The sequence below is a fragment of the Paracoccus rhizosphaerae genome, from assembly GCF_026162645.1.
In the GTDB taxonomy this organism is placed as follows: Bacteria; Pseudomonadota; Alphaproteobacteria; order Rhodobacterales; family Rhodobacteraceae; genus Paracoccus; species Paracoccus rhizosphaerae.
Window position 1 is genome coordinate 55,610 of record NZ_JAOTBE010000005.1, and the last position, 56,575, is coordinate 112,184.

General features: G+C 66.9%; 53 protein-coding genes (1 of these 53 only partly in view). 35 read left to right on the top strand and 18 right to left on the bottom strand.

The window, feature by feature from the left end; genetic code table 11:
* The first annotated feature begins 73 nt into the window (after positions 1–73).
* From OC184_RS03695 to OC184_RS03705, 3 genes are read left to right on the top strand one after another with little or no spacing between them, the layout of a single operon-like run.
* The gene (locus OC184_RS03695; protein ID WP_265505845.1) at positions 74–931 is read left to right on the top strand and encodes an SDR family oxidoreductase; all 858 of its coding nucleotides are present in this window, start codon (positions 74–76) and stop codon (positions 929–931) included.
* Positions 932–946: 15 nt separating this feature from the next.
* Positions 947–1,168, top strand: a complete 222-nt coding sequence (locus OC184_RS03700) for a hypothetical protein (protein WP_265505846.1) — start codon at positions 947–949, stop codon at positions 1,166–1,168.
* Positions 1,169–1,192: 24 nt separating this feature from the next.
* Positions 1,193–1,516, top strand: a complete 324-nt coding sequence (locus tag OC184_RS03705; RefSeq protein WP_265505847.1) for a hypothetical protein — start codon at positions 1,193–1,195, stop codon at positions 1,514–1,516.
* Here the strand turns inward: OC184_RS03705 and OC184_RS03710 are convergent.
* Entirely contained in the window at positions 1,513–1,722 is a 210-nt protein-coding gene (locus OC184_RS03710; protein WP_265505848.1) for a hypothetical protein, read from the bottom strand. The genes OC184_RS03705 and OC184_RS03710 overlap by 4 nt on opposite strands.
* A 149-nt stretch (positions 1,723–1,871) precedes the next feature.
* Between OC184_RS03710 and OC184_RS03715 the strand changes: the two genes are divergently transcribed.
* On the top strand, positions 1,872–2,024 hold the full coding sequence (locus OC184_RS03715) for a hypothetical protein (RefSeq protein ID WP_265505849.1): 153 nt from the start codon (positions 1,872–1,874) through the stop codon (positions 2,022–2,024).
* Between the two features lie 15 nt (positions 2,025–2,039).
* On the opposite strand, the gene OC184_RS03720 is transcribed toward OC184_RS03715, so the two are convergent.
* Positions 2,040–3,026 (bottom strand): SDR family oxidoreductase, encoded by a 987-nt coding sequence (locus OC184_RS03720; protein ID WP_265505850.1) that lies wholly within the window; start codon positions 3,024–3,026, stop codon positions 2,040–2,042.
* A gap of 172 nt (positions 3,027–3,198) precedes the next feature.
* Here OC184_RS03720 and OC184_RS03725 point away from each other — a divergent pair, with 172 nt between their 5' ends.
* The 5 genes from OC184_RS03725 to OC184_RS03745 are packed head-to-tail and all read left to right on the top strand — an operon-like array spanning position 3,199 to position 5,994.
* Positions 3,199–3,816, top strand: coding sequence for an SRPBCC family protein (locus OC184_RS03725; protein ID WP_265505851.1), 618 nt, complete (start codon positions 3,199–3,201; stop codon positions 3,814–3,816).
* Positions 3,816–4,985, top strand: a complete 1,170-nt coding sequence (locus OC184_RS03730; protein ID WP_265505852.1) for a zinc-dependent alcohol dehydrogenase — start codon at positions 3,816–3,818, stop codon at positions 4,983–4,985. Before OC184_RS03725 ends, OC184_RS03730 begins: the two co-directional genes overlap by 1 nt.
* A 55-nt stretch (positions 4,986–5,040) precedes the next feature.
* A complete protein-coding gene (locus tag OC184_RS03735) occupies positions 5,041–5,337 on the top strand; it encodes a hypothetical protein (RefSeq protein WP_265505853.1) in 297 nt (98 codons plus the stop codon).
* Positions 5,334–5,531 carry a hypothetical protein gene (locus OC184_RS03740; RefSeq protein WP_265505854.1) on the top strand — a complete coding sequence of 66 codons (198 nt, stop codon included), beginning with the start codon at positions 5,334–5,336 and terminating at the stop codon, positions 5,529–5,531. The genes OC184_RS03735 and OC184_RS03740 overlap by 4 nt, the downstream gene beginning before the upstream one ends.
* Before the next feature lie 13 nt (positions 5,532–5,544).
* The gene (locus OC184_RS03745; RefSeq protein WP_265505855.1) at positions 5,545–5,994 is read left to right on the top strand and encodes a ferritin-like domain-containing protein; all 450 of its coding nucleotides are present in this window, start codon (positions 5,545–5,547) and stop codon (positions 5,992–5,994) included.
* 73 nt (positions 5,995–6,067) lie between these two features.
* On the opposite strand, the gene OC184_RS03750 is transcribed toward OC184_RS03745, so the two are convergent.
* A complete protein-coding gene (locus tag OC184_RS03750; protein ID WP_265505856.1) occupies positions 6,068–7,126 on the bottom strand; it encodes a mechanosensitive ion channel family protein in 1,059 nt (352 codons plus the stop codon).
* Positions 7,127–7,368: 242 nt separating this feature from the next.
* Here OC184_RS03750 and OC184_RS03755 point away from each other — a divergent pair, with 242 nt between their 5' ends.
* Positions 7,369–8,688 (top strand): NAD(P)/FAD-dependent oxidoreductase, encoded by a 1,320-nt coding sequence (locus OC184_RS03755; RefSeq protein WP_265505857.1) that lies wholly within the window; start codon positions 7,369–7,371, stop codon positions 8,686–8,688.
* A 166-nt stretch (positions 8,689–8,854) separates the two neighbouring features.
* Here OC184_RS03755 and OC184_RS03760 read toward each other — a convergent pair whose 3' ends face one another.
* From OC184_RS03760 to OC184_RS03775, 4 genes are all read right to left on the bottom strand, one after another.
* Positions 8,855–9,628, bottom strand: coding sequence for an SDR family NAD(P)-dependent oxidoreductase (locus OC184_RS03760; RefSeq protein ID WP_265505858.1), 774 nt, complete (start codon positions 9,626–9,628; stop codon positions 8,855–8,857).
* 74 nt (positions 9,629–9,702) lie between these two features.
* Positions 9,703–10,527: a manganese catalase family protein gene (locus tag OC184_RS03765; protein WP_265505859.1), complete on the bottom strand. Its 825-nt coding sequence runs from the start codon at positions 10,525–10,527 to the stop codon at positions 9,703–9,705.
* 87 nt (positions 10,528–10,614) lie between these two features.
* Positions 10,615–11,682 carry a Gfo/Idh/MocA family protein gene (locus tag OC184_RS03770; RefSeq protein ID WP_265505860.1) on the bottom strand — a complete coding sequence of 356 codons (1,068 nt, stop codon included), beginning with the start codon at positions 11,680–11,682 and terminating at the stop codon, positions 10,615–10,617.
* A complete protein-coding gene (locus OC184_RS03775; RefSeq protein ID WP_322630170.1) occupies positions 11,673–12,740 on the bottom strand; it encodes an MDR/zinc-dependent alcohol dehydrogenase-like family protein in 1,068 nt (355 codons plus the stop codon). The genes OC184_RS03770 and OC184_RS03775 overlap by 10 nt, the downstream gene beginning before the upstream one ends.
* A gap of 173 nt (positions 12,741–12,913) precedes the next feature.
* Here OC184_RS03775 and OC184_RS03780 point away from each other — a divergent pair, with 173 nt between their 5' ends.
* From OC184_RS03780 to OC184_RS03820, 9 genes are read left to right on the top strand one after another with little or no spacing between them, the layout of a single operon-like run.
* On the top strand, positions 12,914–14,038 hold the full coding sequence (locus OC184_RS03780; protein WP_265505861.1) for an NAD-dependent epimerase/dehydratase family protein: 1,125 nt from the start codon (positions 12,914–12,916) through the stop codon (positions 14,036–14,038).
* A complete protein-coding gene (locus OC184_RS03785; RefSeq protein ID WP_265505862.1) occupies positions 14,035–16,029 on the top strand; it encodes an NAD-dependent epimerase/dehydratase family protein in 1,995 nt (664 codons plus the stop codon). The genes OC184_RS03780 and OC184_RS03785 overlap by 4 nt, the downstream gene beginning before the upstream one ends.
* Positions 16,026–17,111, top strand: a complete 1,086-nt coding sequence (locus OC184_RS03790) for a glycosyltransferase family 4 protein (protein WP_265505863.1) — start codon at positions 16,026–16,028, stop codon at positions 17,109–17,111. The genes OC184_RS03785 and OC184_RS03790 overlap by 4 nt, the downstream gene beginning before the upstream one ends.
* 5 nt (positions 17,112–17,116) lie before the next feature.
* Positions 17,117–18,226 (top strand): CgeB family protein, encoded by a 1,110-nt coding sequence (locus OC184_RS03795; RefSeq protein ID WP_265505864.1) that lies wholly within the window; start codon positions 17,117–17,119, stop codon positions 18,224–18,226.
* Positions 18,223–19,320 carry a CgeB family protein gene (locus OC184_RS03800; protein WP_265505865.1) on the top strand — a complete coding sequence of 366 codons (1,098 nt, stop codon included), beginning with the start codon at positions 18,223–18,225 and terminating at the stop codon, positions 19,318–19,320. Before OC184_RS03795 ends, OC184_RS03800 begins: the two co-directional genes overlap by 4 nt.
* Entirely contained in the window at positions 19,317–20,393 is a 1,077-nt protein-coding gene (locus OC184_RS03805; protein ID WP_265505866.1) for a CgeB family protein, read from the top strand. Before OC184_RS03800 ends, OC184_RS03805 begins: the two co-directional genes overlap by 4 nt.
* 14 nt (positions 20,394–20,407) lie before the next feature.
* Positions 20,408–21,418 (top strand): UDP-glucuronic acid decarboxylase family protein, encoded by a 1,011-nt coding sequence (locus tag OC184_RS03810; RefSeq protein WP_265505867.1) that lies wholly within the window; start codon positions 20,408–20,410, stop codon positions 21,416–21,418.
* Complete coding sequence (locus OC184_RS03815) at positions 21,415–22,140, top strand: TIGR04290 family methyltransferase (RefSeq protein WP_265505868.1); 726 nt, start codon at positions 21,415–21,417, stop codon at positions 22,138–22,140. Before OC184_RS03810 ends, OC184_RS03815 begins: the two co-directional genes overlap by 4 nt.
* Positions 22,141–22,150: 10 nt before the next feature.
* Positions 22,151–22,924, top strand: coding sequence for a DUF2243 domain-containing protein (locus OC184_RS03820; RefSeq protein ID WP_265505869.1), 774 nt, complete (start codon positions 22,151–22,153; stop codon positions 22,922–22,924).
* A 52-nt stretch (positions 22,925–22,976) separates the two neighbouring features.
* Here OC184_RS03820 and OC184_RS03825 read toward each other — a convergent pair whose 3' ends face one another.
* Positions 22,977–24,128 carry a metallophosphoesterase gene (locus OC184_RS03825; RefSeq protein WP_265505870.1) on the bottom strand — a complete coding sequence of 384 codons (1,152 nt, stop codon included), beginning with the start codon at positions 24,126–24,128 and terminating at the stop codon, positions 22,977–22,979.
* A gap of 531 nt (positions 24,129–24,659) precedes the next feature.
* On the opposite strand from OC184_RS03825, the gene OC184_RS03830 reads away from it, so the two are divergent.
* A complete protein-coding gene (locus OC184_RS03830; RefSeq protein ID WP_322630171.1) occupies positions 24,660–25,964 on the top strand; it encodes a flagellin in 1,305 nt (434 codons plus the stop codon).
* Positions 25,965–26,211: 247 nt separating this feature from the next.
* Here OC184_RS03830 and infC read toward each other — a convergent pair whose 3' ends face one another.
* A complete protein-coding gene (gene infC / locus OC184_RS03835; RefSeq protein ID WP_456095344.1) occupies positions 26,212–26,775 on the bottom strand; it encodes a translation initiation factor IF-3 in 564 nt (187 codons plus the stop codon).
* 170 nt (positions 26,776–26,945) lie between these two features.
* Here infC and OC184_RS03840 point away from each other — a divergent pair, with 170 nt between their 5' ends.
* The 6 genes from OC184_RS03840 to OC184_RS03865 all read left to right on the top strand — a co-directional run bounded on the left by OC184_RS03840 (position 26,946) and on the right by OC184_RS03865 (position 32,114).
* Positions 26,946–27,647 carry a hypothetical protein gene (locus tag OC184_RS03840; protein ID WP_265505871.1) on the top strand — a complete coding sequence of 234 codons (702 nt, stop codon included), beginning with the start codon at positions 26,946–26,948 and terminating at the stop codon, positions 27,645–27,647.
* Entirely contained in the window at positions 27,647–28,522 is an 876-nt protein-coding gene (locus OC184_RS03845) for a glycosyltransferase family 2 protein (protein WP_265505872.1), read from the top strand. The genes OC184_RS03840 and OC184_RS03845 overlap by 1 nt, the downstream gene beginning before the upstream one ends.
* A gap of 116 nt (positions 28,523–28,638) precedes the next feature.
* Positions 28,639–29,148 (top strand): bifunctional 3-hydroxydecanoyl-ACP dehydratase/trans-2-decenoyl-ACP isomerase, encoded by a 510-nt coding sequence (gene fabA, locus OC184_RS03850; protein ID WP_265505898.1) that lies wholly within the window; start codon positions 28,639–28,641, stop codon positions 29,146–29,148.
* Between the two features lie 22 nt (positions 29,149–29,170).
* Positions 29,171–30,400, top strand: a complete 1,230-nt coding sequence (gene fabB / locus OC184_RS03855) for a beta-ketoacyl-ACP synthase I (protein WP_265505873.1) — start codon at positions 29,171–29,173, stop codon at positions 30,398–30,400.
* Positions 30,401–30,425: 25 nt separating this feature from the next.
* Positions 30,426–31,214, top strand: a complete 789-nt coding sequence (locus tag OC184_RS03860) for an enoyl-ACP reductase FabI (protein ID WP_265505874.1) — start codon at positions 30,426–30,428, stop codon at positions 31,212–31,214.
* A gap of 69 nt (positions 31,215–31,283) precedes the next feature.
* Entirely contained in the window at positions 31,284–32,114 is an 831-nt protein-coding gene (locus OC184_RS03865; RefSeq protein WP_265505875.1) for an alpha/beta fold hydrolase, read from the top strand.
* Positions 32,115–32,123: 9 nt separating this feature from the next.
* Here OC184_RS03865 and OC184_RS03870 read toward each other — a convergent pair whose 3' ends face one another.
* The 6 genes from OC184_RS03870 to OC184_RS03895 all read right to left on the bottom strand — a co-directional run bounded on the left by OC184_RS03870 (position 32,124) and on the right by OC184_RS03895 (position 39,429).
* On the bottom strand, positions 32,124–33,608 hold the full coding sequence (locus OC184_RS03870; protein WP_265505876.1) for an inorganic phosphate transporter: 1,485 nt from the start codon (positions 33,606–33,608) through the stop codon (positions 32,124–32,126).
* A gap of 199 nt (positions 33,609–33,807) precedes the next feature.
* Entirely contained in the window at positions 33,808–34,743 is a 936-nt protein-coding gene (locus tag OC184_RS03875) for an ABC transporter substrate-binding protein (protein WP_265505877.1), read from the bottom strand.
* 27 nt (positions 34,744–34,770) lie between these two features.
* Complete coding sequence (locus OC184_RS03880) at positions 34,771–35,766, bottom strand: ABC transporter permease (RefSeq protein ID WP_265505878.1); 996 nt, start codon at positions 35,764–35,766, stop codon at positions 34,771–34,773.
* Entirely contained in the window at positions 35,763–37,265 is a 1,503-nt protein-coding gene (locus OC184_RS03885; protein ID WP_265505879.1) for a sugar ABC transporter ATP-binding protein, read from the bottom strand. The genes OC184_RS03880 and OC184_RS03885 overlap by 4 nt, the downstream gene beginning before the upstream one ends.
* Positions 37,262–38,374 (bottom strand): Gfo/Idh/MocA family protein, encoded by a 1,113-nt coding sequence (locus OC184_RS03890; protein ID WP_265505880.1) that lies wholly within the window; start codon positions 38,372–38,374, stop codon positions 37,262–37,264. Before OC184_RS03890 ends, OC184_RS03885 begins: the two co-directional genes overlap by 4 nt.
* Entirely contained in the window at positions 38,371–39,429 is a 1,059-nt protein-coding gene (locus OC184_RS03895) for a sugar phosphate isomerase/epimerase family protein (RefSeq protein WP_265505881.1), read from the bottom strand. Before OC184_RS03895 ends, OC184_RS03890 begins: the two co-directional genes overlap by 4 nt.
* Before the next feature lie 123 nt (positions 39,430–39,552).
* Here OC184_RS03895 and OC184_RS03900 point away from each other — a divergent pair, with 123 nt between their 5' ends.
* From OC184_RS03900 to OC184_RS03910, 3 genes are all read left to right on the top strand, one after another.
* On the top strand, positions 39,553–40,584 hold the full coding sequence (locus OC184_RS03900; protein ID WP_265505882.1) for a LacI family DNA-binding transcriptional regulator: 1,032 nt from the start codon (positions 39,553–39,555) through the stop codon (positions 40,582–40,584).
* A 73-nt stretch (positions 40,585–40,657) separates the two neighbouring features.
* Positions 40,658–41,200, top strand: coding sequence for a PAS domain-containing protein (locus OC184_RS03905; protein WP_265505883.1), 543 nt, complete (start codon positions 40,658–40,660; stop codon positions 41,198–41,200).
* Positions 41,193–44,588 carry a chemotaxis protein CheB gene (locus tag OC184_RS03910; RefSeq protein ID WP_265505884.1) on the top strand — a complete coding sequence of 1,132 codons (3,396 nt, stop codon included), beginning with the start codon at positions 41,193–41,195 and terminating at the stop codon, positions 44,586–44,588. Before OC184_RS03905 ends, OC184_RS03910 begins: the two co-directional genes overlap by 8 nt.
* Before the next feature lie 3 nt (positions 44,589–44,591).
* On the opposite strand, the gene OC184_RS03915 is transcribed toward OC184_RS03910, so the two are convergent.
* A complete protein-coding gene (locus OC184_RS03915) occupies positions 44,592–45,173 on the bottom strand; it encodes a TetR family transcriptional regulator (protein WP_265505885.1) in 582 nt (193 codons plus the stop codon).
* Positions 45,174–45,285: 112 nt separating this feature from the next.
* Between OC184_RS03915 and OC184_RS03920 the strand changes: the two genes are divergently transcribed.
* Genes OC184_RS03920 through OC184_RS03930 form a run of 3 tightly spaced genes read left to right on the top strand, consistent with a single transcriptional unit; the run spans position 45,286 to position 51,002 of the window.
* Positions 45,286–46,500, top strand: coding sequence for an efflux RND transporter periplasmic adaptor subunit (locus OC184_RS03920; RefSeq protein WP_265505886.1), 1,215 nt, complete (start codon positions 45,286–45,288; stop codon positions 46,498–46,500).
* 6 nt (positions 46,501–46,506) lie between these two features.
* Positions 46,507–49,614, top strand: a complete 3,108-nt coding sequence (locus tag OC184_RS03925) for an efflux RND transporter permease subunit (RefSeq protein ID WP_265505887.1) — start codon at positions 46,507–46,509, stop codon at positions 49,612–49,614.
* Positions 49,611–51,002, top strand: a complete 1,392-nt coding sequence (locus OC184_RS03930; protein ID WP_265505888.1) for an efflux transporter outer membrane subunit — start codon at positions 49,611–49,613, stop codon at positions 51,000–51,002. Before OC184_RS03925 ends, OC184_RS03930 begins: the two co-directional genes overlap by 4 nt.
* A 603-nt stretch (positions 51,003–51,605) precedes the next feature.
* Here the strand turns inward: OC184_RS03930 and OC184_RS03935 are convergent.
* Entirely contained in the window at positions 51,606–51,950 is a 345-nt protein-coding gene (locus OC184_RS03935) for a c-type cytochrome (RefSeq protein WP_265505889.1), read from the bottom strand.
* Positions 51,951–52,018: 68 nt separating this feature from the next.
* Positions 52,019–53,380, bottom strand: a complete 1,362-nt coding sequence (locus OC184_RS03940; protein ID WP_378926674.1) for a PQQ-dependent sugar dehydrogenase — start codon at positions 53,378–53,380, stop codon at positions 52,019–52,021.
* 389 nt (positions 53,381–53,769) lie between these two features.
* Here OC184_RS03940 and OC184_RS03945 point away from each other — a divergent pair, with 389 nt between their 5' ends.
* The 3 genes in view from OC184_RS03945 to OC184_RS03955 are tightly spaced (at most 58 nt apart) and all read left to right on the top strand, a layout consistent with a single transcriptional unit that may run on beyond the window.
* A complete protein-coding gene (locus tag OC184_RS03945; RefSeq protein ID WP_265505890.1) occupies positions 53,770–54,915 on the top strand; it encodes a TRAP transporter substrate-binding protein in 1,146 nt (381 codons plus the stop codon).
* Between the two features lie 58 nt (positions 54,916–54,973).
* Entirely contained in the window at positions 54,974–55,558 is a 585-nt protein-coding gene (locus tag OC184_RS03950) for a TRAP transporter small permease subunit (protein ID WP_265505891.1), read from the top strand.
* Between the two features lie 48 nt (positions 55,559–55,606).
* Positions 55,607–56,575 carry the 5' portion of a TRAP transporter large permease gene (locus tag OC184_RS03955; protein ID WP_265505892.1) on the top strand. 450 nt of this gene lie beyond the right edge of the window, so 969 of the gene's 1,419 nt are visible here — the first part of the coding sequence; its start codon is at positions 55,607–55,609; its stop codon lies beyond the right edge, outside the window.

Consider the following 56,575-nt stretch of genomic DNA (forward strand, 5'->3'; position numbering starts at 1 on the left):
CCTGCCGCCATCGGCAGGAACATTCGCGACGAGTCCCGGTTAGGGCCCACGATACCCCGACTGGAGCCTGCCGATGTCACGCTATCCCAAGCCCCCCTTCCCCGAACAGACGCAAGAACTGCCCGGCAGCTTTGCGCGCATGAACCCGGTCCCCGATCATGGCGAGGACAGCTGGCGCGGCGCCAACCGCCTGGCCGGCAAGACCGCGCTGATCACCGGCGGCGACAGCGGCATCGGCCGCGCCGTGGCTATCGCCTATGCCCGCGAGGGTGCCGACGTCGCGCTGTCCTACCTGTCCGAGGACGACGACGCGCGCTCGACATCGCAGCTGGTCGAGGCCGAGGGCCGCCGCTGCCTGTGCTTCGAGGGCGACATCGCCGACCCCGCCCATTGCCGCAGCATCATCGACGGGATCATCGACAAGTGGGGCCAGCTGGACATCCTGGTCAACAATGCCGGACACCAGGAGCTGTTCGACCGGATCGAGGACATTCCCGACGAGGAATGGCGCAAGACCTTCGCCACGAACATCGACGCGATCTTCTATCTGTGCAAGGCGGCGATGCCGCACCTGAAGGAAGGCGCCTCGATCATCAACACGGTCTCGATCAATTCGGACCAGCCCAGCCCGGCGCTTCTGGCCTATGCCTCGACCAAGGGGGCGATCCAGAACTTCACCATGGGGCTGGCCCAGATGGTCGCATATCGCGGCGTCAGGGTGAACTGCGTGGCGCCTGGGCCGGTCTGGACACCGCTGATCCCCGGCAGCTTCAAGCCCGAGGCAGTGTCGAAGTTCGGCGCGAGCTACCCGATGGGACGGCCCGCCCAGCCGGTCGAGCTGGCCTCTGCCTATGTGATGCTGGCCGAGGACATGTCGAGCTATGTCTCGGGCGCGACCATCGCCGTGACCGGCGGCAAGCCCTTTATCTGAAGAAAGGTTTCGATCATGCGCAAGGAACTGACGATGATGTTTGCACTGGGCGTCCTGGCTGGGCTGGCGGCGCCTTCGCTGCAGCGTCGCATGCCCGTCCGCGACCACCACGGACCCCGCCACCGGGTCCGCGACGCCGGACCCGAGGAGATGGCAAGCCCGCCCCGCCACTGGGACCGCGTGGACGAAATGTCGGACGAATCCTTCCCGGCCAGCGACCCGCCGGCGACCTATTGACCACCTGAAGCAGAGGAACCAACCATGAGCAAGGATCCCCCACCGACCGACCGCGACGGTGCGCGCGACAACCCCGACATGCTCCGCCGAGAGATCGACCGGGGCGCTGCGGCCGACAAGGTCGATTATCCCGACCCGGCCGCCGCCCCCCTTGGCACCGACGCCGAAGCCAGCGGAAATCCCGTCACGCCGGCCGAAGCGCATGTCGCCGCCGGCGATCAGCGCCGCCGCGAGGAAACCGCCGGGCGCGAAACGCAGAACGTCCAGGCCCCCGACAAGGGGCGCATGGTGCTGCCGATCGTGTTGATGGTCGTGGTGATCCTGTTGGGGATCTGGGCGCTGGTCTAGGGATGCTCGTCCTGGCCGAGGCCCTGGTTGTGGTCAGGCACGTTCGGCATCGTCATCTGCGGCCCATCAGCGGTATCCAACGCCTGCGCCAGACGCATGGCCAAGGCCCGCACCTCGGGCGACAGCGGGATGTTCCCTACATCCGCCTGCATCCGCAACAGCGCATCATCAACGCCGCACTGACCATCCACCGATTTTCCCACCATCGCGCCATCCTCAAGCCAACCCGACTAACATAGGTCAACTGTTGCAAAAGGCGAAGCCCTACTTGCCTGCGACCTTTTGACCGATGAACGAATGGCGACAGAAGCCCCCCGCATGATCCGTCTTCAACGTCTTGCAGAGGTCCGACGACATGACGAACAGCGACCAAGAAACCAGCGCCCGCGATCTTCAGCGCCAGTTTGCCCCGCTGCGGCAGAGCCTTCAGCAGATGCCTCTGTCGGACGAGATCCGCGCCCTTGTCGAACGCCTGCGCCAGGCGCTGCAACGGTCAGGGCGCGGATAAGCCGGTCAAAGACCGTCAGCGGCGGCGGGACCCGGTCCGGGTCAGCAGAGTGCCCAGCAGCACGGTCGCCCCGCCGAAGGCCGCCAGCCGTACAGCCGTTTTCGCAACCTCGCTCCGATCGCTGCGAAGCCCGCCGTCGATGCCACCTGCGATCTGCGGCGGCTCATGCAGGTTTCCGTCAGTAACCGCCGCCACCGGTGCCCGGTCGAAATAGGTCCGCAGGAAGCCCCCCATCAGGTGCGTGCTCAGTTGGGGCGAAATCGCGTGACCAAGCCGCACCATCGCGGTCACGGCGCCAACCATTGTCGTGGCCCTCGGGCGGTCTGCGACGCGGCAGATCGCCCGCGCGACGCGCCGCGCATCCAGCAGCGGCGGCGGTGCGCTGAGGCGGCGGCCGGTATAGTTCGCGCCGTGGCTGATGCCCGGCGTGTCCACGAAGGACGGATAGATGTCGCAGACATGGATGTGCGGCTGGTCCTGCAGCTCTCCGCGCAGCGCCTCGGAAAAGCCGCGCAGCCCGAACTTGCTGGCGCCATAGGCCGCCGCGAATGGCGTGGAGGCGAAGCCGCCCAGAGAGATCACGTTGACGAAGACCCCCTGCCCCTGCTGGCGAAAGATCGGCAGCGCGGCATGCGCCTCGTTCATGTGGCCGATCAGGTTGGTGCGGATCACCCGCTCATGGGCCTCCATCGGGACCTCGTCGTATCTCCCGACCGCGCCCACGCCGGGATTGCTGACCCAGACGTCGATCCCGCCGCCGAAGTCGCAGGCGGCATCCGCCAGCGCGCGGACATGCGCGATGTCCCCGATGTCGGCCTGGACGGCCAGCGCCGCCGCTCCGCGGGCGCGGCAGCGGCGGGCGACGGCCTCGGTCGCGTCCAGATCGCGCGCCGCAAGGACGAGGATCGCCCGTTCCTTGGCGAAGGCCATGGCCGTCGCCTCGCCGATGCCGCTCGACCCGCCGGTGATGACGACGACGCGGGGACCTGGTTCCTGGTGCATGTTGCGTTCCTTTTCCTGGCCGCCCGGCGGGCGGCGTGGCTGCAGGAAGAACCGGCGACCGGTCCGCATGTTCCCGCGCGCAGGAACAACGCCGCCGGTTCGCAGTTGGTGACGTCTTCCCGCCTGATGCCCGCGGGCACGCCGCCCGCATCTTTCAGAACCCGGAGCCATCATGCACAGACGCAAGACAGATATCGTGACCGTCACCGGCCTGGCCGCGCTGGCGATCGGCGCCGCCGCCGTGACGCGGCTGATGAACGAAACCCGCAACCGCCCTCCGGATAGCGCCCCCGGCCGCACCGCCAGGCAGTCGCGCTTCGGCGCATATATCGTCGCCGGGCGGACCGTGACCATCGACGCCCCCCGAGACCGCATCCACGCGATGTGGCGCGAACCCGAACAGCTGGCCCGCTTCATGCAGGACCTGCGTGCGGTCGAGCGTGGCCCCGGCGACCGGATGACTTGGGTCATCGCCACACCCGGCGGTGACGCCCGCATCGAGACGCGGCTGGTCGAGGACCGCCACGGCGAGGCACTGGCCTGGCGGTCGGTCGAGGGGTCGGACTTCGACATCGAGGCGAAGGTGCAACTGCGCGACGCCCCCGCCGGACGCGGCACCGAAGTCGAGGCCCATGTCGCCTGGCGCCCGCACTGGGGCATGGCCGGGCAATGGGCCGCCAAGCTGCGCCGCGCCGACCCCCGGACCCGTGGCCGTCACGAACTGAAGCGGCTGAAGATGCTGCTGGAGACCGGCGAGATCGCCACCAATGCCAACCAGAGGAACACCTGATGCGCGCTCTTACTTGGCACGGCCGTCACGATGTGCGGGTCGAAAACGCCCCGGACCCCGAAATTGTCAACCCGCGCGACGCGATCATCGAGGTGACATCGACCGCGATCTGCGGATCGGACCTGCACCTTTACGACGGCGTCATCCCCGGCGTCGCCAAGGGCGACATCCTGGGTCACGAGTTCATGGGCCGCGTGGTCGAAACCGGCCCGAAATCGACTTTGCAGAAGGGCCAGCGGGTCGTGGTGCCCTTCACGATCAGCTGCGGAAGCTGCTTCTTCTGCAAGGCCAGCCTCTATTCCGCCTGCGACAACTCGAATCCGGTCGAAAAGCAGGACGCGTCCGAGATGCTCTATGGCCACGCCATGAGCGGGCTGTTCGGCTATTCGCACCTGACCGGCGGCTATCCCGGTGGTCAGGCGGAATATGTCCGCGTGCCGTTTTCAGACGTGGGACCGATCGTCGTGCCTGACGGGGTGCCCGACGAACAGGTGCTGTTCCTGTCAGACATCCTTCCGACCGGCTGGATGGCCGCTGAGAACTGCGACATCGAACCAGGTGACACGGTCGCGGTCTGGGGCTGCGGCCCTGTGGGACTGTTTGCCGTGCAGTCGGCGCTGCTGATGGGCGCGGGCAAGGTCATCGCCATCGACCACTATCCGCACCGGCTGGACCTGGCGCGCAAGCTGGGGGCCGAGGTCATCGACTTCAAGCAGACCCACGTGCTCGAGGCACTGATGGAAATGTCGGGCGGTCTGGGTCCAGACGCTGTCATCGACGCCGTTGGCATGGAGAGCCACGGCTTTGCACCCGACAACCTGCTGGATTCCGCCAAGCAGCGCTTCGGCATGGGCGCCGACAGCGCGCATGCCCTGCGCATGGCGCTGATGGCGGTGCGCAAGGGCGGCCGCGTGTCTGTGCCGGGCGTCTATGGCGGCATGGCCGACAAGTTCCCGCTTGGCGCGCTGATGGAGAAGGGCCTGCAGATCCGCACCGGCCAGACCCATGTGCAACGCTATACGAAGGAGCTGATGCACCGGATCATGGAGGGAGAGATCGACACCACCTTCCTGATCTCTCACCGCCTGCCGCTCGAGGAGGCTGCGCGCGGCTATCGCAACTTCCACGACCAGCAGAACGAATGGACAAAAGTCGTGCTGACCCCCTGATCCGGGAACATTGCCGCGCCCTGCCGGTTCTGGGGACATCCGAAAGGAGACCAACATGGCACATGCAGACAGGAAGGGCTTCGGCCCCGGACAGCAGGACCAGGCGAAAGGCGACGGGACCGGCGGACTTGCCCCCGCCGACCCCGGCACGCGCCTGCCCCAAGAACCGCTGTCGAACCGCGACACCTCGCGCCATTCCGACCAGCGCGGGCTGGATTCGGCCCATGTCCAGAACGAACAGGGCCGTTCCAACGTCGACAACCACGGCCCCGGCCGGGGCGAACCCGGCGCGGTGGCCGACAAGGACAAGCTGGCCGACGAACGCCCGAACGACCGCAAGGACGAGGCATGAGCAACAAGCATCCGAAGACCGACGAACCCACCGACAAGGATCTGCGCGAGGATCCGGGCATCGGACGTTCGAAGGGCGCCGACCGCAAGGACCCGCCCATTGAGGGCGACAACACATTTGAAGGCGACGTCGCCAATGACACTACGCCGCAAGGGGGCGTCGATCCCTCTCAGCGCGGCCGCACCAACAAGTAAGGAAGGACCTCTGATGGCCACCACCGTAGGAACCGAAAACACCATTCAGGACCTGGTCAAGAACCTGATCCTGCTCGAACGCGACGCCATCGCCGCCTACGAGACGACGATCGAGAAGCTGTCCGACAGCACCATCGCCAGCCAGATCGAGAGCTTTCGCCAAGACCACCTCCAGCACCTGGACGTGCTGAACGAGATGGCTGCCGAGACCGGGGCCGAAGCCCCCTTGGAAGGCGACATGAAGCAGATGCTGACAACCGGCAAGGTCACCTTGGCCGGGATGATGGGCGACAGCGCCATCCTCAAGGCCATGAAGACCAACGAGGATGACACCGTCACCGCCTATGACCGCGCAGCCGCGCATCGCGATGCCATCCCGAAGTCGAAGGCGTTCTTCGAAAAAGCGCTGGCCGACGAACGTCGTCACCGCGAATGGATGGAGCGGACGGCGGAAGCGCTCTGATCTGTCTGGACAGATGACGAAGCCGGCGCCATTGCGGCGCCGGCTTTTTCATGGGCAGCGCAAGCTGCGCTGGTCAGCCGTCCGCTTGCAGAAACGCAGGCGCCTTCTCGGTTTCGACAGTGGCGCGGGTACGTGGCAGCGCCGCCTTCTGTTCGGACTGCAGATAGGCCAGCAGCCTTTCCCGGATCTCGCAGCGCAGGTCGAAGGCGCGGCCGGCGTTGCGAGCGCTGGCCAGAACGCGAACCTCGACCACGCTTTCGCGGAAGTCGGTGACCTGCAGCACGAAGGTCTCTCCGTTCCACAGGGGCGATGCGCGGACGATCCGTTCGGCCTCGGCCCGCAAGTCTGGGATCGATACGTCGTAATCGACATAAAGCATCACCACCCCGATCAGCGTCGCGTCGCTGCGGGTCCAGTTCTGGAACGGCGTCTCCATGAAATAATTCAGCGGCACGATCAGCCGGCGCTTGTCCCAGATGCGGACGACGACATAGGTCGCGGTGATCTCCTCGACATTGCCCCATTCGCCCTCGACGATGACGGCGTCATCGATGCGGATGGGCTGCGTCAGGGCCAGCTGGATGCCCGCCAGAAGGTTGCGCAGGACCGGCTGCAGCGCCAGACCGACAACGATGCCCGCCGCCCCGGCCGAGGCCAGCAGGCTGACGCCGTATTGCCGCACGCCGTCGATGGTCATCAGCGCCGCGCTGAGGCCGATGGCAAAGATCAGCACATCACCCACGCGGTGGAGGATGCGCGTCTGTGTCACATGCTTGCGCGCGATCAGGTTGTCCTCGACATCCAGTCGGAAGCGGCGCAGGTGCAGCGCCATCCAGATGTCCAGGGCCGCACGGAACATCATCGTGACGCAGGCGATGAAGGCCAGCAGCAGCAGGTGACGCAGCAGCGCCGTTTCGGGCCAAGGCAGCGGTACGGCGTTCGAGGCGACCGAGACCGCCACGATGATCAGGGCCAGCTGGACCGCGCCACGGGTGCGGGCCAGAAGCGGACGCCAGAAGCCGCCGTTATGGGCCACCACGCGCAGCGCCACGCGCTGGATCACCATAAAGGCCAGCCAGGCCACGACAAGCGCAAGGGCGAAGACAAGGGCGGTCTCGGTCCAGCGGGTCATGCAAACTCCATTCTTGGTGTCAGGTCGGGGCCGCGCAGCCCCTCGGGGGTCGAACAACCCTTGCCCCGTCAGGTTCCACGGACCGGACGCATCCACCGGCAGCGGCCGATGCCCGCCGGGTTGCGACATTCCTGCATGGCCGGGCTGCAGGACAGGGGGATGTCGGAACATTCGCCACCTCCAGCGCTTGGGTCAAGGCAGGGGCGGCAGCCACAAGGCAACGCGGATGGAAAGGCAGAACGATGACAGCCCACCACGAGCAGCATGACATCGCCACCTGGACGACCGACGTGCTGGTGATCGGCGCGGGTTTCGCCGGGCTGGAGGTCGCGCGTGCCTTGGGCCGGGCCGGCATCCCAGCAATTATCGTGGACCGGCGCAACCATCACCTGTTCCAGCCGCTGCTCTACCAGGTGGCGACGGCGTCGCTGTCGGCTACTGACGTGGCCGAGCCGGTGCGCCAGATCCTTCGACGCCACCGGTCGGTGCAGGTGATCCTGGGCGAGGTCGAACAGGTCGACGCGACGCTCTGCCGCGCGCGCCTGGGCGGCGGAGAGCTGATCGCGTACCGGCATCTCGTCCTGGCGCCCGGATCGGGGCACAGCTATTTCGGCCATGACGATTGGGCGGCGCATGCGCCCGGCCTGAAATCGATCGAGGACGCCCGCAGCATCCGGTCACGCCTGCTGGTGGCCTTCGAACGCGCCGAACGCTGCACCGATCCCGACGAAAAGCGCCGCCTGCTGACCTTCGCGATCATCGGCGCCGGTCCAACCGGAGTCGAGCTTGCGGGCTCGATCTCGGAACTGGGGCGGCGGACACTGGCGCGAGAGTTTCGTACCATCGACCCGGCCGCCATCCGCATCCTGCTGATCGAGGCGGGGCCACGCATCCTGGCGGGTTTTCCCGACGACATGGCCGCCTATGCCAGCGACAGCCTGGAATGTCGCGGCGTCGAGATCCGGACCGGAACACCCGTCAGCGATATCGGTCCCGAACATGTCGAGCTGGACGACGAAAGCCTCGATGTCGGTTTGATCATCTGGGCCGCGGGGGTTCGGCCCTCGCCCCTGGCGGCGCAGGTTGCCGAGACGGATCGCGGCGGCCGGGCCATCGTCGACGCGCGGCTGATGGTCCCAGGCCTCGACAACGTCTTCGTGCTGGGCGACGCGGCCGCCTGCCCCGATGCCGAGGGAAACCCCCTTCCCGGCCTGGCGCAGGTCGCGCAGCAGCAGGGCCGCCACCTAGGGCCGGCGCTGGTCGCGCATATCCGCGATGGCCACCCCCTGCCCGAGTTCCGCTATCGCAGCCGGGGCAACACCGCGATCATCGCCCGCCATGCCGCCATTTTCCACCACGGTCGCTTGAAGCTGCGGGGGTGGATTGCTTGGGCAGGCTGGGCGCTGATCCATGTCTATCTGCTGGTTGGGTTCCAGCACCGCGTGCTGGTCTCGGCGCAGTGGCTCTCGCGTTATCTCACCGGATATCGCGGCGCCCGCGTCATAGACGAAGAGGTCGCGGAAAAGGCACCGCTGCGCGCGGGGCCGAGTTCCGACGCCTGATCCGACGGCGGCGCCAAGGAGCCCTGCTGCCTCCGCGACGCCCGTTGGATCAAGCATCCGGCTTGTCGATGCATAAGTGCTGCGGGCCAAGGCTCGCGCGAGAGGGCGACCAGGCCGGGGATGGAAGACCGCTCACCGGCCAGGGTCCGGTGGCGCGTCTGTGATGTCACTCGTCCTGCGGCTTTGCCATCTTGCGGTGCAAGCCCGCCAGGACCGCTTTCGGCGTGATGTGCGACATCGCCGCCTGCGCCTTGTTCTTCCAGCCCGAAACGACCTCGGGCCGGCCCGACATCAGCGCCTCATAGCCAGCGCGCGCGACCATCTCGGGGTCGTCCTTCGGCCCCTGCCCCACCGGTGTGTCGCACATCCCGGCGCGCTGGAAGAACTGCGTCTCGGTCGGGCCGGGTTCAAGACAGGTGACGGTCACACCGGTGCCCTCAAGCTCTCGGGCCAGCGCTGCCGCCAGCGAATTCACATAGGCCTTGGTCGCGTTGTAGACCGCCTGGAAGGTGCCCGGCATGTTGCCGGCGATCGATCCTGTCATCAGGATGCGGCCGGACCCGCGGCGCACCATGCGCCCTGCGATCTCATGCGTCAGCATCGTCGTGCCGAGGACGTTGGTGCCCAGCACCTTCAGGATGTCATCGGGGTCCTGTTCCAGGAAGGACCGACCCAACCCGCGGCCGGCATTGGCGAAGAACAGGTCGGGGCAGCGCGGTCCCAGCCGGTCCAGCAGGGCATCGACGCCCTCCTGCATCGACAGGTCGGCTGACAGCGTCTCGATCGCGACGCCGGTCTTGGACAGATCGTCCATGCGGGTGATGCCGCTGTCGTCAGAGACGATCAGCAGGTCGTGGCCATCCTCGGCCGCCAGCTGCGCCAGACAGCGCCCAATGCCGGTCGATCCGCCGGTGACAAGCGCAAACCTGTCCTGTGTCATGCCGTGTCCTCACTTGGTCGCCTGTGGCGCGGAGACACCGGCGGGACGTCCCGCCGGCGCCGGTCGTCAAGCCCTCAGATCTGTTGGGACTGGGCGCCGCTCTTCGGCTTGGCCTTGCCGAGGTTCGGCTCGTCGCCCAGCGGCTTGAAGACGCGGGTCGTGAATTCGCCCTTGCCGTCCATCGAAGTCCCCTTGGACCAGCGGCCCTGCGCGGGTTCGCTGCCGTCCGCCTGGAAACCCAGATAGGCATAGCTGAATTCCTGCGTCTCCATGTCCTGCGGGAAGCTGTTCGGGATCGGGAAGTTGCCTTCCGCGCCGCCCAACTCCTCCAGCGCGGCCATGAACTGGTTCTGGTGCATGGTATCGCGGGCGATCAGATAGGCCAGCATGTCCTTCATGCCGGGGTCGTTCGTCATGTTGTAAAGCCGCACGGCCAGCGTCCGGCCCGTCGATTCCGCCGTCACGTTCGCGGTCATGTCGGCGGCGATGTTGCCGCTGGCATAGATGTGGGACATGTCGAAGGGCACGCCGTCGCTGTCCACCGGCATGGCCGACAGCCCGGCCGACAGAAGGTTCTTGAGGTTCATGCCCCCCAGCACCGCGCCGTTGATCGGATCGCCGGCCGCTTCCTCCTGCATGCTCAGGGGCGCCCCTTCCAGGTTCAGGGCGACGGCGGTGGCCAGCATCTCGATATGGCCCAGTTCCTCGGCGGCGGTGTTCATCAGAAGGTCGCGGAACTTGTTGTTGCCGCGGGCACCGCAGGCTTGGAAGAAGTACTGCATCGCGACCCGGACCTCGCCCTCGATGCCGCCGATGGCCTGCTGAAGGGCGCGGGCGAACAGCGGGTTCGGCGTTTCGACGCGGACCGGATATTGCAGCTTGTTGTCGGTATAGAACATGGGTGACCTCGATTGTGGCGATCTACGGCGGGCCGCCCCGGACGGGCAGGACCGCAACGCCCCTCCCGGCACGCCGTCCGGTCGGGGTCATCGGGCGGCTGAACCGGCCAGAGCCGGCTTTGTTCCAGCCGCGCCCGCCTTGCGGTAGATGTCGTCCAGAACCCCCGCCAGCACGGTCAGCCGGCAGGCCTCGGGGTCGAAGCCAGCGCCCTGGCGCAGACGCCCCGCCCAGTCCGCCCCCGCGCGGCCGCCCCAGTCGTCCGGCGGCGCCACCAGCTGGGCCGAGGACGTGCCGCGGTGATGCCATGCGCCGAAGTCGAAGAACGACCCGTCCACATTCGCCACCGTTCCGCCGCCCTGCGTGCCGAAGGCGTCCATGCCGATCACCGCATCTCGCCCGGCCGGAAGGTTCCAGGAACAGGCCAGTCGCACGACCGTGCCCTGCGGCAGCTCCAGCGTGGCCAGCACGAAGTCCTCGACCACATGCGGATCGTCCGGCAGGGGCTGGCCGCCCGCGCGCGCATGGGCGGACACGCAGGTCGCGCGATCCGCGTCCAGCGCCCAAAGCGCCATGTCCACCAGATGGATGCCCAGGTCGATCAGGCAGCCACCGCCCGACAGCCTGCGGTCGCGGAACCAAGGCTTGTCCGGGCCATAGGCGTTGTGGAAGGTCAGGTCGACCGCGTGGACCTGACCAAGTTCACCGCGCCGGATCAGGTCGCGCAGCGCGATGAAAGCCCGCGCGTGGCGATAGCTCAGATCCGTCGCCAGCAGCCGGTCCGCCCGACGCGCGGCCTGAACGACGGCGTCGGTTTCCGCCGCATCGCGGCCCAAGGGCTTCTGGCAGAAGACCGCCGCCCCGGCCTCCAGCGCCTCGATCGACTGCGCCGCATGGAGGGCCGAGGGCGTGGCGATCACCACTCCGTCCGGCTTCTGGTCCAGCAGCGCACGCAGGTCGTCCCCGGTGGCCGCGTCGGGCGCAAGCTCTGCCGCGGCGGCGACGGCGGCCGGATCAGGGTCGGCCACTGCCGCGATCTCGATGTCGCCGGCCTCGGCCATGGCCTGCATCCGGTGCCGACCGATCCAGCCAAGGCCCAGGAAGGCGATGCGCGGACGGGTCAGGGTGGCGGGGCGGGTGCGCGTATTCAGTTGCATTGGATCAGGGCCTTCACGAAGTTTCCGGGCTTGTCGCGGGTGGCGTCCAGCGCGGCGCCCAGCTCCTCCAGCGGATAGGCCGCTGAATAGAGCGGCCGCGGGTCCAGACGCCCCTCGGCCACGGCGCGCACGGCGTCCTTCATCCCGCGCATGACCACCTGCGGGTCGCGCTCGTGGGCGTTGATCACGTCCATGCCCTTCCAATTCCACATCTGCATGTTGACCTGCCGGGGGCCGTCCTGGTGATAGCCAGCGATGACCAGCTGCCCGCCCTCGCGGACAAGCTCGGCCGCCAGGTCCAGCGGCCACTGCTTGCCCACAACTTCGATGACCGTATCGCAGAGCCGATCGCCCGTCAGACGCTTGACATCCTCGATGATGCGCCAGTGATCGTCCATCGGGATCACGTGGTCCGCCCCCATGTCGCGGGCCAGCTGCAGCGAACTTTCGCGGCGCGAGATCGCGATCACCTCGGCGCCCGCCTGCACCGCCTGACGGACCAGCAGCGCGCCCAGAAAGCCGATGCCGATGATGGCGACCTTGTCGCCGGGGCGGACCGCGGCGCGGTGAAAGACGTTGACGGCGCATCCCAGGGGCTCGGCCGGAACCGGTTGGCCGTCAAGCTCGGGCGGCAGCGGGATGACGTTGGCGGCGGCCACCGTTTCGTGCGTGGCAAAGCCTTCCTGGCCTGCGAAGGCCACGCGCTGACCGGGATGCAGGCCCCGCACCTGCTTGCCCACGGCCTCGATCACGCCCCAGGCCTCGTGGCCCAGTGCGCCGGGGTCCAGCGGGAACTCCATCCATTCCGGTCCGGCCCACGGCCCCAGGTTCGACGCGCAGACGCCGCAGCCCTCGATGGCGATCCGCACCTCGGTCGCGCCGGGGTCGCGCGGGGTGATCGGCACGATCTCGACCTGACCCGGCGCCATGATGCGGGCCGCGCGAGGCTGTCCGCCTGCGGCTGTCGATGCGGTCCAGGTGTGGGGATTGGCGTTCATCATCTGCGTCTCCGGGTCGGTGGTATCGGATTGGGCGGCGCCTTGGCGCCACATGGTCATGGGTGGGCGGCGCCTTCGCGCCACCCGGACAGGTTGCTGAACAAGAAGCTGGAACAATTGTTCCAGACGGTGGTTCCGGGGCCTTGATGATGTCTCTGATGAAGACATTGAAGAAGATGCCCAGCCCCGCGCGCGCGAAGGGCTGGGACGGAAAAACAAGGAGATGGGCACCCATGACGACGACATTGATCACCGGCGGATGCGGCTTCATCGGCCGCCATGTCGCGGCTGAACTGATGGAGGCGGGCCATGACGTCATCCTCTATGACGCCCTGATCGAGCAGGTTCACGGCGACGCGGCCGAGGCGTCGCCCGAGCTGAAGCCGCTTGTCGACAAGGGCGCCCGGATCGTGCGCGGCGACATGCGCGATGAGGACGCGCTGCGCGGTGCGGTCAGGGACGCCGATGCCGTGATCCACCTGGCGGCCGAGGTCGGCGTCGGCCAGTCCATGTACGAGATCGCCCGCTATGTCGGCGCGAACGACCTGGGCACCGCCGTCCTTCTTGAGGCGACCGCCGCCCACCCCGTCCGGAAGATCGTCGTCGCGTCGTCGATGAGCGTCTATGGCGAGGGCTATTACGCCACCGCAGACGGCACGGTGCATGAAAACGTCCGCCGCCGCACCGCAGACCTGCGCGCCGGCAAGTGGGAGGCCGTGACATCCGACGGCAGCGCGCTGACGCCGATGCCCACGACCGAAAGCAAGCGGGTCGACCTGGCCTCGATCTATGCGCTGACCAAGTATCAGCAGGAACAGGCCGTGCTGATCTTCGGCGAGGCCTATGACATCCCCGCGACCGCGCTGCGCCTTTTCAACGTCTTTGGGGCGGGACAGGCACTGTCGAACCCCTATACCGGCGTTCTGGCCAATTTCGCCTCGCGCATCGCCGCGGGTCAGTCGCCCACGATCTTCGAGGACGGCGAACAGAAGCGCGACTTCGTCCATGTCCGCGACGTCGCCCGCGCCTTCCGCCTGGCGCTGGAGAGCGAGGCCGCGAACGGCCATGTCATCAACGTCGGTTCCGGCCACGCCTATTCGGTGTCGCAGGTGGCGAGGCTTCTGGCACAGGCCATGGGATCGGACCTGCAGCCCGAGATCCTGGGCAAGTTCCGCGCCGGCGACATCCGCAACTGCTTTGCCGACATCACCAAGGCCCAGAACCTGCTGGGCTTCACCCCCCAGCACCGGCTGGAGGATAGCCTCGGGCCCTTCGTCGAATGGGTCAGCCAGCAGCCCTCGGTCGACAACGGCAGCCGGATGCGCGCCCAGCTGGAGGAGCGGGGGCTGGTCTCATGAGCGCCGATTTCGGCTTTGTCGAATGGTTCAGGCCCGGCGAATACGAGCGGGTCGAGGCGCTGCTGCCCGCGCTTGTCGCGTCCGGCGCGCGGCACCTGCGCACCCATGTCAGCTGGGCCGAATATCACGCGCCAGGCGGGCAGGAATGGTTCGACTGGCTTCTGCCGCGGCTGGCCCGCGATCTCGAGGTGCTGCCCTGCGTCCATTATACCCCGCCGTCGCTGTCGCGCACGGGGCGCAGTTCGGGCGCGCCGAAGGTCCTCAAGGACTATGCCGACTTCATCGACATGCTTCTGACACGTCACGGCGAACACTTCACCCATGTCGAGCTGTGGAACGAGCCCAACAACCTGCTGGACTGGGACTGGCGCGAGGACCCCGACTTCGACCTCTTTTGCGAGATGGTGGGCGGCGCGGCGCATTGGGTGCAGCATCGCGGCTGGAAGGCGGTGCTGGGCGGGCCTGCGCCCTTCGACCCCTACTGGCTGAACCTGATGGGCGAACGCGGCGTCCTGGGCGTCGTCGACGTCGTGGGCTTTCACGGCTTTCCCGGCACTTGGGACAGCGAGGCCGCGTCCTGGCGCGGCTGGGACATGCACCTGGGCGAAATGCGCCGCATCATGGACCTGCACAACCCCGACGCCGCGATCTGGATCACCGAAACCGGATATTCCACCTGGCGCCGGGACGAGATCGAGCAGGCGCGCCGCTTCGTGCAGTCGCTGCAGACGCCCGCCGACCGCGTCTATTGGTATGCCTGGGCCGACCTTCCCGCCGATGTCGCCGTGCAGGAGGGGCTGTGGTTCGACCCGCGCCATTATCACATGGGCGCGGCGACCGCCGATGGCCAGCTGAAGCTGCTGGGCCGCCTGCTGACCGAGGGTGGCGTCGGCCGGCTTCAGGAATTGACGCGGCTGGCCAGCCCTGCCGTGGCGCGCCCTGAGGAAAGCGTCCTGATCACCGGCGGCGCGGGCTTCATCGGCGCGAACCTGGCCGATGCGCTGATGCGCGACGGACAGCAGGTGACGGTGCTGGACAACCTCAGCCGGCCCGGCGTCGAGCGCAACCTGCGCTGGCTGGCCGACCGCCACGGCGACCGTCTGCGGGCAGTGCCCGCCGACCTGCGCGACCAGCCGTCGCTGTCCGAGATCGTGGACAAGGCCAGCGCCGTCTTCCACCTGGCCGCGCAGACGGCGGTCACGACCAGCCTCGCCTCGCCCATGGAGGATTTCGAGGTCAACGCCCGCGGGACGCTGAACCTGCTCGAGGCCGTGCGCGCGACGGGGCGGCAGGTGCCGGTGATCTTCGCCTCGACCAACAAGGTCTATGGTGCGCTGGCCGACCTGACCGTCACCGACAGCGGCGACCGCTGCGGGCCGCTGGACAACGCGCTGGCGGCGCATGGCGTGGCCGAGGACCGGCCCTTGGATTTCTGCACGCCCTATGGCTGCTCCAAGGGCGTCGCTGACCAGTATGTGCTGGACTATGCCAAAAGCTACGGCATCCCGGCAGCGGTCCTGCGGATGAGCTGCATCTATGGCCCGCGCCAGTTCGGGACCGAGGATCAGGGCTGGGTCGCGCACTTCCTGATCCGTGCGCTGGAGGGGCGGCCGATTACGGTCTTCGGCACCGGCCGGCAGGTGCGCGACGTGCTGCATGTCAGCGACGCGGTGGCCGCCTACCGCACGCTGCTGGACCGGATCGGCTCCCTGTCGGGCCGCGCTTTCAACCTTGGCGGAGGGCCTTCGAACGCCGTCAGCCTGCGCGAGGTCCTGTCCGAGATTGGGCTGATCACCGGCGAGGTTCCCGATGTCAGCTTCCAGGACTGGCGGCAGGGCGACCAGCCGTGGTTCGTAGCCGACACCCGCGCGCTGCAATCCGCCACCGGTTGGCGGGCGCGCGTGGACTGGCGCGACGGGCTTGCCGATCTGGCCGCATGGCTGGCGCAGGATCGCGGCCTGCCGCTCCGCCGCGAAAGGCGGTCGGCATGAAGGTCCTGATGACTCTCGATGCCGTGGGCGGGGTCTGGCAGCATGCGCTCGACCTGGCCGCCGGGTTGCGCGGGCGCGGTGTACAGGTGGTTCTGGGGGGCCTAGGGCCGCGCCCCGATGCGGCGCAGCTGACGCAGGCGCAGGCCATCGGGCCGGTCGAGTGGGGTGATGCGCCGCTGGACTGGCTGGCGACCGCGCCCGGTGATCTGGCGCCCGTCGCGCCGTGGCTGGACAGCCTTGCCGCACGTTTCCGCTCGGACGTCCTGCACCTGAACCTGCCCACGCAGGCGGTGGGCCTGACCTGCGGCCTGCCGGTTCTGGTCATGTCGCATTCCTGTCTGGCCACGTGGTTTGCGGCCGTCAGGGGCACCGGTGTCCCGCCCGACATGGCGTGGCAGCGGGACATGACCGCCAGCGGCCTTGCCGCCGCGGATGCCGTCGTCGCCCCCAGCCGGTCCCATGCCGACGCACTGAGCCGCTGCTATGGCCCGTTGCCAGGGCTGACTGTCGTGCCGAACACCAGCAGCGCCGCACCCGTCGCAGCCCGTCGCGGGGCCGAGGTCGTCGCCGCCGGCCGCTGGTGGGACGACGGCAAGAACGGCGCCACGCTGGACGCCGCCGCCGCGACGACGCGCTGGCCAGTCACCATGATCGGCGCGGCCACGGGGCCGAACGGCGCCCGGATCCGGCTGTCGCATGCCCGCCACGAAGGCCCCATGTCGCATGCCGATACCCTGGCCGCGATCGCTCGGGCGGGGATCTTCTGCGCGCCCTCGCTCTATGAGCCGTTCGGCCTTGCGGTGCTGGAGGCTGCGCGCGCCGCGACCCCGCTGGTCCTGGCCGACATCCCCATCTTCCGCGAGTTTTGGGACGGCGCCGCCGTCTTCTTCCCGCCGACCGACGAAGCGGCCCTCTCGGCAGCCATAAACGCGCTGGCCGAAGACGCCGACCGGCGCCTTGCCTTGGGCCGCGCCGCCCGCGACCGCGCGGCGGCCCTGACCCCGGCGGGACAGGTGACGGCGATGCTGCGCCTCTACTGCCAGTTGGCCCAGACCGCCGCCCCGGCAACTGCAACAGGATAAGATCGATGCGTTTTCTGTTCTATACACATTCGCTGGTGTCCGACTGGAACCACGGCAACGCCCATTTCCTGCGTGGCGTGATGCGCGCCCTGAATGCCCGCGGCCACCAGACGCTGGCGCTGGAGCCGCAGGACGGCTGGAGCCGCCGGAACCTGATCGCCGATCGCGGCGAGGCTGCCTTGGCCGAATTCGATGCCGTCTTTCCGGATCTGGACTGGCAGTCCTATGACGCCGACCACGATCATGAACGGTCGCTGTCCGAAGCCGATGTGGTCGTCGTCCATGAATGGACCGACCCCGCGCTGATTGCCCGCATCGGCGCACATCGCCGCCAGGGCGGGCGATACCAGCTGCTGTTTCACGACACGCACCACCGGGCCGTCAGCGCGGATCAGGAAATCGCCCGCATGGAGCTTGACGGCTATGACGCCGTGCTGGCCTTCGGCGAGGCGCTGCGCGAACGCTATCTGGCGGCGGGCTGGGGGCGGCAGGTCTTTACCTGGCACGAGGCTGCCGACACGACGCTGTTCCATCCCATCCCCGAGATCCTGCCGCAGTCCGACCTGATCTGGGTCGGCAACTGGGGCGACGACGAACGCAGCGCCGAGCTTGAGGAGTTCCTGATCGGCCCCGCCGAGGACCTGCAGCTGTCAGCCACCGTCCATGGCGTCCGCTACCCCGATCACGCGCTGGACCGTCTGGCGCAGGCCGGGATCGGCTATCGCGGCTGGCTCCCGAACGCGCAGGTGCCGCAGGCCTTCGCCCGCCACCGCGTGACCGTCCACGTGCCCCGTCGCCCCTATGTGCAGTCCCTGCCCGGCATCCCGACGATCAGGCCCTTCGAGGCGCTGGCCTGCGGCCTGCCCTTGGTCAGCGCGCCCTGGGACGACGCCGAAGGGTTGTTCCGCCCCGGCGACATGCGCTTTGCCCGCGACGGGATCGAGATGCGGCACCACCTGCGCGAACTGCTGCACGACCCGGCCGCCGCCGACGAACAGGCGCGTCAGGGGCTGCAGACGATCCTGGAACGACACACCTGCGACCACCGCGTCGAACAGCTGCTGGGAGTTCTGGAAACGCTCCAGGCACCGCAAACGCAGGAGGCCGTGGCATGACCCGCGTCGCGTTCTACGGCTCCAGCATCCTCTCCAGCTATTGGAACGGGGCGGCGACCTATTACCGCGGCATCGTCAAGGCGATGAGCCGCCACGGCTTCGACGTCACCTTCCACGAGCCCGATGCCTATGACCGCCAGTCGCATCGCGACATCGAGATCCCGGACTGGGTGCGCGTCAACGTCTGGCCCGCCACCTCCGAAGGCTTGCGCGAAGCCGCGGCGCAGGCGGCCGACGCCGACATCGTGGTCAAGGCATCGGGCGTGGGCTATGCGGACGACCAGATCCTGACGCAGGTAATGGCGGCGGCCCGCCCCGGCGCCCTGCGCATCTTCTGGGACGTCGATGCGCCCGCCACGCTGGCGGCGATGCAGCAGGACCCCGACGACGTGCTGCGCCGGATGCTGCCGGACCTGGACGTGGTGCTGACCTATGGCGGCGGCGATCCGGTGGTGCGCGCCTATCGCGATCTGGGGGCGCGCGACTGCGTGCCGATCTATAACGCGCTGGACCCCGACACCCACCACCCTGCCCCGCCGCAGGACCGGTTTCGGGCGGACCTGGGATTTCTGGCCAACCGCCTGCCTGACCGCGAGGCGCGCGTGGCCGAATTCTTCCTGCGGCCGGCTGCCATGCTGCCGCAGCGCCGGTTCCTGCTGGGCGGCTCGGGCTGGAACCAGGGCGACCTGCCCGGCAACGTGAACGCCATCGGCCATGTCGGCACGGCCGATCACAACGCCTTCAACACGACACCCCGCGCCGTCCTGAACGTGGCGCGCGACAGCATGGCCGCCACCGGCTTTTCCCCCGCCACCCGCGTCTTCGAGGCCGCCGGCGCCGGCGGCTGCCTGATCACCGACGCCTGGGAGGGGATCGAGCTGTTCCTGACCCCCGACAAGGAGGTGCTGGTCGCCCGCGACGGTCAGGACGTGGCCGATGCGCTGGCCGACCTGACGCCCGACCGCAGCCAGGCCATTGGTCAGGCCGCGCTGAAACGGGTGCTGGCCGAACACACCTATGACCGCCGCGCCATCCAGCTGCGCGACCTGCTGCACCAAATGCGTCCCGAAATCCTGACCGAGGAGGCCCAATGACCCCGCAAGACGAGATCATCATCTTCGGCCTGTCGCTCAGCTCGTCCTGGGGCAACGGCCATGCGACCACCTTCCGTGCGCTGCTGCGCGGGCTGCGGGCGGAAGGCCGCCGCGTGCTGTTCCTGGAACGCCGCCAGCCCTGGTACCTGGAAAACCAGGACCTGCCCGATCCGGACTTCTGCGAGCTGGAGTTCTATGACGACATCGGCGCGGTCCTGGACCGTCATCGCGACCGGCTGCAACAGGCTGGCGCCGTCATCGTCGGGTCGTATGTTCCGGATGGCCAGCAACTGATCGACGCGCTGCACCGCCTGCCGCTGCGGCAGCTGTGCTTTTACGACATCGACACACCGGTCACGATGGACCTGTTGGAGCGTGGCGAGGAACAGCACCTGGCCCGCCGTCAGGTGCCGTGGTTCGACTGCTACCTGTCCTTTTCGGGCGGGCGCGTGCTGGACCGGCTGCACGACCAGTTCGGGGCGCGGAACCCGGTGGCGCTTTACTGTTCGGTCGATGAGGCCGCCTATCAGCCAATGGATGTGCCGAAGCGGTGGGACCTGGGCTACCTGGGCACCTACAGCCCCGACCGCCAGCCGGGGCTGGAGACGCTGCTGATCGAGCCCGCGCGCCGCCTGCCGCAGATGCGCTTCGTCGTGGCGGGATCGATGTTCCCTGAGGACATCGATTGGCCCGCCAATGTCGAGCGGATCGACCATCTGCCCCCCGCCCGGCACGCCGAATTCTACAACGCGCAGCGCTTCACCCTGAACATCACCCGCGACGCGATGCGCAAGCTGGGCTGGTCGCCATCCGTCCGCCTGTTCGAGGCCGCGGCCTGCGGCACGCCCATCATCTCGGATCGCTGGCCGGGGTTGACGGACCTTTTGCCAGAAGGCCGCGCGGTCGTTCTGGCCGACACGACCGAGGACGTGGTGGCGGCCCTGACGGGGGCTGCAGACCCCGCCGCCATGGCGCGCACGGCGCGCGACATCATCCTGACCGACCACACCGGCCGGGCCCGCGCGCGCGACCTGATCGCCGCGCTGGACCGCCAGACCGCTGCCACCGCCTGAAAGGAGCCATGAGCATGCAGAAGATGACCTCGTTTCAGCCGACCACCCTGGTCGCCGGCGGCGCCGGTTTCATCGGATCGCACCTGTGCGAGACGCTTCTTCAGCGCGGCCACAGGGTGATCTGCGTCGACAGCTTCCTGACCGGCCGGCGCGAGAACGTCCTGCCGCTGACCAACCACCCGGCCTTCACGCTGATCGAGGCCGACGTGACCGAACCCCTTGTGCTTCCGGGCCAGGTGGACGAGATCTACAACCTTGCCTGCGCTGCGTCGCCCCCGCAGTATCAGGCTGACCCGATGCACACGATGATGACCAACGTGCTGGGCACCGGCCACCTGCTGGAACTGGCGCGGGTGAAGGGCGCGCGCTTCTTGCAGGCGTCCACCAGCGAGGTCTATGGCGACCCCGAGACGCACCCCCAGACCGAGGATTACTGGGGCAACGTCAACTGCACCGGCCCGCGCGCCTGTTACGACGAAGGCAAGCGCGCCGCCGAGACGATGTGCTTTGACCACGTGCGGGCCGGACAGGGCGATGCGCGGGTCGCGCGGATCTTCAACACCTATGGCCCGCAGATGCGCCCCGACGACGGGCGGATCGTGTCGAACCTGATCTGTCAGGCGCTGCAGGACAAGCCGATGACCATCTATGGCGACGGCACGCAGACGCGGTCGTTCTGCTATGTCTCTGACCTTGTCGAAGGGCTGATCGCGCTGATGCAGGTGCCGGTCGCGCCCGAGGGGGCGGTCAACCTTGGCAATCCCGGCGAATTCTCGATCCTGGAACTGGTCGAGATCATCCGCGAACTGGTCCCCGGGACGGCGCGGCCGGTCTTCAGCCCCCTGCCGACTGACGATCCCCGGCGGCGGCAACCTGACATCACCCGCGCGGGCGAACTGCTGCGCTGGCAGCCCCGCATCCCACTGCACGAGGGGCTGCGCCGCACGATCCCGTGGTTCGCCGCGCATCTGGCGTCTCTTCCACCGATCCCGGCCGATCACATGCCCCAGGAGGCGCGGCCATGAGTTCGCGCGACAAGCTTTCGGCGCGGATCCGCGACCTGGGTCCGTGGTTCCACAATCTGCGGATTGAGGGCGTCCAGACGGCCCCCGACCATCCGCTTGGCGACTATCCCCGCTTCAAGTGGCAGGGCTTCCGCCATGTCATCCCCGGGGACCTGACCGGCAAGACTGTTCTGGATATCGGCTGCAACGCCGGCTTCTATGCCATCGAAATGGCGCGCAGGGGCGCCGAGGTGACGGCCATCGACGCCGATCCGCATTATCTGGCGCAAGCGCGCTTTGCCGCCGACGCCGCAGAGGTCGACATCGACCTGCGCCAGATGGACGTCTATCAGGTCGGACAGCTCGGCCGCCGCTTTGACCTCGTGATCTTCATGGGCGTCCTCTACCACCTGCGCCACCCGCTTCTGGCGCTGGACCTGCTCTACCGGCATGTCGTGGGCGACATGATGCTCTTCCAATGCATGCAGCGCGGGTCCATGGACCTGCCCGAAGTGGCCGAGGACTATCCGTTCGAGGAATGGGAGATCTTCAACGACCACGCCTGGCCGCGCCTGAACTTCATCGAGCATCGCTATGCCGGCGATCCGACCAACTGGTTCATCCCGAATCGGGCAGGCATGGAGGCCATGCTACGCAGCGCGGGCTTCGTCATCAGCGAGCAGCCCGAGCCCGAGGTCTATCTGTGCCGTCGCGGCGAGGACCCTGGCCATACCCTGCCATAGGACACCCCCCATGCAGCACCGCCGCACCATCTGGGCCGCCGCGACCCTCGGCTTCGCGCTCAGCGGGTTCTTCGACGGCATCCTGCTGCACCAGATCCTGCAATGGCACCACCTTCTCAGCCTCGTGCCCGGCATCGACAACATCCGGTCGCAAATCCTGTGGGACGGCTGGTTCCACGCCGCGATGTATGTAATCTCCCTGATCGGCCTGATCGGCCTCTGGCGCCTACGCGGCCGGCCCGGACTGACGCCGCGCCGGGTGGCCGGGGCGATGCTGGCAGGCTTCGGCACGTGGCATGCGGTCGACGCCGTGTTGTCGCACTGGCTTCTGGGCATCCACCGGATCAGGCTGGACAGCGATTGGCCGATCCTATGGGACCTGGGATGGCTTGCCGTCTTCGGCATCCTGCCGCTGGCAGGCGGCATCTTACTGCTGCGCCACGCTCCGGCGGGTCCCGGCAAGGGGCCGGGGCTGGTCGCCCTTCTGGCGCTGCTGGCCGTGGGCGCGGGCAGCTGGGCGCTGCGCCCGCCGCCCGGCCTGCGCTCGACGGCGGTGGTCTTCAGCCGCAGCGTCGCGCCGGACCAAATGACGGACAGCTTGACGCAGGCGGGGGCCAGCATCCTCTGGGCCGACGCAGTGTCCCGCGTCGCCATCGTCGACCTTCCCCCCGGCCGCGGCATACGCCTCTACGCTCAGGGGGCTCTGATGGTCGCGGGATCGGGGCTGCCGGCGGGGTGCTTTTCATGGTCGCGACCGGGTCTGACGGGCCGCGCCAAGGCGTGACATCGGGATCGTCGTGCCCGACACGAGGGATTGGGATCCATCCAAGGCTGCTTCAAGACCCGCCGGTCAACTCCAGCACCGTCATCTCGGATGGAACGCCAAGCCTGACCGCGAAGCCCGAGGCGAGTGCGGTGCCGCGACTGACATAGAGCGTCATTCCCCCGACGTCATAGCGCCCCGCGACGAAGCCGCCGTTCAGACTGGCGGCGACACCGCCAAGGCCCCCGATCATCCCGCCATGGGTGTGTCCTGACAGTTGCAGGTCCACCCCGGCGGCGGCCGCGTCCAAGGCTCTGGCGGGCCGGTGGTCCAGAAGGACGGCCGGCGCATCCTGTGGCGCAGCCGCAAGCGCCGCCGCCAGATCGGGACCGGGCAGCCCCAAGGCAAGCGCCGTCGGATCCGGCACGCCCGCCAGCACAAGGGCTGCGTCATGCCTGCCGATCACCCGGTGGTTGTTGACCATGGGGACGATCCCCAGATCGCGAAAGATCTCCATCCAAGTATCGTAGTCAAAGTAGTATTCGTGGTTCCCGGGCGACATGAAGACGCCGTCGGGCGCCTGCAGCTGCCTCAGCGGCGCGACGTCGGCAAGCCTGTCGGCGGGCGCCCCCTCGACCAGATCGCCGGTAATGACGATCACGTCGGCCTGCTGACGGTTCGCGACTTCCACGACGCCTGCCACCCAGTCCCTGTCAAAGAGGGGCGAGATATGCAGATCGGTCAGCTGCAGGATGCGATAGCCTTCCAGCGCGTCTGGCAGCCCTCTGATGACCACAGGCACGATCCTCGGCGGCGGGACGCGCAATGCCTGTGATACGCCCACTGCCGCAAGCCCCAGCGCGGCTAGCCCGATGCCCGGACGCACCCAGCCTGCCGGTCGCCGCCATCGACGAAAGATGATCGAACGAAGCAGAGTGACGACATCCAGCGCGACCTGTGCGATGGCCAGAAGCAGAACGAACGCGAACAGCCAGTTGATTGCGACAAGGACCGGCCTCGGTACCTCCAGCGTGTCGGTCGACCCCGAGATCAGCTGGCTGACGAGGTACCTGACCGAAACGACGACCGCCAGCCCGGCCAGTCCCCAGCGAAGCCACGACGGCAGGGAAAGCCGGGGAACGAAGCGGCCGGCGACGATCAGCCCCAGCGACAGCGTCATCGCGTGAAAGGTCAGCACCTCGCGAGAGAACTCGTTGATCAGCACCTTGGCCCCTTCCGCACTGCACCCGGAGGCTTTCACCACGCAAGGGTGACAGGCGGGGCAGCCGCTGTCCACCGGCGGGAAGGCCCGATCCACGCTGCCTGGTCTCCCGATGCGGGCGAAGACCTTGGGACACGCCCTGCCGTCAAAGTCGTGGGTCAGGCCAAGTGCTGCAAGGGCAATAGCAACCAAGCCTAACTGTGGGAACCCTAGAGCCCGCGACTGCCGGTCCGGCCACAGTCAAATCTTCTTCCGCGCCCTGGCATGATGAAGCACAGGATCTCCAAGGCATGTGTCCGCTGGCAGCGCTTTGTCTGCCGACCCGGAGGGCTATTCTTCGGCAGCCGATGCGACGCAAAGACGACCGCCGCCTGCCCGTCTAAGTTTCCTTTCGGCCCGATGCCTATAATCCTATTAAAACACAAGTTATTACGGAGTTTCAGCGTTAGGAGTTTGGCAAGGGTTGAGGCATAGAAAGAGGGTGTTCAGAACGGACAGTGGCCCGCAACGCAAGGTACTGGGACACAGGTCAGTATGACCATCATGGGCCGCACCAAAGGCGGCTTTAACAGGCGCAAAAGCGTCCTCTACAAGTATGGGAATATCATGACCAGCATTCTGACGAACAACGGCGCCATGACCGCGCTGCAGACCCTCAAGTCGATCAACCGCGACCTGAGCGGCGTTCAGGAGCAGATCTCGAGCGGCAAGAAGGTCGGCACGGCCAAAGATAACGCCGCCACCTGGGCAATCTCGAAAGTGATGGAAGCCGACGTCACCGGTTTCAAGAAGATCTCGGAAGGCCTGTCGGTTGCGGAATCGACCGTCGCCGTGGCGCGTGACGCATCCGAAACCGTCGTCAGCCTTCTGAACCAGGTCAAGGGCAAGATCGTCCAGGCTCAGGACGAGGCCCAGGACAAGGGCAAGATCCAGGCCGATATCACGGCCTTGGTGGAACAGGTCAACTCGGTCGTCGGCGCCGCCCAGTTCAACGGCGTCAACCTGATCCAGGGCGGCGGCGCGAACGTCGAAGTCCTGTCGTCGCTGAACCGCGACGCAGGCGGCACGGTCACCCCGGGCAAGATCCAGGTGGTTCGCCAGGATCTGTCGACGACCGGCACCGCCGTTTCGGCAAGCTGGGCGACATCCGTCACCGCTGGCGACCAGACGGTCATCGATGACGGCACTGGTACCGGAACCGCCAACGTAGTCGCAACCGGCACCACCCAGAACATCGACATCGCCAGCGTCGGCGACGGCTTCGGCTTCCGGATCGCCTTCGACGGCAGCGCCTCCGGCTCGCCGACGCACACGTTCGAGTTCATCGCGAACGCCAGCGACAGCACGACTTCGGTCGCTGAAGCGCTGACGACCCAGATGAACACGTTCATCTCGGCAAACGGCCTGACCGGCCGCTTCTCGGTGAACCGCGTGGGTGACCAGCTGCAGATCGGCAACACGTCCGGCGCCAACTTGGGCATTACGGTCGACGCATCGACGGACTCGACCGCGGCTTCCGGCGGCGGCCTATCCCTCCTGGCGGGTATCGATGTCGAAAGCGACGCCAGCGGCGCGCTCAGCGCCATCGATAGTCTGATCGACACGGCCACCGGCGCTGCTGCCGCCTTCGGTACGACCCAGAACCAGCTCTCCACGCAGAACGACTTCGTGGGCAAACTGATGGACTCGATGAAGGCCGGCATCGGCTCGATGGTCGACGCGGACATGGAAGAGGCTTCGGCCCGTCTGCAGGCCCTGCAGACCCAGCAGCAGCTGGGCATTCAGTCGCTGTCGATCGCCAACCAGGCGCCCGGCGCCGTGATGGCCCTGTTCCGCTGATAAGGCAGGCGGGCGCCCCGGGGGCGCCCGCCACAACTTCGCGACAGGCTGCATCGTGACCCGTCGCTACTTTTCATCGGCGGAAGCGAAGTGCGGGAAGGCAACTTTGATGGGGGCCGCCTGACGCCGAACCGCGTCAAGGATATGCGTACACGGATCGACCGAATGTCAGAGATCCCTATCCGACCAACGAAAAAGGCCGCGCGGCAGTGCCAGCGCGGCCTCGTCGTGCCGCAACCAGATCGTTTCAGCGCGGCGAGATCATCATGACCATCTGCCGCCCTTCCAGCTTAGGCATGGATTCGACCTTTCCGGCTTCACCGACATCGTCCTTGACGCGGTTCAGAAGCTCAAGCCCCAGGTCCTGGTGGGCCATCTCTCGACCGCGGAAGCGCAGGGTGACCTTCACCTTGTCGCCACCTTCCAGAAACTTCATCACGCTGCGCATCTTCACGTCGTAGTCGTGGGTATCGGTTCCCGGACGGAACTTGATCTCCTTGACCTCGATGATCTTCTGCTTCTTGCGCGCCTCGGCTTCCCGCTTCTGTTGTTCGTACTTGAACTTGCCGAGGTCCATGACCTTGCAGACCGGCGGGGTGGCGTTCGGGGAAATCTCGACCAGATCCAGCCCGGCGTCCTGCGCCATCTGCAGCCCGACCGACGGCGGCACGACGCCGACGTTTTCGCCCTCGGGGCCGATCAGGCGGATTTCGGCGACGCGGATGCGTTCGTTGACGCGGGGTCCAGTGTCGCGGGTGGGCGGTGCGTTATGCGGTCGACGGGCTATGGCGTTGCTCCTTTGATAGCCAATTCGGAAGTGACCGGAAAATAAGGCCCGTGATCGCGTCTTTCAACCGGAATTGATGCCCTTCGGCGCGTTCAAAGCGCGCTTCAAGCTGTTTTCGGCGGCCTCCGCTGCCTTTCCCTGCCACCGACCCTGTGCCATAGAGGCTGCAAGAAAGCGCAGTGCAGGGGTGCCGGATGTCCAAGGTTCTGTCGATCGTCGTGATTCTGGGGCTGGCGGCCGCAGGGCTGTGGTTCTGGATGGGCCGCCCACCGGCGCAGGATACGGCGCCTGTCGTCACCTCGCCCGACGCGCCGACGCCCGAAACGGCCGCAGGCGATGCCGCACGTTTGGCCGAAGAGGCCGCCGAGACCGCCGCCGACACAGCCGAGGCCGTCGCCGCCACCCCCACGCCCGAGGTCGAGGAAGCCGAGGCCGCTGATGCCGCCGCTGATGCCGCCGCGGATGCCGCAGCCATCGCCGCCGATGCCGCCGCCGAGGCGGCTCGCGCCTCGGAGGAGACAGGTGCCGCGCCCGTCAGCGACGCCGCCGCTGCCGCAGAAGCCGCCGCCGAAGCGGCGCTTCAGGCCGCCGACCGCGCCGCTGCCGCTGCCGCGAACGACGCCGCCCCAATCGCCGCAGCCGAGGAGGCCGCCACCGCCGCGCAGGATGCAGCCGAGGCAGCCACCGCCACCGCGGACGCCGCGGGAGTCGCCGCGCAAATCGAGGCGCTGCTGACGCCCGAAGGTTTCGATCGCGCCGCGGTTGAACGCATCATTGACGACGCCGCGATCCCCGATCCGCAAAAGGCGACTCTGAAGCGGCTTGTCGCCACGGCCGAGGGCAATCCCGAACTGCTGTCAGCCGCGCTGGAGCAGGTCAAGGCGGTCATGCGCTGATGCCGGCGCTGCCGATCCTCGACTTCCGCCACACCCTTGCCCAGCAGCCCGCCGCCCTGGCCAAGGGCCCCATCGCAATCATCCTGGTCGAGGACGACGCCATCGTCGCGCAGACGGTTTCCCACCACCTCCGGCGGGGTTTCCGCCATGTTCTTCTGTTATCGGACCAGTCCCAGGACCTGCCCGAGGACTTGGCACCGCTGGTGACGCAGCTGGCCTACGACACCCGGCGCCCCGACGCGCATGTCGAGGCGGTCAACGCAGTCATCGCGGCGGTTCCCGAGGGCACTTGGCTTTATTACTGCTTCAATGCCGAGTTCCTGTTCCATCCTTTCTGCGAAACCCGCACCGTGGGCGAGATGCTGGCCTTCCACACCGAGGAACGGCGTGCGGCGATGCTGACCTATGTGATCGACCTCTATGCTGGCGACCTGGCGGCGCGGGGCAATGCGGTCGACCTTGATGCGCCGCTGTTCGACCGGACGGGCTATTACGCGCTCGGCCGGCGTGGGCCTGATGGAAGGTCCCGCGAGCGGCAGCTGGATTTCCACGGCGGGCTGCGCTGGCGGTTCGAGGAGTTCCTGCCGTCGGACCGCCGCCGCATCGACCGAATCTCGCTGTTCCGCAGCGCCCCCGATCTGCGCGTGACGGCCGATCACCGCTTTTCGGTCGAGGAATACAACACCTACTCCTGCCCATGGCACCACAACCTGACGGCGGTCGTGGCATCCTTCCGGGTCGCCAAGGCGCTGGTCACCAATCCGGGATCGCGCGATCATGTTCGGGATCTTGCCTGGCGCAACTCGTGCCGCTTCGACTGGACCGGACAGCAGCTGATGGACCTGGGCCTGATGGAGCCGGGCCAGTGGTTCTAGCGCGATTGCCTTGCGCGGGCTTGCCCTTGCGCCGCGCTGACCCCAGATGGTAGACCGTCCGGCAACTTGACAACAGGACCGGCCGCTTGCGGCCGAACATGGAAGGCACGATCCGCATGGCGATGACCCAGACCAGCTTTGACCGCGACGACCTGCTTGCCTGCGCGCGCGGAGAGCTGTTCGGCCCAGGCAATGCACAACTGCCGGAACCGCCCATGCTGATGATGGACCGCATCACCGACATCTCGGAAGATCGCGGCGAACATGGCAAGGGCCATGTCGTGGCGGAATTCGACATCGACCCCGACGCCTGGTTCTTCCAGTGCCACTTTCCCGGCAACCCGATCATGCCCGGCTGCCTGGGCCTCGACGGCCTGTGGCAGCTGACCGGCTTTAACCTGGGCTGGCGCGGCTGGGAGGGGCGCGGCTATGCGCTCGGCGTCGGAGAGGTCAAGCTGACCGGCATGGTCCGCCCCGACCGCAAGATGCTGCGTTATACCGTTGATTTCACCAAGGCCGTGCAGACCCGCCGCCTGACGATGGGCGTGGCCGACGGCCGCGTCGAGGCGGATGGCGAGCTGATCTACCAGGTCAAGGACATGAAGGTGGCCTTGTCGGCCAGCTGACACCATTCTGAAGGAGGCCACCATGCGCCGCGTCGTCATCACCGGGCTGGGGATCGTCTCGCCCATCGGCAACAACGCCGACGAAGTCACCGAAAGCCTGCGCACGGGCCGGTCCGGCATCGTCTTCGCCCCCGAATATGCCGAACATGGCTTTCGCAGTCAGGTCCATGGCATGCCGCAGATCAAGCTGGAGGACCACATCGACAAGCGCAACCTGCGCTTCATGGGTCCGGGCGCGGCCTACAACTTCATCGCGATGGAGCAGGCGATCAAGGACAGCGGACTTGAGGAAGGCGACGTGTCGAACCCGCGCACCGGCCTGATCATGGGATCGGGCGGGCCGTCGACGTCGAACTTCTTCGAGGCGCACCAGATCGTCATCGAGAAGGGCAGCCCCAAGCGCATGGGGCCGTTCATGGTCACGCGCTGCATGTCGTCGACCAACAGCGCCTGCCTTGCGACGCCCTTCAAGATCAAGGGGGTGAACTACTCGATCACCTCGGCCTGCGCGACCAGTGCGCATTGCATCGGCAACGGGGTCGAGCAGATCCAGATGGGCAAGCAGGACATCGTCTTTGCTGGCGGCGGCGAGGAACTGGACTGGACGCTGTCCTGCCTTTTCGACGCCATGGGCGCGATGTCCTCGAAATACAACGACACGCCTGAAAGCGCCTCGCGACCCTATGACGCGACGCGCGACGGCTTCGTCATCGCCGGCGGCGGCGGCGTCGTCGTGCTGGAGGAACTCGAGCATGCGAAGGCCCGCGGCGCCAAGATCTATGCCGAGGTGACCGGCTATGGCGCGACCAGCGACGGCTATGACATGGTCGCCCCCTCGGGCGAGGGTGGCGAACGCGCCATGCGCGTGGCACTCGGGACCCTGCCCGAAGGCCGCAGCGTCAGCTATATCAACGCGCACGGCACCTCGACCCCCGTCGGCGACATGGGCGAGATCAGGGCGATCCGCCGCATCTTCGGCGAGGGCAGCACCCCACCGGTCAGTTCGACCAAGTCGCTGACCGGGCATTCCCTGGGCGCGACCGGCGTGCACGAGGCGATCTACAGCCTGCTGATGTTGCAAAATGACTTCATTGCAGCATCCGCAAATGTCACCACTCTGGACCCCGAGATCCAGCCGGGCGAGATTGCGACAAGCCGCGTGGACGATGCGGGGCTGGATTCGGTTCTGTCGAACAGCTTCGGCTTCGGGGGCACCAATGCCACGCTGCTGATGTCCCGATACCTGGAATGACATAAGAAAAAGCAAGGGGCCGAGCATGGGTGATCTTCTGAAGGGCAAGCGAGGGCTTGTGATGGGGGTCGCCAATGAGCGATCCATCGCATGGGGCATCGCGCGGGCGCTGGCGGCCGAAGGTGCTGAACTGGCCTACAGCTATCAGGGCGAAGCGTTCGGCAAGCGTGTCGAGCCTCTGGCGGCGTCCGTGGGATCGGACTTCCTGGTCGATGTGGACGTGACGGACGATGCGTCCCTTGACGCGGCTTTCGAAGCCATCGGCCAGCGGTGGGGGAAGCTGGACTTCCTGATCCACGCTGTCGCGTTCTCCAACAAGGACGAACTGACCGGCCGCTTCATGAACACCAGCCGCGCGAACTTCAAGCGCAGCCTTGAGATCAGCTGCTATTCCCTGATCGAGGTCGCCCGCCGCGCCCATCCGATGATGTCGGACGGCGGATCGATCATCACCCTGACCTATGGCGGTTCGAACCGGGTGACACCCTTCTACAACGTCATGGGCGTGGCCAAGGCCGCGCTGGAGAGCAGCGTGCGCTATTTGGCGAACGATCTGGGCCCGGACGGCATCCGCGTGAACGCAATCAGCCCAGGCCCTATGAAGACGCTGGCCGGGGCCGCCATCGGGGGCGCCCGCCGGACCTTCCGCCACACCGAGGCGAATGCCCCCTTGCGCGCCAATGCCACGCTTGAGGCAATTGGTGGCACGGCGGTCTGGCTGCTGTCCGACTGGGGCGCCTGCACCACCGGAGAGATCGTGACGGTGGATGGCGGCTATCACGTGCTGGGCATGCCGCAGAGCGAGAATCTCTAGGAAACTGCCGCCTGATCGACCGCCGTGGCCGGACGTTCGGGTTTTCGTGCAAAGAAGAAGGTCCGCTGCATGACGCATTTCGTGACGAAGGACGGGGCGCGGATCGCATTTTCGGATCAGGGTACCGGGCTGCCTGTGCTGTGCCTGGCCGGGCTGACGCGGACGATGGCGGATTTCGACTATGTGGCCCCGCACCTGACGGACATCCGGATGATCCGCATGGATTATCGCGGGCGGGGCGGGTCAGACTGGACCGGCGCCGCGTCCTATACCGTCCCGTGCGAAGCGCGGGACGCGGTCGAGCTTCTGGATCATCTGGGTATTGCAAAGGCGGCGATCCTGGGCACCTCGCGCGGCGGGCTGATCAGCCTGTTCCTGGCGGCCACTGCGCATGATCGCCTGCTGGGCCTTTGCCTGAACGATGTCGGCCCCGAGATCGAGCATGCTGGGTTGGAGCGGATCTTCGACTATGTCGGCCGGAACCCAGCATCTGCGACGCACGAAGCGCTGGCGGCGCGGCTTCCGGCGGCGATGACGGGCTTTGACGATGTCCCCGAGGGCCGCTGGCTGGAAGATGCGCGGCGTCACTATCACCAGACAGCCGAAGGCCTGCGCATCAACTATGATCCGACGCTGCGCGAAGCGTTCCTGGCCGCCTTCGAAGGCGAGCCCGCGGATCTGTGGCCATTGTGGCAGGCGACGGGCGATCTGCCTGTGGCGCTGATCAGGGGCGCCAACAGCGACCTTCTGTCCCCGGCGGTCGCCGACCGGATGCAGCAGATTCGGCCCGACTTGATCAGGGCTGACGTTCCCGGTCGCGCCCATGTGCCCTGGCTGGACGAACCCCAATCGCTTGAGGTTCTCTCGCGGTGGCTTTCTGCCTGCCGGGCCGGGGGCTGAGGGAAAGGCTCAGCCGCCGATGCTGCTGAGCACCCAGAACAGCACTGCCGAGAGCGCGGCGGCGGCGGGGACGGTGACGACCCAGGCTGCGGCGATGGTCAGCACATGCGAGCGGCGCACCAGCTTGCGACGGCGCCGCTCCTCGGCCGCCAGGCGCGGACGTTCGGGTGCGGCCCCGATCGTGGCGCGCAGGCGCCGCTCGGCGTCCCACTCGCGGAAGAAGCCGACGCCGAAGATCGCGCCGACGGCGATATGGGTCGAGCTGACCGGCAGCCCCAGCCAGCTGGCCACGATCACCGTCAGCGCCGCCGACAGCGACACGCAATAGGCCCGCATCGGGTTCAGCTTGGTGATCTGGCTGCCGACCATGCGGATCAGCTTGGGGCCGAAGAGGAACAGGCCGAAGGACAGGCCGAAGGCGCCGATCAGCATGACCCAGAGGGGAATCGACACCGCCTCGGTCACGCTGCCCGATGCCGAGGCCTGGACGATGGCCGCCAGCGGCCCGACGGCGTTCGCGACGTCGTTGGCGCCATGAGCGAAGCTGAGCAGCGCCGCCGAGACGACCAGCGGGATGCCGAACAGGACCTTCAGCGACTTGTTACGGTTTTCCAGCCCGCGCGACTGGCGGCGGATCACCGGGATGCAGATCAACCAGGTCGCAAGGCCGGTCACTGCGCCCAGCACCAGCGCACTGCCGAACGACACGTCGATCAGTTTGCTGAGCCCTTTGAGGGCCAGATAGGCCGCAAAGGCGCCTGCCATGATTCCGATCAGGACCGGCACCCAAATACGTGCGGCGGCGATCTTGTCGTCGCGATAGATGATCCACGACTTGATGAACCACAGGAAGCCCGCCGCGATCAGCCCGCCCAGAAGGGGCGAGACCACCCAGCTTGCCGCGATTGTCGCCATCGTGGGCCAGCTGACCGCGCCAAAACCCGCCGCCGCGATGCCCGCGCCCATCACGCCGCCCACGACCGAATGCGTCGTCGATACGGGCGCTCCGATCCAGGTCGCGAGGTTCACCCATAGCGCCGACGACAGAAGCGCCGCCATCATCGCCCAGACGAAAATCGACTGCGTGCCGATGCTTTCAGGTGCAATGATGCCCCGAGAGATGGTGCCAACGACATCGCCGCCTGCGATCAGGGCGCCCGCGGTCTCGAACACGGCGGCGATGGCGATGGCGCCGCTCATGGTCAGGGCATTGGCGCCGACGGCCGGCCCCATGTTGTTGGCCACGTCGTTGGCGCCGATGTTCAGCGCCATGTAGGCGCCGATGACCGCCGCCATGACGACGACCAGCGTGTTGCTTGTCTGGCCGAAGGCCAGCATTGCGCCCAGCCCCGCCAGCAGCACGAAGGCCAACGCCACCCCCGGCGCGACAAGGCCGCGCGACAGGGCGACGCCGGCCCGTTCAAGCTGGGAGAACCGTCCCAGGTCGCGGTCCAGCGTTTCAAGGTGGCGGGTCTCTAGGTCGTTCTGGGCCATCATGTCCTCATGCTCGGGCCAAGGCTGCCTATGCAGAAACGGGCCGCGCTTCAAGCCGGACCGGACGTTACCAAGAGCAACGCCGAGCAGAGGAATGGTTTCCCTGCGCGCCCAAGTTTAGGCACCGCAGGTCAGGCGGCCGGTCGCCGCGGCCGCAGGAGTGCTTCGGGACAGGCCCTGCCCCGAAGCGGAAGCCCGATCAGTAAGGGCTGTCTTCAAAGTAGTAGTTTTCGGCGTTCTCGGGCGTAATCAGCTCGGACGCGATGATGAATTCGCCGCTGACCGGCGCACCCGAGGTCAGGCCCAAAGCCGTCATCTCGATCGCGGTCGAGATCATTGCCGGCGGATAGGTGACGTTGACCGGCACTGTCGGATCGCTGTTGCGGATGCGATCGACCATCTCCTTCATGCCGGCGCCGCCCACGACGAACATCTCGTCGGTGCGTCCCGCCTGATCGATGGCCGCCAGCGCGCCCACGGCCATGTCGTCGTCGGCAGCCCAGACCGCGTCGATGTCAGGGAAGCGCGACAGCCAGTCCTGCATCAGGTTGAAGGCGGTGTCGCGATTCCAGTTGCCGTGATCCATGGCCAGAACCTCGATGCCGGACCCCTCGATGGCGGATTCGAAGCCTGCGACGCGCTCGTTGTCGACGGTCGAGGCGATGCCGCGCATGACCACCACCTTGGCGCCCTCGTCCAGCGTCTCGGCGAAATACTCGCCGGCGGTGCGGCCGAAGCTGTCATTGTCGCCGGCCACGTAGAGATCCTCGATCCCCTCCTGCGTCAGGCCGCGATCGACGACCGTGACCCACACGCCGCTGTCGGCGATGCGCTGGATCGGGCCGGTCAGCGGCTCGGATTCGAAGGGCAGCACGACCAAGGCGTCGATGTTGCGGGTGGCGACCATGTCCTCGAGGTCCGAAACCTGCTGGCCGGGGTCCGAGGTCGTCGTCAGCACGAATTCAAGGTCGGGATTCGCCTCGGACAGACGCTCGACCGTGCGCTCGGCGTGATAGTTCAGCGCACCGGCCCAGCCATGCGTCGCGGCCGGGATCGATATGCCGATGGTTTCCGACAGCGCGGGAACGGCCGTCATGCCGATCAGCGCAGTCGTGGCGATCAAGGTCTTTCTCATGGTGGTTGCTCCTCCCACTGGTGAAAATCAGCGTGCCGTGCCGGTGTTCCTCTGCAGCACGACCGCAAGGATGATGACGACGCCCTGGATGGCGCCGTTCAGGTAAGGGCTGACGAAGTCCGTCAGGTTCAGCAGGTTGCCGATCAGCGACAGGATCAGCACGCCGACGACCGTGCCCCAAACCCGGCCGAAGCCGCCTTTCAGCAATGTGCCACCGATAATGACAGCCGCAATCGCCTCAAGCTCCCACAGAAGGCCAGTGGTGGCCGAGGCCGATCCAAGGCGCGGGACGTACATGACCACCGCGATGCCGACCAGCAGGCCCAGCATGACATAGGTCATCAGCCGCACCCGCAGCACCGCGACGGAGGAATAGCGGGCCACCTTTTCGTTGGACCCGATCGCCGCGCAATGCCGGCCGAAGGCGGTGTGGCGCATCACGATCTCGCCCAGGATGGCCAGGGCAGCAAAGACGATGATTGGCCAGCTGATGCCCATGATGCCGCCGTAATAGACGGGGCGGTACATCTCGCGCATCTCGTAACCCAGTGACAGCGTGCCGCCGTCTGCCAGCCAGGTTACAAGGCTGCGATAGATGCCCATCGTGCCAAGCGTCAGGATAAAGGCCTCGATCCCGGCGCGCGTGATGAGGATGCCGTTGATGAAGCCCGCCGCCAGCCCCGCGAACAGCGCCAGCGCGATGCCGATCAGGATGACAGGCAGCCCGCCCCCCATGCTTTCGGTCAGCAGGTTCATGACCAAAATCATCAGGCCCGCCACGAAGGCCGCCATCGAGCCCACCGACAGGTCCAGCCCGCCCGAGGTTATGACGAAGGTCATGCCGATGGCGATGATGCCGATGAACGCGGATCGCGCCAGCACGTTGGTGACATTGGCAAAGCTGAGGAAGTTCGGGTTCATCGCGATGCCGATCAGCACCAGCACGACCAGCGCCACGACCGGGGCGATGACCGCCAAGTTTACCTTGGGGCGGCGGGTCTGTCGAAGGGTTGCCGTGTTCATGCCGCACTGTCCTTTTGGTCGTCCATGCCCATCGCCAGGCGCACGATATTGCCTTCGGTGACCGCATCACCCGCCAGTTCGCCGGCGATGCGGCCGGCATGCATGACGATGACGCGCCCGGCGAGGCCGATGAGCTCTGGCATCTCGGACGAGATCACGATGATGCTTCGGCCTTCCGCGGCAAGCTTCGCGATGAGGGTATAGATCTGTTGCTTGGTGCCGATGTCGATGCCGCGCGTGGGCTCGTCGATGATGACGACCTGGGGGTCGGGCAGAAGGGTCTTCGCCAGAAGCAGCTTCTGCTGGTTGCCGCCCGACATGTCGCCCACCTTCATGCCGCGTTCCGGCGCCCGGATGGCGAAGTCGTCGATGGCGCGATCCAGAGCCGCTTCCTCGCGCCCGCGGTCGATCAGCGGGCGGCCAAACGTCTCGAGCAGCGGCAGCGTCAGGTTCTCGCGCAGGGTCTTGTCCAGCAAAAGGCCGGCGCCCTTGCGGTCCTCGGTCAGGTAGGCCAGCCCCGCACGCATCGCCTGCGCCACCTGGTTCGGCGGCAGGTCCTGCCCGTTCAGGCGCACGGTGCCGCTGCGCGGGCGCAGCCCGGCGATCGCCTCGGCCAGTTCGGTGCGGCCCGAACCCACCAGCCCGCCGATGCCCAGCACCTCTCCCTTGTTCAAGGTCAGGCTGGCATCCTCGACGACGCCTGGGACCGAGACATCCTCGACCTCCAGGATGGCATCGGCGCCGCCCCCGGCCTTCGGCGGGAACAGGTCGGACAGCTCGCGCCCGACCATGGCGGCGGCCATGTCGTCCTCGGTCACATCTGCCGTTCGGTCGGAGCGGATCATCGTGCCGTCGCGCAGGACGGTCACGCGGTCGGCAATGCGCTTCACCTCGCCCAGCTTGTGCGAAGTATAGAGGATCGCCACGCCCTCGGCGCGCAGCCGCTCGATCTGGCGGAACAGCACCTCGGTCTCGCGGCCGGTCAGCACGGCGGTCGGCTCATCCATGATCAGGACGCGCGCCTGGCGCGACAGAGCCTTGGCGATCTCGACCATCTGCTTATCGGGAACCGACAGCTGGTTCACGGGCGTCGCGGGATCGACGCGGCATTCCAGCTGAGACAGAAGCGCTGCGGTCCGGGCGCGCATCGCCTTGTGGTCCAGAAACGGGCCGCGCTTGATTTCGCGGCCAAGAAAGACGTTCTGGTCGACCGACAGATGCTCGGCCAGATTGAATTCCTGGTGGATCATGATGATCCCCAGATCCTCGGCCTCGTCCGAACCGGCGAAGCGGGTGGGCTTACCACCGAAGGTCACTTGGCCCTCAGTCGGATCGAGATAGCCCGCGAGGATCTTCATCGTCGTGGACTTCCCGGCGCCGTTCTCGCCGATCAGCGCATGCACCTCTCCGGGATGCAGGGCGAAATCGACGCCGTGCAGGATCTCGATGGGACCGAAGGACTTGGTGACGCCTTCCAGCGCCAGGACGGGACGGGTCATGCCATCACCTCGACCCAGGCCGCATCGGCAGCGTTCGACCGAACGCAGGCGTCGATGAAATGCAGTCCCTCCAGCCCGTCGTCGATGCCCGGCAGGGTATCGGGGATGCGCCCGGTGCGGATCGCCTCGGCCGCCTCGGAATAGAGGTTCGCGAAACCCTCCAGATAGCCTTCGGGATGGCCCGGCGGCACGCGGCTATGGCCAGCGACCGTGCCGGGGCCGCCACGGCGCAGCTTCTGGGTCGGCTGGCCGAAGGGCGTGAACCACAGTGTCTCGGGCGCCTCGTGCTGCCATTCCAGCCCGCCCTTGTCGCCATAGACCCGCAGCTTCAGGCCGTTCTCGGTCCCCGGCGCGACCTGCGACGCCCAAAGCATCCCCTTGGCGCCATCGGCATAGCGCATCAGGATATGGGCGTTGTCGTCCAGCCGGCGCCCCGGAACGAAGCTGGACAGATCGGCCGCCAGCCGTTCGGGGCGCAGGCCGGTGGCGAAACGGGCCAGCTGGAACGCATGCGTGCCGATATCGCCGATCGCGCCCCCTGCCCCGGCCTTTGCGGGATCGCCGCGCCACGATGCCTGCTTGCTGTCGCTGTCCTCGGTCAGCCAGTCCTGAGCGTATTCGACCTGCACCAGGCGCAATGCGCCCAGATCGCCGCGCGCGATCATCGAGCGGGCCTGCCGGATCATCGGATAAGCCGAATAGTTGTGGGTCAGCACGAACATCGCGTTTGACGAACGCGCGATCGCGGCAAGCTCTTGCGCCTCTTCCAGTGTCGCGGTCATCGGCTTGTCGCAGATGACGTGGATGCCCTGCGCCAGGAAGGCGCGCGCCACCGGGAAATGCAGGTGGTTCGGTGTGCAGACCGACACGGCCTGGATGCCGTCGTCACGACCGGCTTCGGCGCGGGCCATTTCCTCGAAATCGGTAAAGCTCCGCGCGATGCCCGCATCGGCCGCGCTGGCCGCCGCACGGTCGGGATCGGATGACAGAGCGCCCGCCACAAGCTCGAACTGGCCGTCGAGACGCGAGGCGATCCGGTGCACGTTGCCGATCATGGCCCCGGCCCCGCCGCCGACCATGCCAAGGCGGATGGGAACGTGGCGGCTCATCGGTCCAGCCCCAGCATCCGGCGGTTCGCAGCCATGTCGGCCCCGCCATTGGCGAAGTCGTCGAAGGCGCGGTCGGTCACCCGGATGATATGGTCACGCACGAAGGCCGCGCCTTCGCGTGCGCCATCTTCGGGGTGCTTCAACGCGCATTCCCATTCGACCACCGCCCAGCCGTCGAAGCCGATGGCCGTCAGCTTCGAAAAGATGGCACTGAAATCAACCTGCCCGTCGCCGGGGCTGCGGAACCGGCCGGCGCGGTCGACCCAGCCCTGATAGCCGCCATAGACGCCCTGCCGGCCGGTCGGATTGAACTCGGCATCCTTGACGTGGAACATGCCAATCCGGTCGGCATAGATGTCGATGTTCTGCAGATAATCCAGTTGCTGCAGCAGGTAGTGCGACGGATCATAGAGCATCTTCGCCCGCGGATGCTGGTTCACGCGGTCCAGGAACATCTCGAAGCTGACACCGTCGTGCAGGTCCTCTCCGGGGTGGATCTCGAAGCAGATATCGACGCCGCGGCTGTCGGCATGATCCAGGATGGGACGCCAGCGGGCGGCAAGTTCGTCGAAGGCGGCCTCAATCAGACCTTCGGGACGCTGCGGCCAAGGATAGACATAGGGCCAGGCCAGCGCGCCAGAGAACGCCGCCACCCGGTCCAGTCCCAGCATCGCGGACGTGTCGATGGTTTTCTTGACCTGATCCACCGCCCAGGCCTGCCGCGCCGCCGGATTGCCACGAACGGCCTCTGGTGCGAAGCCGTCGAATGCGGCGTCGAAGGCCGGGTGCACCGCCACCAACTGCCCCTGGATATGGGCAGACAGCTCGGTGATGCAGACGCCGTGCTCGGCAGCCTGGCCGGCAAGTTCGTCGCAATAGTCGCGCGACGTGGCAGCCCGGCCCAAGTCCACCAGCGCATCCGCCCCGGAAGGCACTTGCACCCCCAGATAGCCGCATCCGGCCGCCCATTCGGTGATCGCGCCGAAGCTGTCGAACGGCGCCGACGTGCCGACGAACTGGGCCAGAAACAGCCCTGGGCCCTTGATGGTCTTCATGCTTCCTCCCGAAACCAACACCGTCTATGTAATCGGTTTCAAGCAGAAGCTGTCACAAGCCGATCCGGTTTACAACAGCAATTTTTTGGCTAAAGCCTGTCACTGTCCCGCAACGAGAATGCCGTGCCCCAGTCCCTGCGCCCGCCCCGCATCCGCGACGTAGCCCAACTGGCTGGCGTGTCAGTTGCAACGGTCAGCCGCGCCATTTCGAACCCGTCCATTGTGTCCGAGACGACGCGCAAGGCCGTCGAAGAGGCCATCGCTCAGACCGGCTATACACTGAACTTCACGGCGCGGAACCTGCGGCAGATGCAGGTCGGTGCGGTCCTCGCGCTTGTGCCGAAGCTTTCCAACCCGTTCTTTGCACAGATTCTTTCAGGCATCTCGGGAGTATTGCGGACGCGCGACCTCAGCCTGCTGGTGCTGGACACCACCGCCGTGGCCGACCAGCCGGCCCTGAAGGTGCTGGGCCCCTATCTGAACCGGTCGCGGTCGGACGGCGTGATCGTCCTGGACGGCGGGCTGGACCCGAAGCTCTTTGCCGAACCGGGCTGCCCGCCGCTGGTGCAGGCCTGCGAATGGATCGAGGGGCTCTCCGCGCCGCGGGTCCTGGCCGACAATGTCGAGGGCGGTCGGCTGGCCGCGCGCCACCTGGCAGGCCTCGGGCACCGGCGGATCATGCACGTGACCGGGCCGGCCGGAAACTCGCTGACGGTCTCGCGCCGGCAGGGCTTTGCGTCCGGACTGGCCGAGGCCGGGCTGCCCGATGCCGCCCACCGGGTCGAGGGAGACTTCACCGCACGTTCCGGTCTTGCGGCCGCCGAACGCCTGCTGGCGCTGCCGGACAGACCGACCGCCGTCTTCTGCGACAACGACGAGATGGCGATCGGCCTGATGAACGGGCTGGTGACCGCAGGCCTGCGCCTGCCCCAGGACATTTCGGTCATGGGCTTCGACAATATCGAGATGTCGGCTTTCTGCCTTCCCGGCCTGACCACCATCCGCCAGTACCGCGCGCGACTTGGCCAGCGCGCGGCCGAACTGCTGCTGGCGCGCATGGCGGGCGAGGAAATCACCGACAGCACCACCCTCGGCGTGGACCTCCTGATCCGCGGCAGCACCGGCCCGGCGCCGGAGGTCCTGCGGAAAACGTGACTTGTGGCCCCTGTGCTGGTTTTTTAATGTCCGGCCAACGGCAGGTGCGTTTTCCTGCCCCAACAGGATGCATATGCCCCAGGTCGAATTGCCCGAAGCCCTGCGCGATCAAATCGGTCGCTCGACCATCGCGTTGTCCCTGGCCACCGCCGAGGATGCCGACATGCCGCTGTGCCTGGCGAATTCCGCCTTCTGCAGCCTGACCGGCTATGATGCGAAGGAGGTTCGGGGCCGCAATTGCCGGTTCCTGCAAACCCCTGACACTCCTCCTGAACAGGTGCGCGCCATGTCGCAGTTCCTGCATTCGGACGACCAGGACGACGGCCGCTTCCCGGTGCTGAACCGGACGCGGCAGGGCCGGATGTTCACCAATCTCGTGTTCATGTCGAAGCTGCGTGGGCTTGACGGGCGCGTCCGCTTCATCATCGCGTCGCAGTTCGACATCAGCGCGGCGGACCGGGCGGCGACGCAGCCCGCCCACAGCGGCAGGCTGGCCCGAAACGTCAGCGACCTGCGCGTGGCGGCGGCGCAGTTCGGCTTGATCATGACGGATTCTTCGGCGCTTCTGGCCCGATCGATCAGCACCTTGGCGCGGATCACTGTGCGCGATGAATGACGCCTCGCCCCAGCAGGCGCAGCAGCGCCATGACTTCGCCGTCGTCGGCATCGGCGCCTCGGCGGGCGGCCTCGAGGCGCTGCAAGACCTGCTGCGCGAGGCGCAGCGCGAGGACCCCGCCGCCTATGTGGTCATCCAGCACCTGGACCCCAACCACGACAGCGTCCTGGCCGAGCTTCTGGACCGGCGCACGGCGCTGACCGTCCAGCAGGCGACTGACGGCACCCGGCTGCAGTCGGGGCATGTCTACACCATCCCGCCCGGCGCGCGCATGCTGATCCGCGACGGCGTCCTGCGCCTGACCGGCTTCGACCAGCCGCGCGGCCTGCGGCGTCCGATCGACGACTTCTTCGAAAGCCTGGCCCAGGACCGGGGCCCGTCGGCGGCCTGCGTGATCCTGTCGGGCACCGGCGCTGACGGGACCTTGGGCCTGCGTGCCATCAAGGAAAACGGCGGCATGTGCGTAGTGCAGGAACCCCGCACCGCGCGCTATGACGGGATGCCCCTGTCGGCGGAATCGACCGGCCTGGTCGACTTCGTGCTGTCGCCGGACCGGATCGTCCCGGCGATCCTGCAGTTCTTCGACACCAGCGACGCCGATCTGGCCGAGGATGTCTTGCTGGCCGACACGCGGCGGATCTGCAAGTTGCTGCTGGACCGCAGCGGCCACGACTTCGCCGGTTACAAGATGTCGACGCTGGTCCGGCGCATCCGGCGGCGGCTGCAGGTGCTGAACATCTCGAACACGCGGGATTATCTGAACCACCTGCAGCGCGACTCCGATGAGGTCGACGCTCTGGTCAACGAGTTTCTAATCAACGTCACACGCTTCTTCCGCGACCCCGAGTTCTTCCAGACACTGCGCGAACGCGCGATCCGGCCGATGATTGCCAGCGCCGAGGGCGAGGAACTGCGCGTCTGGGTTCCCGGCTGCTCCAGCGGCGAGGAAGCCTACAGCGTCGCCATGCTGATCGACGCCGAAATGCGCGAGGCGGGCCTGCGGCCGCGCTTCACGGTCTTCGCCACCGACATCGACAAGAAGATGATCGAGGTCGCCCGCGCAGCGACCTATCCGATCAGCGCGCTGGCCGACATTCCCGAGCCGCTGCGAATGCCCTACACCACGCATCGCGATGCGCTGATGCAGATCACGCCGCACCTGCGCGACCGGGTGCGGTTCTCGCTCCACAGCGTGCTGCGCGACCCGCCCTTCGCGCGCGTGGACCTGATTTCCTGCCGCAACCTGCTGATCTATCTGGACGAGGACCTGCAGTCGCGGGTCCTGCCCCTGTTCCATTACGCGCTGCGGCCCGGCGGCTTTCTGTTCCTGGGGCCCTCGGAAGGGGTGCGTCGGGAATCGGCCCATTTCGCGGAACTGGACCGTCACGCCAGGCTGTTTCAGCGGGACGAGTTGCCGGCCCGCCTGCCGCTGTCGCTGCCCTTCAGGGGCGGCGATGCCGATCGCGACGGCACGATCCGCCGGCCTGGCGGCGCTGGTGGGGGTCGGTCGGACAACGGCGGCCTTGCGGCGCAGCGGCGGGTGCTGGATCGTTTCGCGCCGGCCTCGCTGCAGGTCTCTCCGACAGGAGAGGTTCTCTGGACCGCCGGGCGGCTTGGTCGTTTCCTATCTGTCGATCCGACGGCCCGCCAGCCGGCCTTGGCCGCGTCCATCGTGCATTCCGGCCTAAAAGAGGCCGTGACCGCTGCGCTGGAGCAGGTCGCCAGCAGCGGCCGGGCCGTGATCGTGCGCGAGCTGCTGGCGCGGTCCGACATCGGCACTCAGCCCGTGACGCTGTTCGTCGAGCCCCTGCTCGACCAGACGGTGCTGATCGTCTTCCAAGAATCAGGCATTCAGACCACCACCGACAGCGGCGACGACATCGACGAACTGCGCGTCAACGAATCGCGCACCGACCTTCTGGAGGAACGGCTGCGCCTGACGCGGATCGAGTTGCACGGCGCCGTGCAAGAGCTCGAAACCGTGAACGAAGAGCTGAAAAGCTCGAACGAAGAAATGATGTCGATGAACGAGGAGCTTCAGTCCACGAACGAGGAACTGAGCACCGTCAACGACGAGCTGAAGTCCAAGATCGACGACCTGACGGCGGCCAACAGCGACCTGCAGAACTTCTTCTCGGCCACCAAGATCCCGCTGCTGGTGGTGGACCGGGACGTCCGCGTCCGCAACTTCACCGCGGCGGCGCTGCAGATCTTTCCGTTGCGCCGGTCCGACCACGGCCGCCCGCTGGCGGACGTGTCGAACATCTTCGGCAGCGACGTCCTGCAGCAGATGGCTGCCGAGGTCGTCCGCCGGGGCGAGCCGCAGGGGACCGAGATCCACGAAGGCGGCCGTGACCGCGTTTGGCGCGTCGATGCCAAGCCCTATCGCGGGGCCGATGGCCATCTGGACGGCGCCATGCTGGTCTTCGAGGACGTGACCGCCCTGCGCGACCTGCGGGTCGAGGTCGAGCGTCAGGATGAACGGCTCAAGGCCGTCCGGTCGATGGCGCGGATCACCGTGTGGCACCTGGACGCCGACGGCCAGACGCTGATCGTCGACGACAGCTCGAACCTTCTGGGCATCGGACAGACCGCCCGCCTGCCCCTGCCCGCCTTCGCCGCCCTGATCGCCCCCGAGGATCGCGACGGCCTGCAGGCCGACCTGGCCGCCTGCATGGCCGGCACGCCCTTCCGCCGCGTCGTGTCGCCATCGGCCAAGGCGCTGGCGAACGTCCGGCTGGAGGCTGTCGGAGAGCGGTTCGGCGACGACGGCTCGCGCGTGCTGGGCGTCATGGTCGACGTGACGGCCGCGCAATCCGCCGCCAAGCTGCGAGAGGCCGTGATTTCCGAGATGGACCACAGGGTCAAGAACCTGTTCACCCAGATCTCGGCGATGCTGCGAATGGCGGGACGCGAAACCGACGACGCGCAAGAGGTCGTCGAACAGGTCTGCGAACGCATCACCGCGCTGGCCAATTCCCACAGCCTGACCACCGAGCGCCGCAGCAGCGCCGAAATCGAGCTTCGCCGGCTGATCGAAACTTCTTTGGCGCCATATCGCGGCGCCGACATCGTCCTGGACGGCGATGGGGCGGTGGTCCTGCCGGGCCGTGTGGTCCCCCTGTCGCTGATCCTTCACGAGCTTGCGACGAACGCGTTCAAGTATGGCGTCCTTGGCCCTATCCGGGGCAGGCTGACGGTGGCGTGGCGCGTTGTGGACCGAGACATCATCCTCGACTGGATCGAGACCTATGCCGAAGAACGCGCCGAGGAAGAGGCCGGCGGCGGCTTCGGCTCGATCCTGCTGGAAGGTGCCGCCGCCCAGATCGGCAGCGAGCTGGAGATCACGCAGGAACCGACCGGCCGTCGGACGCGGCTGCGTTTCTGACGTCTAGCAGAGAAGCTTCGCGACCCGATCCAGCTGGTCGCGTGTCATTGCGCGGATGTCGTCCTCGCTGCAGATCGTGCCCTCGGCCCAGGCTTTCACGGCGTTCGACAGGGCGTGGGTTCCCAACTCCGCCAGAAGCCGCGCCTCGAAGGCCATGTCCCGCCCCAGCCGCGCCTCGAGCAGGCCCGACAGCGCCAGCGTCATCTCGTCCATGCTCTTGCGGAAGACCGCCAGCAGTTCGGGCGTTTGGTCCACGACCTGGATGATCCGCTTGAGGATGCCGCGGTCGGGGCGGTCCTCGCACAGCATCTCCCCCAGCAGGCGAGAGATGTCATCGATCAGAGGGCCGTCGGACGTGACGATCCATCGCCCCGCCTCGACGTCCAGGACCGGCGGCTGCCCCAGGATCGCCGCCTGCTTGTTGCAGTAATAGTTGAAGAAGGTGCGCGGACTGATGCCTGCCTCGGCCGCGATGGCTTCGGTCGTCGCCGCACCATAACCCGTCCGCAGGGCGACGTTTAATGCGGCCAGCTGGATCTCTCGCGAGGTTTCGCGGCGACGGCGATCGCGAAGATTGGTGCTCATCCTTGGTGCAACCCCCTATTGCAGTGAAAGCAAATATTGCACAGTCCGCAGCTTTGTGCAATGAGCGCACGGAACGTGGTGCCCGCGGGGCAAGATCGGGATGGTTCACATGATGCGCGACTTCAGCCTTCACGCCGGGATGGTCATGGCGGCGGCGATGTTCCTGACACAGCCGGCGGTGGCGCAGGCGCCGGGGGGGATGCCGCCCAAGCAGGTTGGCGTGGTCGAGGTGACCCGGCAGGACGTGCCCCGGATCGTCACGCTGCCCGGCCGCGCGGTCGCGGCCAATTCGACGGCCATCCGGCCGCGCGTGGGCGGCATCGTGACCGACATCCTCTATGAACCCGGCAAGCCGATCGAGGCTGGAACGCCCATGTTCCGCATCGACGACACCACCTATCAGGCGAACTTGGCCAGCGCCGAAGCGCAGGTCGCATCCGCCGAGGCGCAGGTGACGCAGGCCGAATCGGCCTTCAACCGGACCGAGCAGCTTCTGGGGTCGGGGACGACGCAGGCCCAGGCCGAAACCGCGCGGGCGACGCTGGACCAGGCGCGGGCCGCGGTCCAGTCGGCCAACGCCGCGCTGACGCTGGCCCGCGCCGAACTTGATTGGACCACCGTGACCAGCCCCATTGCCGGCATCGCCAGCGTGTCCGAGATCTCGATCGGTGACCTCGTGACCGCCGGGCAGGCTGACGCGATGGCGACGGTGACGCAACTCGACCCGATCGAGGTCGACATGTACGAACCCGCCTCGCGCTTTCTCAGCCTTCTGGATGATATCGAGGGCGGCAACCTGCGCCTGAACGACGAGCTGAACGCCAAGCTGACGCTTGAGGACGGGCAGACCTATCAGGCGGTGGGCGAACTGGTGGCGCCGGGCGTGACCGTGTCGACCTCGACCGGGTCGATCGACACGCGATTCCGGTTCGACAACCCGAACAACCTGCTGCTGCCCGGCATGTTCCTGCGCGGCCAGGTCGAGCTGGGCGTCACGCCCGCCTTCCTGGTGTCGCAGTCGGCGGCCAACCGCGACAAGATCGGCAACCTGTCGGCTTGGGTCGTCGAGGACGGCAAGGTGAGCCAGCGCCAGCTGACCGAGGACGGCACCTATCAGAACCAGTGGATCGTGACCGACGGCCTGACCGACGGCGACCTCCTTGTGGTCGACGGGCTCGCGGGCCTGTCAGAGGGCGCCGAGGTCGTCACCGTGCCCGTCACCTTCGATGAAAACGGCGTCGTCCGTGACGTGGCCCCGGCTGCGGACGCAGCGGCCGCCCCCGCCCCTGCAGGCGAGGCGCCTGCCGAAGCGCCCGCGACGGAGTAACGCCAGATGGCACGATTTTTCATCCACCGCCCGGTCTTCGCCTGGGTGCTTGCCATCGTCACCATGCTGGTGGGCGCGCTTGGCCTGAACACCCTCGCGATCGAGCAGTACCCGCAGATCGCGCCGACGACGGTGCGCGTCAGCGCCGCCTATAACGGCGCCTCGGCCGAGATCGTCGAGTCGTCGGTGACCACGGTCATCGAGGATGCGATGACCGGCATCGACGGGCTGATCTACATGACGTCGAACTCGACGCCGGGGTCGGCCTCAGTGACGCTGACCTTCGACGACACGGTCGATGCCGACATTGCTCAGGTGCAGGTGCAGAACAAGCTGCAGCTGGTGACATCGCAGCTGCCCGACGTCGTGCAACAGCAGGGCGTGCAGGTTGCGCGATCCACCAGCTCAATCCTCTTGGTGGGGGCGCTGACCTCACCTGACGGCAGCTATTCCTCGGTCGAGCTGGGCGACCTGATCGGCCAGCTGATCGAGGATCCGGTCAAACGCACGCCCGGCGTGGGATCGATCAACACGTTCGGGTCGGGCTATGCCATGCGCATCTGGATGGACCCGATGAAGATGGTCCAGTACCAGGTGACACCCGCCGACGTGACGGCCGCGGTCGCCGCGCAGAACACCAACGTCACCGTGGGCGACCTGGGCGCGCAGCCTGCGGCCCAGGGCCAGCGGCTGACGGTGTCGGTGTCGGCGCAATCGCAGCTGTCCACTGTCGAGGAGTTCGAAAGCATCCTGCTGCGCGTCGATCCCGACGGCTCGACCGTGTTCCTGGGCGACGTGGCGCGAATCGAGATCGGCCAGGAAAGCTATGGCGGCGCATCCCGGCACAACGGCAACCCGGCGGCAGGCTTCGCCGTGAACCTGGCCACCGGCGCCAACGCCGTCGACACCGCCCATGCGGTGCGCGAGACGATCAACAGTCTGGCCGGGTCCCTGCCCGCCGGGGTCGAGATCATCTATCCCTACGACACCTCGCCATTCGTCGAGGAGTCGATCAACCAGGTCTATCACACCCTGGCCGAGGCCGTGGTGCTTGTCTTCCTAGTGATCCTGGTCTTCCTGCAAAGCTGGCGCGCGACGATCATTCCGGTCGTGGCGATCCCCGTCGTGCTTCTGGGCACCTTCGCGGTGCTGGCGGCGGCCGGCTATTCGATCAACACGCTGACCATGTTCGCGATGGTCCTGGCCATCGGCCTTCTGGTCGATGACGCCATCGTCGTCGTCGAGAACGTCGAGCGCGTGATGGAGGAAGAGGGCCTCGGCCCCGTCGAGGCCACCGAGAAGAGCATGGAGGAGATCACCTCGGCCCTTGTCGGCATCGTGCTGGTCCTGTCGGCGGTGTTCCTGCCGATGGCCTTCATGACCGGGGCGACGGGCGTGATCTATCGCCAGTTCTCGATCACGATCATCACGGCGATGGTGCTGTCGCTTGGCGTCGCGGTCATCCTGACGCCCGCCATGTGCGCCAGCCTTCTGAAGCCGCGCAAGCACGGCGACGGGATCGCACCCGCCCGCTGGTTCAACCGCAACCTCGACCGCACCACGAACGGCTTTGTCGGCGTCGTCGCGCGGCTGGTCAAGCGACCGCTGCGGATGCTGATCGTGCTGGCCGCGATCGGCTTCGGGGTCTATGCGCTGTTTGACCGCCTGCCGGGCTCGTTCCTGCCGGACGAGGATCAGGGCGTCGCGCTGGTCATCATCCAGGGCCCCGACGGGTCCACCACGCAGCAGACCCAGGCCCTGGTCGAGAAGGTCGAATCCTATCTGCTCAACGCCGAGAGCGAGACGGTCGAGTCCGTGTTCTCGGTCCTGGGCTTCAGCTTCGGCGGAAGCGGCCAGAACAACGCCATGGTCTTCATGAAGCTGCGCGACTACGAGGAACGCGAGGGCCTCGACATCGCCTCGCTGGTGAACCGCGCCAACGGATACTTCTTCACCACCAACCGGCAGGGGCAGATCTTCGTGCTGCAGCCGCCGGCGATCCAGGGGCTTGGCACCTCGTCAGGCTTCACCATGTATCTGATCGACCAGGCCGGTGCGGGCCAGGATGCGCTGACCGCCGCCGCCGACCAGTTGGTTGCAAACGCGCAGCAGGATGGCCGCGTGACCGGCCTGCGCGGGAACGAGGCTGCGACCCAGACAGCCCTGCGGCTGGACATCGACCAGCAGAAGGCCGCCGCCTTCGGCCTGTCCATCCCCGAAGTGAACGCCATGCTGTCGGTGATCTTCGCCGGACGCGACGTCAACGACTTCGCGCTTGGCAACGACCTGCGGCCGGTGATCGTCCAGGGCGAGGCCGAGACCCGGTCTCAGCCCGAAGACATCAACCGCTGGTATGCCCGCAACGCCCAGGGCGAGATGGTGTCCTTCGGTGCCTTCTCGGACCAGCGATGGGAGCAGGAACCGCAGGCGCTGGCCCGCTATGGCGGCACCCGGGCGCTGGAGCTCAGCGGTTCCGCCGCCGCGGGTCTCTCGTCGGGCGACGGCATGACCGCGATGGAGCAGATGGTGGCCGACTTAGACGGCAACTACGGAACCGCCTGGACAGGGCTCTCCTATCAGGAACGACTGTCGGGCAACCAGGCGCCCTTGCTCTTCGCACTGTCCGCGCTGGTCGTGTTCCTGTCCCTGGCGGCGCTTTACGAAAGCTGGTCGGTGCCGCTGGCGGTCATGCTGACCGTGCCGATCGGCATCCTTGGTGCGCTGGCTGCGGCGCTGTATTTCGGCCAGTCGAACGACGTCTATTTCAAGGTGGGCCTGCTGACGACCATCGGCCTTGCTGCGCGGAACGCGATCCTGATCGTGGAATTCGCCCAGGCGCAGGTCCAGGAAGGCAAGTCCGTCGTCGAGGCCGCGTTGATCGCGGCGCGCCAGCGGCTTCGGCCGATCCTGATGACGACCTTTGCCTTCATGCTGGGGGTGCTGCCGCTGGCCATCGCCTCGGGCGCTGGCGCAGGGGCGCAGAACTCAATCGGGATCGGGGTTCTGGGTGGCATGGCCTCGTCGGCCGCGATCGGGATCTTCCTGGTGCCGGTCTTCTACGTCGCCGTCCTTCGGCTGCGCTCGACCTTCTCGAGAAAGGAAAAGACCTCGTGACGTTTCCCCGCCAATCGAAGGCGCTGTCGCTGATGGCGGCGCTGCTGCTGTCCGCCTGTGCCGCCGTCGGCCCCGACCCGACGGACCTGCCCGACGCGGGCGTACAAGGCAGCTTCGCCGAAGGCGGTGGCGGTCCGGCCGGACAGGTCGGCACCAACGCCTTCTGGTCCGGCTATCGCGACCCGACGCTGTCGACCCTGATCGCGCAGGGCCTGGGCAACAGCCTGGACATCATCGCCGCGAACGAACGCATCCGCGCCGCCGCGGCCGATCTGCAGGCGACCCGGCCGCTGGCCGCCCAGGTCATCGGGGAGCCGGCATCCGCCAGCCGCATCAGGTCCGGGGGCGACGGCCTCTCCGACGGCTATACCAGCAATGCGAACCTGTCGGCGGGCTTTGTCTTCGACCTCTTCGGCGGCGCGCGCCGTGCCCGCGAGGGCGCGACGGCGGCCTATGCGTCGGCCGAGGCGCAGGTGCAGGTGACGCGCCTGGCCTGGCTGGCCGAGGTGATCAGCGCCTATTCCGACGCCCGCTTCTATCAGCAGGCGCTGGCGCTGACGCGCGACACGATCCGCGCGCGCGAAAGCACGCTGGAGGTGACGAACAACATGCTGTCCCTGGGCCTGGCGACCGACTACGACATCGCCCAGACCCGCGCGCTTCTGCAAACGGCACGGGCCGACCTGCCGAATTACGAGGCGCTGTTCAACGCGCAGGTCTATCGGCTGTCGACGCTGTTGAACCAGCAGGCCGGCCCGCTGATGGCGCGCATGCAGGGCGGCAGCGGCACGCTGCCGATCCCGCCCGGCCCCGGCACGGGCGTCCCGGCAGAGCTCTTGCACAACCGGCCGGACATCCGCGCTGCGCAGCAGGATCTGGTGCAGGCGCTGGCGGCAGTCGGCGTGGCGACGGCGGACCTTCTGCCCTCGCTCTCGCTCAGCGGGACGGTCAGCGACACGGGCGGTTCGGGCAGCTGGGGCTTTGGCCCCCGGATCAGCCTGCCGGTGGCCAACCAGGGCGTTCTGCAGGCCACCCGCAACCGCCGCATCTCCGAGGCCCGGCAGGCGGATCTGGCGTGGCGCAGCCAGGTCGCGTCGGCGGTCGAGGACGTGCAGACCAGCCAGTCGAACCTGCGCCGCTATCGCCAGCGCGTGGCGGCCCTGGACGAGGCGGCGCAGTCCTACAACCGCGCCTACGACCTTGCCCGCGCGAACTTCGAGGCAGGGGCGCTGCCGCTGGTCGACCTTCTGGACGCCGACCGCCAGCGTGCCGCGGCGCGCCTGCAGGCCGCCTCGGCCCGAAATGACGCTGCGAAGGAATGGGCCGCGCTGCAGATCGCCACTGGCGCCGGCGGAGCGGTGCAGGCCATCGCGACGGCGGCAGAGTGATCCCCTGCCCGGCAATTCCGCGCAGGTTCTTCAGCCGGAACCGTCGATACCACGTCGTCGCCTGATATGGTCAGAGCCGCGGGGCAACTTATTACTTGGAAGGGGCGCCTTGGGCGCCTCTGCCACGCCCAACGTGCGGTAAGGCGGGCAACTCTGGCACCGGCCGCGGCAGGCGCTCATCTTGCAGGCCTATTCGTTCGGACGCCACATCAGGGCGCGGGTCAAAGGGTCCTAGCGGTGAGAGCATCGGCAGCCATTGCGGAATGCCCCTTTAGCACGGTCCGCGGCGCCTAGAATCGCATGATCGGGGGGTAATTTGTATCGGTAACAGCTATGTCCCCGGCGGCGCGCAGCACCATCGTTGGACGATTCCCCGGTCACTCAAGCAACACGCAACATCTGCGTGGATGCTTTGGGACATGAGCGTCACCTGATCATCGACTGCCCCGCAGATGCCGCTCGTCGAAGGATCAAGTTGCTGCCTGTAGCGGCATGGATGATATCCGAGCGAGCGGTTGTGCAGACCACTGCCCCGAATGTCATCTCACGCAGGTCGTGCGCCGCTGTGATGCCCGCATTCCGCCCCGCGGCCGGATAGAAACCTTAATCCGGCATGTCGTAGGTGGCGACGATAGAGGCGTACCAAGCGGCCAGGCTGGCGATGTCCTCATCGGTCAGGTCGCGCGCGATGATGCTCATCTGGGGATCCTCTCGCCGTCCGGCACGGAAATCCTGCAGCTGCTTCGACAGGTATTCAGCGCTCTGCCCGCCGATGTTGGGGATCATCGGGTTCGTTCCCACACCGTCCAACCCGTGGCAGACCCGGCAGGTCTGGGCCAATGAGCGACCTTCCTCGGCCAGACCTCCACCGGTGGCCGTCTGCGCCTGCGCGGCACTGCCGGCCAGAGAAAGTGCGGCAACCACGGCCGCACGGCAGAATGACATCATGGAAAGCTCCTCTTGCGGATGTCAGGGCGGCGGATGCCGCCCCGATCTGGATCGTTGATCCTCTGCCCTTAGTTGCCGCCGCCTGCGGCCGCCTCGCCTTCAGCGCCCATGGCGGGATCCGCCGCTTCGCCGGTGTCGGCCGAGGCTTCGGCCGGCGCTGTCGCCGCAGGGGCCTCTGCTCCGCCGCCGGTATAGGCGATGCGCCAGATCGCGCCCGCGAAGTCGTCCGAGACGAGCATCGAGCCGTCCGGAAGGAACGCGACGTCCATGGGCCGGCCGCGATATTCTCCGGTTTCCTGGTTCAGCCAACCATCGGCGAAGACCTCGGTTTCCCCGGCACTGCCGTCTTCGTTGACGCTGGTGAACATGACACGCGCGCCAACGGGCGTCGTCCGGTTCCAGCTGCCGTGCTGGGCCGAGAAGATGCCGCCGTGATACTTCTGGGGGAAGGACTTGCCGCGATAGAAGCTCATGCCAAGATCGGCGGCATGGGCGTCCATCTCGACCTGAGGCTCGACGAAGCTGACGCCCTCGGGGCGCGGGACGTCCTTGAAAGCCTCGATCTCAACGCCCGCGTTCGTCCAGGGGAAGCCGAAATGCTGCCCGGCTTCCGTCTGCCGGTTCAGCTCGCCCGGCGGAATGTCGTCGCCCATCCCGTCGACCTGGTTGTCGGTGAACCACAGATCGCCATTCGCCGGATTGAAGTCGTGGCCCACCGAGTTGCGGATGCCGCGGGTATAGACCTCGCGCTCGCTGCCGTCCGGGTTCATGCGGATGATGCCGCCGATCCCGATCTGGTCGTATTTCTCAAGCTTGTCCACCGGCTGGACGTTGTGCGGCTGGCCGAGCGAGACGTAAAGCTTGCCGTCGGGCCCGATCCGGCAGACCCGCGCGGTGTGGTTGAAGCTTTCCTCCTCGGGCGGAATCAGCTCGCCCTGGGCCACGACGGTAGCGACCGCGGGATCAGGCCCCTCGAAGAAGAACTCGGCCGCCGGGAAGCTCAGGACACGGTTGCGCTCGGCGATGAACAGGAAGCCGTCGGGCGAAAAGCAGGGGCCGTTCGGAATGTCGAAGGTCAGCGAGGGCGCAAAATCCTTGACCTCGTCGGCGACACGGTTGCGGTCGCGGTCGACGACCGACCAGACCTTGTCCTTGCGCGTGCCCACGAACACGACGGTGCCCTGCGGTGCCACCGCCATAGAGCGGGCATCGGGGACCACGGCATAGAGGCTGGCCTCGAACCCGTCGGGCAGGTTGATGTCCGGCACGATCGCCTTCAGCGCCTCGGCCGTCTCCCCGGTCTGGTCGATGTTGGTGAAGGTGGCGTCGGTGCGCTGCATGCCCTGCAGAGTCTCCAGGTTGTCCTGGGCGATGGCTGGCGTGGCAAGCGCGGTTGTCAGAAGAAGTCCACAAAGTCTGGTGCAACTCATAGCAGTTCCCTCCCTGATGATACTCTGTCTTCAGGCACGCCTGCGGACCGCCTCCTCCCAAAGGCATTTGCAGCAGGCGGGCCGGATTGCTGGTTGCAGAAACCGGACCGTCGCACCGTCCCTCTTGTGCCTGGAGAAAGATGATCCGCGAATGCATCGCATTTTCAACAGTTTTGTTGTCACGGCTGACCGGCGGTGTGCAGGCGACCGCAAACCGGTTCCTGCGCAGTCCCGCCCGGCCTCAACAAAATGGACTCTGCGACTGCAGACATCATCTTAAAGTCAGTGGTCGGGCACTAGGACTTGTCAGAACGGTATCTTGCCCCTCAGGATGGTGATCGCGGTGCAAGGGACCGGGGAGGGTTCCAGCCGCACAGGGAGGAACCTGCATGACCAAGGACATCGATAACGACAAGGCTGTTTCAAGACGTTCATTCCTGCGCCGCGGCGGGACCATCGCCGGCGGCGCGGCGGCCAGCACGCTGCTGGCGGCGCCCGCGGTTCTTGCGCAATCGCCGATGGTGCTGAAGATGCAGACCAGTTGGCCCGCGTCAGACGTGTGGCAGACCATGGCCCAGCAATACGTGGAGCGGGTGGAGGCGATGTCGGGTGGCCGCCTGTCGATCGACCTGCTGCCGGCCGGTGCCGTGGTGGGCGCTTTCCAGGTGATGGACGGCGTCAGCGACGGCGTGATCGACATCGCCCATTCCGTGTCGGCCTATTGGTACGGCAAGAACAAGGCAGCGTCGCTCTTCGGGACCGGGCCGGTCTTTGGCGGCGATCCGACGAACATGCTCAGCTGGTTCTATCAGGGCGGCGGTCGAGAGCTTTACCGGGAACTGACGCAGGATAACATGGGCCTGGACGTCGTTGGCCTGATGGCCTTCCCGATGCCCGCCCAGCCCTTCGGCTGGTTCAAGAACCCGATCAACGGGGTCGAGGACATCAACGGCATGAAGTACCGGACCGTCGGTCTTGCCGCCGACCTGCTGCAGTCGATGGGCATGTCCGTGGCCCAGCTGCCCGGAGGCGAGATCGTCCCTGCGATGGAGCGCGGCGTGATCGACGCGTTCGAGTTCAACAACCCGTCCTCGGACCTTCGCTTCGGAGCGGCGGACGTGGCCAAGAACTACTACCTCGGCTCGTACCACCAGGCTTCCGAGGCGTTCGAGTTCCTGTTCAACCGCAGCGTCATGGAGGACCTGGAGCCCGACCTGCGCGCGATCCTGGAACACGGGGTGGAGGCCGTGTCCACCTACAACACCGCCTTCGCACTGGACAACTATTCCGCGGACCTCATCAAGCTGCGCGACGAAGGCGGCGTCACGATCCATCGGACGCCCGACAGCATCCTGTCGGCCCAGCTGGACGCCTGGTCCGAGATGATCACGTCGCTGGAAAGCGACCCCTTCATCAAGAAAGTGCTGGACAGCCAGCGGGAATGGGTCAAGCGGACGACCTATTACGAGCTCATGAACAAGCCGGACTATACCCTGGCCTACGAGCACTTCTTCCCAGGCGAACTGAAGCTGTAAGGGCCATCCGCCCGCCCCTGCGCCTGCCGCGGGGGCGGGTCCGATCGCGGAGAATAGAATGCTGTCGTTCATTCGCTTCGCCGACAGCCTGTCCGGCTGGTTCGGCAAGACTTTCGGCTGGCTGATCATGCTGATGACCCTTGGCGTCAGCTACGAGGTGTTCGTACGCTATGTCCTGAACAGCCCGACGTCATGGTCGCTGGACGTGTCCTTCATCATGTACGGCACGCTGTTCATGATTGGCGGCGCCTATACCTTGTCGCGCGGCGGCCATGTCCGTGGTGACTTCGTCTATCGCCTCTGGCCGGTGCGGGTGCAGGGAGCGGTCGATTTCGTGCTTTACCTGCTGTTCTTCTTCCCCGGCGTGACGGCGCTGATCCTGTCCGGCTGGAAATACGCCGCACGGTCCTGGCAATACGGAGAGGTCAGCGTGAACAGCCCCACCGGCATCCCGATCTATCAGTTCAAAGCGGTCATCGTCGCCGCCGGCATCCTGCTGTTCGTCCAGGGCATCGCGCAGCTGTTGCGCAGCGTCATCGCGATGCGCGATGGCGTCTGGATCCTGGCCGAGGAGGACGTCCAGGAGACCGAGGAGCTGCTGATGCGAGAGCAGGCTCAGAAAGAGAAGATCCATGACAACTGATTTGCGCGCCCACGGACCCTTCTCAGGCACTGGCACGGAGGTCCGAACGTGACCGACCCCCAGATCGCCCTTCTGATGCTGGGCATCTTCATCTTCCTGGTGTTCCTCGGCTTTCCCATCGCCTTCACGCTGATGGCCCTGGGCATCGGCTTCGGATACTACGCGTATTTCGATGCGGGGCGCATGTGGCGCGGGTTCGACCGGCTGCCCGAGGACGCCAGCTGGCTGACGCAGCAATGGTCATGGCTCGAGGGGTTCTACAACAACCGCATCTTCGACCTGTTCATCAACCAGACCTATACGGTCATGTCGAACGAGGTGCTGACCGCCGTCCCGCTGTTCCTGTTCATGGGCTATGTGGTCGAACGCGCCAACATCGTCGACCGCCTGTTCTCGACGCTGGCCATCGCTGCGCGTCGGATGCCGGGGTCGATGGGCGTCGCGGCGTTGATCACCTGCGCCCTCTTCGCCACCGCGACCGGCATTGTCGGCGCCGTGGTCACGCTGATGGGCCTGCTGGCCCTGCCGGCGATGCTCAAGGCGCGCTATGACCCACGCTTTGCGGCGGGGATCATCTGCGCAGGTGGCACGCTGGGGATCCTGATCCCGCCGTCGATCATGCTGATCGTCTATGCGGCGGCGTCCGGCGTGTCGATCGTGCGGCTTTACGCGGGCGCAATGTTGCCCGGCCTGGTGCTTGTGGGTCTCTACCTGACCTACATCGTCGGACGGTCAATCCTGCAACCGTCCGTCGCGCCCCGCCTGACCGAGGACGAGGTGCCTGCGGTTCCCACCGGCAAGCTGGTCTGGATGCTCATCAGCTCGTTCCTGCCGCTGGCCCTGCTGATCCTGGCCGTTCTGGGATCGATCCTGTTAGGTCTTGCCACCCCGACCGAGGCCGCGGCCATCGGCGCGCTCGGCGGCATGGTCCTGGCGGTCGTCTATCGCGCCATGAGCTTCCAGCGGCTGCGGGAATCCGTTTATCTGACCGTTCGCACCACCGCGATGGTCTGCTGG

Excerpts from the sequence above, each read along its gene's own strand:
- OC184_RS03695 (WP_265505845.1), top strand. The coding sequence starts at position 74 with ATGTCACGCTATCCCAAGCCCCCCTTCCCCGAACAGACGCAAGAACTG.
- OC184_RS03700 (WP_265505846.1), top strand. The coding sequence starts at position 947 with ATGCGCAAGGAACTGACGATGATGTTTGCACTGGGCGTCCTGGCTGGG.
- OC184_RS03705 (WP_265505847.1), top strand. The coding sequence starts at position 1,193 with ATGAGCAAGGATCCCCCACCGACCGACCGCGACGGTGCGCGCGACAAC.
- OC184_RS03710 (WP_265505848.1), bottom strand. The coding sequence starts at position 1,722 with ATGGTGGGAAAATCGGTGGATGGTCAGTGCGGCGTTGATGATGCGCTG.
- OC184_RS03715 (WP_265505849.1), top strand. The coding sequence starts at position 1,872 with ATGACGAACAGCGACCAAGAAACCAGCGCCCGCGATCTTCAGCGCCAG.
- OC184_RS03720 (WP_265505850.1), bottom strand. The coding sequence starts at position 3,026 with ATGCACCAGGAACCAGGTCCCCGCGTCGTCGTCATCACCGGCGGGTCG.
- OC184_RS03725 (WP_265505851.1), top strand. The coding sequence starts at position 3,199 with ATGCACAGACGCAAGACAGATATCGTGACCGTCACCGGCCTGGCCGCG.
- OC184_RS03730 (WP_265505852.1), top strand. The coding sequence starts at position 3,816 with ATGCGCGCTCTTACTTGGCACGGCCGTCACGATGTGCGGGTCGAAAAC.
- OC184_RS03735 (WP_265505853.1), top strand. The coding sequence starts at position 5,041 with ATGGCACATGCAGACAGGAAGGGCTTCGGCCCCGGACAGCAGGACCAG.
- OC184_RS03740 (WP_265505854.1), top strand. The coding sequence starts at position 5,334 with ATGAGCAACAAGCATCCGAAGACCGACGAACCCACCGACAAGGATCTG.
- OC184_RS03745 (WP_265505855.1), top strand. The coding sequence starts at position 5,545 with ATGGCCACCACCGTAGGAACCGAAAACACCATTCAGGACCTGGTCAAG.
- OC184_RS03750 (WP_265505856.1), bottom strand. The coding sequence starts at position 7,126 with ATGACCCGCTGGACCGAGACCGCCCTTGTCTTCGCCCTTGCGCTTGTC.
- OC184_RS03755 (WP_265505857.1), top strand. The coding sequence starts at position 7,369 with ATGACAGCCCACCACGAGCAGCATGACATCGCCACCTGGACGACCGAC.
- OC184_RS03760 (WP_265505858.1), bottom strand. The coding sequence starts at position 9,628 with ATGACACAGGACAGGTTTGCGCTTGTCACCGGCGGATCGACCGGCATT.
- OC184_RS03765 (WP_265505859.1), bottom strand. The coding sequence starts at position 10,527 with ATGTTCTATACCGACAACAAGCTGCAATATCCGGTCCGCGTCGAAACG.
- OC184_RS03770 (WP_265505860.1), bottom strand. The coding sequence starts at position 11,682 with ATGCAACTGAATACGCGCACCCGCCCCGCCACCCTGACCCGTCCGCGC.
- OC184_RS03775 (WP_322630170.1), bottom strand. The coding sequence starts at position 12,740 with ATGACCATGTGGCGCCAAGGCGCCGCCCAATCCGATACCACCGACCCG.
- OC184_RS03780 (WP_265505861.1), top strand. The coding sequence starts at position 12,914 with ATGACGACGACATTGATCACCGGCGGATGCGGCTTCATCGGCCGCCAT.
- OC184_RS03785 (WP_265505862.1), top strand. The coding sequence starts at position 14,035 with ATGAGCGCCGATTTCGGCTTTGTCGAATGGTTCAGGCCCGGCGAATAC.
- OC184_RS03790 (WP_265505863.1), top strand. The coding sequence starts at position 16,026 with ATGAAGGTCCTGATGACTCTCGATGCCGTGGGCGGGGTCTGGCAGCAT.
- OC184_RS03795 (WP_265505864.1), top strand. The coding sequence starts at position 17,117 with ATGCGTTTTCTGTTCTATACACATTCGCTGGTGTCCGACTGGAACCAC.
- OC184_RS03800 (WP_265505865.1), top strand. The coding sequence starts at position 18,223 with ATGACCCGCGTCGCGTTCTACGGCTCCAGCATCCTCTCCAGCTATTGG.
- OC184_RS03805 (WP_265505866.1), top strand. The coding sequence starts at position 19,317 with ATGACCCCGCAAGACGAGATCATCATCTTCGGCCTGTCGCTCAGCTCG.
- OC184_RS03810 (WP_265505867.1), top strand. The coding sequence starts at position 20,408 with ATGCAGAAGATGACCTCGTTTCAGCCGACCACCCTGGTCGCCGGCGGC.
- OC184_RS03815 (WP_265505868.1), top strand. The coding sequence starts at position 21,415 with ATGAGTTCGCGCGACAAGCTTTCGGCGCGGATCCGCGACCTGGGTCCG.
- OC184_RS03820 (WP_265505869.1), top strand. The coding sequence starts at position 22,151 with ATGCAGCACCGCCGCACCATCTGGGCCGCCGCGACCCTCGGCTTCGCG.
- OC184_RS03830 (WP_322630171.1), top strand. The coding sequence starts at position 24,660 with ATGACCATCATGGGCCGCACCAAAGGCGGCTTTAACAGGCGCAAAAGC.
- OC184_RS03840 (WP_265505871.1), top strand. The coding sequence starts at position 26,946 with ATGTCCAAGGTTCTGTCGATCGTCGTGATTCTGGGGCTGGCGGCCGCA.
- OC184_RS03845 (WP_265505872.1), top strand. The coding sequence starts at position 27,647 with ATGCCGGCGCTGCCGATCCTCGACTTCCGCCACACCCTTGCCCAGCAG.
- fabA (WP_265505898.1), top strand. The coding sequence starts at position 28,639 with ATGGCGATGACCCAGACCAGCTTTGACCGCGACGACCTGCTTGCCTGC.
- fabB (WP_265505873.1), top strand. The coding sequence starts at position 29,171 with ATGCGCCGCGTCGTCATCACCGGGCTGGGGATCGTCTCGCCCATCGGC.
- OC184_RS03860 (WP_265505874.1), top strand. The coding sequence starts at position 30,426 with ATGGGTGATCTTCTGAAGGGCAAGCGAGGGCTTGTGATGGGGGTCGCC.
- OC184_RS03865 (WP_265505875.1), top strand. The coding sequence starts at position 31,284 with ATGACGCATTTCGTGACGAAGGACGGGGCGCGGATCGCATTTTCGGAT.
- OC184_RS03870 (WP_265505876.1), bottom strand. The coding sequence starts at position 33,608 with ATGGCCCAGAACGACCTAGAGACCCGCCACCTTGAAACGCTGGACCGC.
- OC184_RS03875 (WP_265505877.1), bottom strand. The coding sequence starts at position 34,743 with ATGAGAAAGACCTTGATCGCCACGACTGCGCTGATCGGCATGACGGCC.
- OC184_RS03880 (WP_265505878.1), bottom strand. The coding sequence starts at position 35,766 with ATGAACACGGCAACCCTTCGACAGACCCGCCGCCCCAAGGTAAACTTG.
- OC184_RS03885 (WP_265505879.1), bottom strand. The coding sequence starts at position 37,265 with ATGACCCGTCCCGTCCTGGCGCTGGAAGGCGTCACCAAGTCCTTCGGT.
- OC184_RS03890 (WP_265505880.1), bottom strand. The coding sequence starts at position 38,374 with ATGAGCCGCCACGTTCCCATCCGCCTTGGCATGGTCGGCGGCGGGGCC.
- OC184_RS03895 (WP_265505881.1), bottom strand. The coding sequence starts at position 39,429 with ATGAAGACCATCAAGGGCCCAGGGCTGTTTCTGGCCCAGTTCGTCGGC.
- OC184_RS03905 (WP_265505883.1), top strand. The coding sequence starts at position 40,658 with ATGCCCCAGGTCGAATTGCCCGAAGCCCTGCGCGATCAAATCGGTCGC.
- OC184_RS03910 (WP_265505884.1), top strand. The coding sequence starts at position 41,193 with ATGAATGACGCCTCGCCCCAGCAGGCGCAGCAGCGCCATGACTTCGCC.
- OC184_RS03915 (WP_265505885.1), bottom strand. The coding sequence starts at position 45,173 with ATGAGCACCAATCTTCGCGATCGCCGTCGCCGCGAAACCTCGCGAGAG.
- OC184_RS03920 (WP_265505886.1), top strand. The coding sequence starts at position 45,286 with ATGCGCGACTTCAGCCTTCACGCCGGGATGGTCATGGCGGCGGCGATG.
- OC184_RS03925 (WP_265505887.1), top strand. The coding sequence starts at position 46,507 with ATGGCACGATTTTTCATCCACCGCCCGGTCTTCGCCTGGGTGCTTGCC.
- OC184_RS03935 (WP_265505889.1), bottom strand. The coding sequence starts at position 51,950 with ATGATGTCATTCTGCCGTGCGGCCGTGGTTGCCGCACTTTCTCTGGCC.
- OC184_RS03940 (WP_378926674.1), bottom strand. The coding sequence starts at position 53,380 with ATGAGTTGCACCAGACTTTGTGGACTTCTTCTGACAACCGCGCTTGCC.
- OC184_RS03945 (WP_265505890.1), top strand. The coding sequence starts at position 53,770 with ATGACCAAGGACATCGATAACGACAAGGCTGTTTCAAGACGTTCATTC.
- OC184_RS03950 (WP_265505891.1), top strand. The coding sequence starts at position 54,974 with ATGCTGTCGTTCATTCGCTTCGCCGACAGCCTGTCCGGCTGGTTCGGC.